Annotated in this window: 48 protein-coding genes and 4 pseudogenes (1 of these 52 cut by a window edge); 29 read left to right on the top strand and 23 right to left on the bottom strand. The window is 71.9% G+C overall.

Annotated elements, in window-relative coordinates:
• Nucleotides 1–256 carry the 3' portion of a hypothetical protein gene (locus tag ICW24_RS16910; protein WP_226346901.1) on the top strand. 125 nt of this gene lie to the left of the window's left edge, so only the last 256 of its 381 coding nucleotides appear in the window; its start codon lies off the left edge, out of view; the stop codon is at nucleotides 254–256.
• A gap of 34 nt (nucleotides 257–290) precedes the next feature.
• Here the strand turns inward: ICW24_RS16910 and ICW24_RS16905 are convergent, their stop codons facing one another.
• From ICW24_RS16905 to ICW24_RS16895, 3 genes are all read right to left on the bottom strand, one after another.
• Complete coding sequence (locus tag ICW24_RS16905; RefSeq protein ID WP_226346900.1) at nucleotides 291–1,118, bottom strand: hypothetical protein; 828 nt, start codon at nucleotides 1,116–1,118, stop codon at nucleotides 291–293.
• Between the two features lie 68 nt (nucleotides 1,119–1,186).
• Nucleotides 1,187–2,011, bottom strand: a complete 825-nt coding sequence (locus ICW24_RS16900; protein WP_226346899.1) for a GNAT family N-acetyltransferase — start codon at nucleotides 2,009–2,011, stop codon at nucleotides 1,187–1,189.
• Between the two features lie 109 nt (nucleotides 2,012–2,120).
• Complete coding sequence (locus ICW24_RS16895; protein WP_226346898.1) at nucleotides 2,121–3,239, bottom strand: YkvI family membrane protein; 1,119 nt, start codon at nucleotides 3,237–3,239, stop codon at nucleotides 2,121–2,123.
• Nucleotides 3,240–3,469: 230 nt separating this feature from the next.
• On the opposite strand from ICW24_RS16895, the gene ICW24_RS16890 reads away from it, so the two are divergent.
• Nucleotides 3,470–3,880, top strand: a complete 411-nt coding sequence (locus ICW24_RS16890) for a VOC family protein (RefSeq protein WP_226346897.1) — start codon at nucleotides 3,470–3,472, stop codon at nucleotides 3,878–3,880.
• A gap of 4 nt (nucleotides 3,881–3,884) precedes the next feature.
• Entirely contained in the window at nucleotides 3,885–4,400 is a 516-nt protein-coding gene (locus ICW24_RS16885; RefSeq protein WP_226346896.1) for a DUF3253 domain-containing protein, read from the top strand.
• A 36-nt stretch (nucleotides 4,401–4,436) separates the two neighbouring features.
• Here ICW24_RS16885 and ICW24_RS16880 read toward each other — a convergent pair whose 3' ends face one another.
• Nucleotides 4,437–4,904 (bottom strand): hypothetical protein, encoded by a 468-nt coding sequence (locus ICW24_RS16880; protein ID WP_226346895.1) that lies wholly within the window; start codon nucleotides 4,902–4,904, stop codon nucleotides 4,437–4,439.
• 181 nt (nucleotides 4,905–5,085) lie between these two features.
• On the opposite strand from ICW24_RS16880, the gene nadE reads away from it, so the two are divergent.
• On the top strand, nucleotides 5,086–5,922 hold the full coding sequence (nadE, locus tag ICW24_RS16875) for an NAD(+) synthase (protein WP_226346894.1): 837 nt from the start codon (nucleotides 5,086–5,088) through the stop codon (nucleotides 5,920–5,922).
• A gap of 12 nt (nucleotides 5,923–5,934) precedes the next feature.
• Here nadE and ICW24_RS16870 read toward each other — a convergent pair whose 3' ends face one another.
• Nucleotides 5,935–7,014 carry a thermonuclease family protein gene (locus tag ICW24_RS16870; RefSeq protein WP_226346893.1) on the bottom strand — a complete coding sequence of 360 codons (1,080 nt, stop codon included), beginning with the start codon at nucleotides 7,012–7,014 and terminating at the stop codon, nucleotides 5,935–5,937.
• Between the two features lie 174 nt (nucleotides 7,015–7,188).
• On the opposite strand from ICW24_RS16870, the gene ICW24_RS16865 reads away from it, so the two are divergent.
• The 4 genes and pseudogenes from ICW24_RS16865 to ICW24_RS19970 all read left to right on the top strand — a co-directional run.
• The gene (locus tag ICW24_RS16865) at nucleotides 7,189–8,100 is read left to right on the top strand and encodes a M15 family metallopeptidase (protein WP_226346892.1); all 912 of its coding nucleotides are present in this window, start codon (nucleotides 7,189–7,191) and stop codon (nucleotides 8,098–8,100) included.
• Between the two features lie 251 nt (nucleotides 8,101–8,351).
• Complete coding sequence (locus tag ICW24_RS16860; RefSeq protein WP_226346891.1) at nucleotides 8,352–9,680, top strand: YncE family protein; 1,329 nt, start codon at nucleotides 8,352–8,354, stop codon at nucleotides 9,678–9,680.
• A gap of 191 nt (nucleotides 9,681–9,871) precedes the next feature.
• A complete protein-coding gene (locus ICW24_RS16855; RefSeq protein WP_226346890.1) occupies nucleotides 9,872–10,630 on the top strand; it encodes a TSUP family transporter in 759 nt (252 codons plus the stop codon).
• Between the two features lie 585 nt (nucleotides 10,631–11,215).
• Nucleotides 11,216–11,623: pseudogene (locus ICW24_RS19970) on the top strand (Fic family protein); the annotation flags it as partial.
• Nucleotides 11,624–11,700: 77 nt separating this feature from the next.
• On the opposite strand, the gene ICW24_RS16845 reads toward ICW24_RS19970, so the two are convergent.
• Entirely contained in the window at nucleotides 11,701–12,516 is an 816-nt protein-coding gene (locus ICW24_RS16845; protein ID WP_226346889.1) for a transposase family protein, read from the bottom strand.
• 300 nt (nucleotides 12,517–12,816) lie between these two features.
• On the opposite strand from ICW24_RS16845, the gene ICW24_RS16840 reads away from it, so the two are divergent.
• The 7 genes and pseudogenes from ICW24_RS16840 to ICW24_RS16815 all read left to right on the top strand — a co-directional run bounded on the left by ICW24_RS16840 (nucleotide 12,817) and on the right by ICW24_RS16815 (nucleotide 21,898).
• Entirely contained in the window at nucleotides 12,817–13,068 is a 252-nt protein-coding gene (locus ICW24_RS16840; protein ID WP_226346888.1) for a Fic family protein, read from the top strand.
• Between the two features lie 102 nt (nucleotides 13,069–13,170).
• Nucleotides 13,171–13,302, top strand: coding sequence for a hypothetical protein (locus tag ICW24_RS19430; RefSeq protein WP_264176735.1), 132 nt, complete (start codon nucleotides 13,171–13,173; stop codon nucleotides 13,300–13,302).
• Between the two features lie 191 nt (nucleotides 13,303–13,493).
• Nucleotides 13,494–14,527: pseudogene (locus ICW24_RS16835) on the top strand (transposase).
• A gap of 663 nt (nucleotides 14,528–15,190) precedes the next feature.
• Nucleotides 15,191–16,648 (top strand): DUF3375 domain-containing protein, encoded by a 1,458-nt coding sequence (locus ICW24_RS16830; RefSeq protein ID WP_226346887.1) that lies wholly within the window; start codon nucleotides 15,191–15,193, stop codon nucleotides 16,646–16,648.
• Nucleotides 16,645–17,328 carry a DUF4194 domain-containing protein gene (locus tag ICW24_RS16825; protein ID WP_226346886.1) on the top strand — a complete coding sequence of 228 codons (684 nt, stop codon included), beginning with the start codon at nucleotides 16,645–16,647 and terminating at the stop codon, nucleotides 17,326–17,328. The genes ICW24_RS16830 and ICW24_RS16825 overlap by 4 nt, the downstream gene beginning before the upstream one ends.
• Nucleotides 17,325–20,672 (top strand): ATP-binding protein, encoded by a 3,348-nt coding sequence (locus ICW24_RS16820; protein ID WP_226346885.1) that lies wholly within the window; start codon nucleotides 17,325–17,327, stop codon nucleotides 20,670–20,672. The genes ICW24_RS16825 and ICW24_RS16820 overlap by 4 nt, the downstream gene beginning before the upstream one ends.
• On the top strand, nucleotides 20,669–21,898 hold the full coding sequence (locus ICW24_RS16815; protein WP_226346884.1) for a Wadjet anti-phage system protein JetD domain-containing protein: 1,230 nt from the start codon (nucleotides 20,669–20,671) through the stop codon (nucleotides 21,896–21,898). Before ICW24_RS16820 ends, ICW24_RS16815 begins: the two co-directional genes overlap by 4 nt.
• A 265-nt stretch (nucleotides 21,899–22,163) precedes the next feature.
• Here the strand turns inward: ICW24_RS16815 and ICW24_RS16810 are convergent, their stop codons facing one another.
• Nucleotides 22,164–22,598, bottom strand: a complete 435-nt coding sequence (locus tag ICW24_RS16810) for a hypothetical protein (protein WP_226346919.1) — start codon at nucleotides 22,596–22,598, stop codon at nucleotides 22,164–22,166.
• Here ICW24_RS16810 and ICW24_RS19965 point away from each other — a divergent pair.
• From ICW24_RS19965 to egtB, 3 genes and pseudogenes are all read left to right on the top strand, one after another.
• A pseudogene (locus ICW24_RS19965) lies at nucleotides 22,539–22,817 on the top strand (Fic family protein); the annotation flags it as partial. The gene ICW24_RS16810 and the pseudogene ICW24_RS19965 sit on opposite strands and share 60 nt — an antisense overlap.
• A gap of 230 nt (nucleotides 22,818–23,047) precedes the next feature.
• Entirely contained in the window at nucleotides 23,048–23,275 is a 228-nt protein-coding gene (locus tag ICW24_RS16800) for a hypothetical protein (protein ID WP_226346918.1), read from the top strand.
• 271 nt (nucleotides 23,276–23,546) lie between these two features.
• Complete coding sequence (gene egtB / locus ICW24_RS16795) at nucleotides 23,547–24,788, top strand: ergothioneine biosynthesis protein EgtB (protein WP_226346883.1); 1,242 nt, start codon at nucleotides 23,547–23,549, stop codon at nucleotides 24,786–24,788.
• A 270-nt stretch (nucleotides 24,789–25,058) separates the two neighbouring features.
• Here egtB and ICW24_RS16790 read toward each other — a convergent pair whose 3' ends face one another.
• On the bottom strand, nucleotides 25,059–27,377 hold the full coding sequence (locus ICW24_RS16790) for a M28 family peptidase (RefSeq protein WP_226346882.1): 2,319 nt from the start codon (nucleotides 27,375–27,377) through the stop codon (nucleotides 25,059–25,061).
• 896 nt (nucleotides 27,378–28,273) lie between these two features.
• Between ICW24_RS16790 and ICW24_RS16785 the strand changes: the two genes are divergently transcribed.
• Both ICW24_RS16785 and ICW24_RS16780 read left to right on the top strand, forming a co-directional pair.
• Nucleotides 28,274–28,678, top strand: coding sequence for a VOC family protein (locus ICW24_RS16785; RefSeq protein ID WP_226346881.1), 405 nt, complete (start codon nucleotides 28,274–28,276; stop codon nucleotides 28,676–28,678).
• Nucleotides 28,675–28,974, top strand: a complete 300-nt coding sequence (locus tag ICW24_RS16780) for a winged helix-turn-helix transcriptional regulator (RefSeq protein ID WP_226346880.1) — start codon at nucleotides 28,675–28,677, stop codon at nucleotides 28,972–28,974. Before ICW24_RS16785 ends, ICW24_RS16780 begins: the two co-directional genes overlap by 4 nt.
• A gap of 5 nt (nucleotides 28,975–28,979) precedes the next feature.
• On the opposite strand, the gene ICW24_RS16775 is transcribed toward ICW24_RS16780, so the two are convergent.
• Nucleotides 28,980–29,657 (bottom strand): response regulator, encoded by a 678-nt coding sequence (locus ICW24_RS16775; protein ID WP_226346879.1) that lies wholly within the window; start codon nucleotides 29,655–29,657, stop codon nucleotides 28,980–28,982.
• The gene (locus tag ICW24_RS16770) at nucleotides 29,654–31,072 is read right to left on the bottom strand and encodes a sensor histidine kinase (protein ID WP_226346878.1); all 1,419 of its coding nucleotides are present in this window, start codon (nucleotides 31,070–31,072) and stop codon (nucleotides 29,654–29,656) included. The genes ICW24_RS16775 and ICW24_RS16770 overlap by 4 nt, the downstream gene beginning before the upstream one ends.
• 151 nt (nucleotides 31,073–31,223) lie before the next feature.
• Here ICW24_RS16770 and ICW24_RS16765 point away from each other — a divergent pair, with 151 nt between their 5' ends.
• The 3 genes from ICW24_RS16765 to ICW24_RS16755 all read left to right on the top strand — a co-directional run bounded on the left by ICW24_RS16765 (nucleotide 31,224) and on the right by ICW24_RS16755 (nucleotide 33,892).
• Entirely contained in the window at nucleotides 31,224–32,069 is an 846-nt protein-coding gene (locus ICW24_RS16765; RefSeq protein WP_226346877.1) for a CPBP family intramembrane glutamic endopeptidase, read from the top strand.
• A gap of 252 nt (nucleotides 32,070–32,321) precedes the next feature.
• Entirely contained in the window at nucleotides 32,322–32,699 is a 378-nt protein-coding gene (locus tag ICW24_RS16760; protein ID WP_226346876.1) for a VOC family protein, read from the top strand.
• Nucleotides 32,700–32,926: 227 nt separating this feature from the next.
• Entirely contained in the window at nucleotides 32,927–33,892 is a 966-nt protein-coding gene (locus tag ICW24_RS16755; protein ID WP_226346875.1) for a hypothetical protein, read from the top strand.
• Nucleotides 33,893–34,015: 123 nt separating this feature from the next.
• Here ICW24_RS16755 and ICW24_RS16750 read toward each other — a convergent pair whose 3' ends face one another.
• The 5 genes from ICW24_RS16750 to ICW24_RS16730 all read right to left on the bottom strand — a co-directional run bounded on the left by ICW24_RS16750 (nucleotide 34,016) and on the right by ICW24_RS16730 (nucleotide 37,190).
• Nucleotides 34,016–34,414, bottom strand: coding sequence for a PIN domain-containing protein (locus ICW24_RS16750; protein ID WP_226346874.1), 399 nt, complete (start codon nucleotides 34,412–34,414; stop codon nucleotides 34,016–34,018).
• Nucleotides 34,399–34,656: a type II toxin-antitoxin system Phd/YefM family antitoxin gene (locus ICW24_RS16745; protein ID WP_226346873.1), complete on the bottom strand. Its 258-nt coding sequence runs from the start codon at nucleotides 34,654–34,656 to the stop codon at nucleotides 34,399–34,401. Before ICW24_RS16745 ends, ICW24_RS16750 begins: the two co-directional genes overlap by 16 nt.
• 83 nt (nucleotides 34,657–34,739) lie before the next feature.
• A complete protein-coding gene (locus tag ICW24_RS16740; RefSeq protein ID WP_226346872.1) occupies nucleotides 34,740–35,783 on the bottom strand; it encodes an alpha/beta fold hydrolase in 1,044 nt (347 codons plus the stop codon).
• A gap of 205 nt (nucleotides 35,784–35,988) precedes the next feature.
• Nucleotides 35,989–36,498 (bottom strand): SRPBCC family protein, encoded by a 510-nt coding sequence (locus ICW24_RS16735; RefSeq protein ID WP_226346871.1) that lies wholly within the window; start codon nucleotides 36,496–36,498, stop codon nucleotides 35,989–35,991.
• A complete protein-coding gene (locus tag ICW24_RS16730; protein WP_226346870.1) occupies nucleotides 36,495–37,190 on the bottom strand; it encodes a DUF899 domain-containing protein in 696 nt (231 codons plus the stop codon). Before ICW24_RS16730 ends, ICW24_RS16735 begins: the two co-directional genes overlap by 4 nt.
• An 89-nt stretch (nucleotides 37,191–37,279) precedes the next feature.
• Between ICW24_RS16730 and ICW24_RS16725 the strand changes: the two genes are divergently transcribed.
• A complete protein-coding gene (locus tag ICW24_RS16725; protein WP_226346869.1) occupies nucleotides 37,280–37,990 on the top strand; it encodes a TetR/AcrR family transcriptional regulator in 711 nt (236 codons plus the stop codon).
• A 413-nt stretch (nucleotides 37,991–38,403) separates the two neighbouring features.
• Nucleotides 38,404–38,715, top strand: coding sequence for a hypothetical protein (locus ICW24_RS16720; RefSeq protein ID WP_226346868.1), 312 nt, complete (start codon nucleotides 38,404–38,406; stop codon nucleotides 38,713–38,715).
• Here the strand turns inward: ICW24_RS16720 and ICW24_RS16715 are convergent.
• Nucleotides 38,670–39,014, bottom strand: a pseudogene (locus ICW24_RS16715) (HigA family addiction module antitoxin); the annotation flags it as partial. The gene ICW24_RS16720 and the pseudogene ICW24_RS16715 overlap by 46 nt on opposite strands.
• A 360-nt stretch (nucleotides 39,015–39,374) precedes the next feature.
• Between ICW24_RS16715 and ICW24_RS16710 the strand changes: the two are divergent.
• Nucleotides 39,375–40,535, top strand: a complete 1,161-nt coding sequence (locus ICW24_RS16710) for an ADP-ribosylglycohydrolase family protein (protein ID WP_226346867.1) — start codon at nucleotides 39,375–39,377, stop codon at nucleotides 40,533–40,535.
• 134 nt (nucleotides 40,536–40,669) lie between these two features.
• On the opposite strand, the gene ICW24_RS16705 is transcribed toward ICW24_RS16710, so the two are convergent.
• Nucleotides 40,670–43,588, bottom strand: a complete 2,919-nt coding sequence (locus ICW24_RS16705; protein ID WP_226346866.1) for an AAA domain-containing protein — start codon at nucleotides 43,586–43,588, stop codon at nucleotides 40,670–40,672.
• Here ICW24_RS16705 and ICW24_RS16700 point away from each other — a divergent pair.
• A complete protein-coding gene (locus ICW24_RS16700) occupies nucleotides 43,571–45,040 on the top strand; it encodes a tellurite resistance TerB family protein (RefSeq protein ID WP_226346865.1) in 1,470 nt (489 codons plus the stop codon). The two genes, ICW24_RS16705 and ICW24_RS16700, sit on opposite strands and share 18 nt — an antisense overlap.
• 325 nt (nucleotides 45,041–45,365) lie before the next feature.
• On the opposite strand, the gene ICW24_RS16695 is transcribed toward ICW24_RS16700, so the two are convergent.
• Entirely contained in the window at nucleotides 45,366–45,809 is a 444-nt protein-coding gene (locus ICW24_RS16695; protein WP_226346864.1) for a hypothetical protein, read from the bottom strand.
• 133 nt (nucleotides 45,810–45,942) lie between these two features.
• A complete protein-coding gene (locus ICW24_RS16690; protein ID WP_226346863.1) occupies nucleotides 45,943–47,529 on the bottom strand; it encodes a DEAD/DEAH box helicase in 1,587 nt (528 codons plus the stop codon).
• A 164-nt stretch (nucleotides 47,530–47,693) separates the two neighbouring features.
• On the opposite strand from ICW24_RS16690, the gene ICW24_RS16685 reads away from it, so the two are divergent.
• Complete coding sequence (locus tag ICW24_RS16685; protein WP_226346862.1) at nucleotides 47,694–51,569, top strand: AAA domain-containing protein; 3,876 nt, start codon at nucleotides 47,694–47,696, stop codon at nucleotides 51,567–51,569.
• 49 nt (nucleotides 51,570–51,618) lie between these two features.
• Nucleotides 51,619–52,701, top strand: a complete 1,083-nt coding sequence (locus tag ICW24_RS16680) for an endonuclease NucS domain-containing protein (RefSeq protein WP_226346861.1) — start codon at nucleotides 51,619–51,621, stop codon at nucleotides 52,699–52,701.
• Nucleotides 52,702–52,913: 212 nt separating this feature from the next.
• Here the strand turns inward: ICW24_RS16680 and ICW24_RS16675 are convergent, their stop codons facing one another.
• The 4 genes from ICW24_RS16675 to ICW24_RS16660 form a co-directional block, all read right to left on the bottom strand.
• Complete coding sequence (locus tag ICW24_RS16675; RefSeq protein ID WP_226346860.1) at nucleotides 52,914–53,816, bottom strand: HNH endonuclease; 903 nt, start codon at nucleotides 53,814–53,816, stop codon at nucleotides 52,914–52,916.
• A 95-nt stretch (nucleotides 53,817–53,911) separates the two neighbouring features.
• Nucleotides 53,912–55,780 (bottom strand): DUF2075 domain-containing protein, encoded by a 1,869-nt coding sequence (locus tag ICW24_RS16670; protein ID WP_226346859.1) that lies wholly within the window; start codon nucleotides 55,778–55,780, stop codon nucleotides 53,912–53,914.
• Between the two features lie 404 nt (nucleotides 55,781–56,184).
• Entirely contained in the window at nucleotides 56,185–56,424 is a 240-nt protein-coding gene (locus tag ICW24_RS16665) for a TM2 domain-containing protein (RefSeq protein WP_226346858.1), read from the bottom strand.
• A gap of 272 nt (nucleotides 56,425–56,696) precedes the next feature.
• The coding region (locus ICW24_RS16660; protein ID WP_226346857.1) for an HNH endonuclease family protein at nucleotides 56,697–57,400 on the bottom strand (704 nt) is incomplete at its 5' end.

Genomic DNA, 57,400 nt, shown 5'->3' with positions numbered 1-57,400 from the left:
TCTGCCCTTCGACGAGGTCGTGGTCGTCGTCGAGGGGCGGGCCCGGCCGGGGGTGCCGTCGGGCCGGGTCGGGTCCCTCGAGAGCGTCCACGCGCCCGCGTCGGGGGACGACGAGATCGTCGTCCGCTGCCGTGCGCACGCCGCCACCGGCGCCGCCGTGACTCTGGCCTCGGCGGACCGGGGTTTGCTGGCCCGCGTCGCCCCGCTGGGGGTCGAGACCCTCGGCCCCCGGACCCTGCGGGACCGGCTCGACTGATCAGCCCCGGGTGCCTCTCGGAGCGGGGGCGGGATCAGCCTTGGAAGGCGGCGCGGGCCTCGTCGGCGGCGCGCGAGATCCCCTTGCGTTCGGACAGGAACGAGCCGAGTGCGCCCACCGCCGGCAGGTTGCCGATCGCGCGGACGAGAAGGCCGCCCTTGCGGCGCCGGTCGAGGTCGGAGTGCAGGCGGCGGATGCGGTCGGCGACCCGCCACACGAGCGCCGCGCTGCGGCCGACGCGAGCGAGCGGACCCCGCTTGTCCTCGTCGGCGTCGCCGGGCACGGTGTCCTCGGGCTGCGCCTCGGGGTCGCCGAGGGCGCGGGTGACCGCCTCCGGGTCGAGGTCGCGGCCGAGGACGATCTTGCCCGCGACGGCGACGCGGCGGCCGAGGTCGGAGACCCCCATCTCGCGGGCGACGGCGTGCACGATGAGCACCTGCGCCGCCGAGGCGACGACGTCGTCGAGCGAGCTGAGCTTGCCGATCCGCCCGCCCAGACCCGGCACCGCGGCGAGGGCGGCGGCGGCCGTGCCGAAACGCCCGACCCACCAGTCGATCCGCTCGTCGGCCGGCGCCTGCGACCAGTTCGCGTGCGCCGGGTGGATCCGGCCGGCGACGACCCGACCGGCCCCGCGGGCGACCGTGCGCAGGCCACCGAGGACGAGGCCGAGCGGGCCGCGCCGTGTGCGCTCGGCCGCGTTCCGGGCCTCGTCGTCGGAGCGGGCCGCCGCGCCGGCGACCTGCTGTGCCCCCGGCTCGTCGTCGTCTACGAGGAGGTCACGCACGCGGTCGAACTCGCGGCCCGCGAACGCGAGGATGCGAACGGCGTCGCGGTCCTTCTCGCGGATGGTCGCGTCGGTCATGGGGTCCTCCTGGGTCGGGTCGATGCTGGACCATCCTGCCAAGCCGAGGGTCCGGCGGCACCCTCGCCCTACCCCCGCCTCCAGAGGTACGGCGTGGTCGTCGTCACGGGGACGAGGCCGGCCCGCGCGAGGATGGGGCGGGAGTACTCGGTGCAGTCGGACTGGATGTAGCGCCGGCCCCGCGTGAGCGCCGCCCGGGCCCGGGCGGCCGTGACGGCGCGGTAGAGGCCGCGCCCGCGGTGCTCCGGCAGGCAGCCGCCGCCCCAGATGCCGGCGAAGTCGCTGTCGGCGACGGGGTCGAGGCGCCCGCAACACACGATCCGCCACCCGTCCGCGCCCGCGTCCTCGTGCTCGGCGACCCACATCTCGAAGTCGTCCGGGTCGGCGAGCATCCGGGCCAGCAGCTCGGCGACGTAGGCGGCGGTGTCCTCCGGGTTGTCGCCGAAGACGAGCCGGTCGGTCTCGCACGCGGCGAGCAGGTCCGCCTCCGTCGTGATGCGGCGCACGCGGTACCCGGGCGGCAGGGGCACGTCGACCGCCAGGGCGCTCGCCTCGCCGACCATGACCGTCTCGACCGGGTCGGGGACGAAGCCGTGGGCCACGAGGCGGGCGGGCAGGTCGGTGGGCCGGTCGTGGCCGCGGGTCTTCCATTCCAGCTTCGTCAGCCCGGGCAGGCCGCGGGCGTGGGCGAGAACGTCCTCGATGAGGCCGTCGACGCGGGCGCCGTCGCCGTCGTATCCGCGCAGGTCACGGTAGGTGACGAAGCCCCGGCCGGTGCCGTAGGTCGCGAAGACGACCGGCCCGAACCGGGTGACCGAATCGGCGTTGGGCACCTCGGCGAGGTCGCGGAGCTGGTCGTCGTAGGCGCGCAGCAGCGCGGCGGAGTCGGTCACGATCGCCCAGTGTGGGCGCGCCCGCCGTGGGCGGTCCACCGCATTTCGTGCGGGTCGGCGGCGACCCGGCCGTCGGCGATCGCGTGGCCCGGTGGACGTGCCTCACCGGCTACCGGGAACGATCGGCCTCCCCGGGCTCCCGCTCGTCGCTCTCGGCGTCCTCGCCCTTCTCCCGGGCGACGTCCCGGCGGAGGGCCTCGACGATCTCCTCGTCCTCGATGTTCGACTCCTGCGCGACCTCGCCCACCTCGGCCTCGCCCGTGTCGCGGCCCCGTCGTGCGAGGAGGTCACGGAGCTGCAGGCGGCGGCCGGCCTCGCGGGCGATCGTCGCGCGCCGCCGCACCCACGCGACGACGAGGGCCACGGCCATGAACATGCCGATGTAGCCGATGGCGGGATAGACGGAGTTCATCAGCGCGTCGAACCCGACGAAACTCACGCCGTACCCCGCGAGACACGCAATCAGGAAGACGCGGCGGTAGCCGCCCGGGCGGTTTGCGGTGAGCCGTCGTCCGAGGGCGTAGAACATGCCGATGGCCGTGTTGTAGATCATCGCGAAGATGATGACGACCATGGCGTGCCCGAGCACGGGATGGATGCTCGCCATGAGCGCGAGCATGGGGATGTCGGCGCCGCCGACCTGCTCGACGTTGAGGTAGAGCGCGAGGGCCGACAGGAGCAGCAGCACGGTGTATAGCACGCCACCGGCGATGCCGCCGCGCCCGGCCTGGCGCAGGTTCGGGTAGTTGCCGCCGATGACCAGGCACATCGACACGCCGAGCAGCAGCGAGAGGCCCGCGTAGTTGAGGGCGGACAGCCACCACGGGCTCACCGGGGGGACCGTCTGCACCGCGGCCGCGTCCAGCGCCGACAGGTCGGGCGGGAGATGGAACATCGTGTAGGCGAAGGCGCCGACCACGGCGACGATCGCCAGCGGCGTCACCCCGGAGATGACGGCGGAGACCTTGTCGACGTCGAGCAGCCCCGTGGCCATGACGATGAGCGTCATGAGGCCGGCGCCCGCCCAGGCGGGAAACCCGTACTGCTGTTCCAACGTGGAGCCGGCGCCGGCGAACATGACGAACCCGATCGCGAACAGGGTGAGCGTCACCGACACGTCGAGGAAGCGTGAGACGACGGGGTGGGCCACGTGGCGGAACACCGTGAAGTGTTCCTGGGCCAGGAAGTAGCTGCCGAGCTGGATGATGACGGCGCCCGTGATCGCCATGAGCACGCCGGCGAGGACGACGCGCCGGCGGGGCGAGGAGGACCTTCCGACGTGCCCCGTTCGCGGAGCCGGTGTCCTCGACCTGCGTCGACCATAGACCCGGACCGATCGCCGGGCCGATCTCCCGCTCGAAGCCCGGCTCGATCCCCGCGCCGATCCCCGCCTCGCGGGGTACGGTCGGCGCGCGGCGGGTCCGAGCCCGCGATCCTCATTCCCGACAGGAGCTCGTCATGGCGCGTGCGGTCCCGTTCCTCACCTTCCAGACCCCGCGGGGGCAGAGCGCGGCGGAGGCGATGGCGTTCTACGTCGGCCTGTTCCCGGGCGGCGAGGTCGTCAGCGAGCGCCGCCGGCCGGAGGGTGGCCCCGGCGCCGGCAGCGTGGAGGTCGCCGAGTTCGTCCTCGCCGGACAGACGTTCCGGTGCAGCGACAGCTTCGTGGAGCACGAGTGGGACTTCACGCCCGCGATGTCCGTGTGGTTCGACTGCGACTCGACCGAGGACCTGCAGCGCCTCGTCACCGCGCTCGAGGAGGGCGGACGCGTGTTCATGCCCCTCGACGACTACGGCTTCGGGCCGTTCGGGTGGGTGCAGGACCGCTTCGGGGTCTCGTGGCAGCTCGCGGGACCGGCCGGACCGGCCTGAGCCGGTGACGCCCGGGCGCGACGACGGTGCCGGTGACGAGGGGCCGGAGCGGACCCCGGACGGCCGGTACATCGTCGTCGACGGGCGCCGCTGGCGCGCCTCCGATCCGGCGATCCCCGACGCCCTCCGGGCCGAACTCGTCGCCGAGCTCATGCGCGCCCGACGCTTCGTGCGCACCCGAGGTGATGAGGTGCGCCCGTTCGTCCACGACGCGAAGGTGGCCCTCGGGGAGCGCGGGCCGGAGTGGTGGGAGCCCACCGAGGCGGGCTGCCGCGACCGCCTGGCGGCGGCGATCCGGACCCTGCTGCGCCACCGCGAGTCGTCGACGATCTGCCCGAGCGACGCGGCCAGGATCGTCGGCGGCGAGGAGTGGCGCGACCTCATGCCGATCGCCCGCGAGGTCGCGGCGGACCTCGCGGGCGACGGCGTCGTTCGCGTCCTGAGCAAGGGCGAGGAGGTGGACCCCGCCGCGGCGCGCGGGCCGATCCGCCTGGCCGGGGGGCCGGCCCTCGAACGGTGAGGCGCTGCTCGGGGCCGGACCTGCTCGTGGTCGGGCTCAGGTGAGCGGGTTGACCTGGTCGATCCGCTTGCCGACGGCCTTGATCCCGGACGTGGCCCCGGAGACGAGCCCCTGGGTGAGGAGCGTCAGCCCGGCGCCGACGAGCCAGACGTCCTTGGCGACGCCGATGCCCTCGGGGCTGGGGCGGATGCCGTCGTCGAGCGTCATCGACGGGGTCTTGAGGTACATCCCGACCAGGCTCGCGCCGAAGCCGGTGAGCGCCGCTCCGGCGACGGTCGCGGGCACCATGGGCGCGAGCAGCGCGGTGCCCACGGCGATCTCGCTGTAGGCGAGCAGCTTCGCGAAGGACCGCGGCTGCATCTGCTCGAAGAGCGCGGGGTACGTCGACGCGGCGGCGCCGTGCAGGTACTGGGCCGTGCCCTCGTCGGCGCCGAGCTTGCCGATGCCAGAGTTGAGGATGTAAGCGCCGGTGGCGACGCGCAGGGGGGCGTGGGTCGGGTGCATGAGGTGTCCTCCGATGCCGGATGCGCTGGTAGTGGTTCCACGCTACCCAGGTCCGCCGCCGCATCGTCCATCGCCCGGCGGCCGGAGGCGACCGCGCCGGCCCGTCCCGGTCGCCCGGGGAACCGCGACACGGGTGAGCCCTGGGCCCGGACGTCGGCGGGCCCTGGACCAAAATGGGTCCATGCGACCAGCACAGCAGGCCATCGTCACCGAGTTCGGGGTGCGCCCCACGATCGACCCGGCGGAGGAGGTCGAACGCCGGGTGCAGTTCCTCGTCGACTACCTCGGGGCCACGGGGGCGGCCGGGTTCGTCCTCGGGCTCTCGGGCGGCCTCGACTCCACGCTGGCGGGGCGCCTCGCCCAGCTCGCCGTCGAGCGCATCCGCGACCAGGGCGGCTCGGCCGTCTTCGTCGCGGCCCGCCTCCCGTACAAGGTGCAGCACGACGAGGAGGACGCCGCGGCCGCGGTGGAGTTCGTCGCCGCGGACGAGAACATCACGTACAACGTCGCCCCCGGGGTCGACGGGTTCGAGACCGAGTACCGCAACGCCGTCGGCGGCGAGCTGACCGACTTCGCCAAGGGCAACACGAAGGCCCGCCTGCGGATGGTCGCGCAGTACGCCGTCGCGGGCGACCGCCGGCTGCTCGTCATCGGCACCGACCACGCCGCCGAGAGCGTCACCGGCTTCTTCACGAAGTTCGGCGACGGCGCCGCCGACGTCCTGCCCCTGTTCACCCTCGACAAGCGCCAGAACCGGCAGATCCTCGCGCACCTCGGTGCGCCCGAGCGGCTGTGGGCCAAGGTGCCGACCGCGGACCTGCTCGACGCGAACGCCGGCCGCGCCGACGAGGACGAGCTCGGCCTCACCTACGACCACATCGACGACTACCTCGAGGGGCGCGAGGTGCCCGACGACGTGGCCGAGAAGATCGAGACGGTGTGGTGGCGGACCCGGCACAAGCGCACGACGCCGGTGACCGTCGCCGACACGTGGTGGCGCGAGCAGCCCCCGGCGTAGCCGCGGCCCGCGTCAGTCGCGGGCGGCGCGCCAGCCGGCGGCCAGCGCCTGATCCTCGCTGCAGAACATCCGCTCGCCCTTGCCCTCGTCGATGCGGGTCTTGGCGTAGGACCGCCCGCCGGGCACGTGATAGATCTTCTCGCCGTCGCCGCTGATGTTGCCCTTGATGTCGCACCGCCCCGCGCTCGGCGACGGTGCGGTGGCCGAGGCCTGCTGGTCGGCGGATGCTTCGGTGGGCGCCGTGGCGCAGCCGCTGCTCCACACCCCGCGCCCGGCGGCGCGGGCCGACTCCTGCGCCCGGCGGTGCTCCGCCTGGCCGCGGTAGGCCGCGTCGTAGGTGTACTCCCGGCCGAACCCCTCGCCGATGAGCACCCGTGCGGCCGACCGGCCGTCGGCGAGGATCACGTGGCGCAGCAGGCGGCCGTACCGGTCCCGGTCGTCCTGGGTGGGGTCGGCGCTCAGGCGCACCGACCGGCTCTGCGCGAGCGACTGCATCCGGCTCGCGGCCTCTTGGGCGAAACACTCGTCGCCCGCGAGCTCGGGGGTGTCGATGCCGATGACGCGCACGCGCTCGGTGCGTCCGTCGACCCGCACCTTGATCGTGTCGCCGTCGACGACCCCGACCACCGGTACGAGGCCGCCCTCCGGCGCCTCCTCGGGGGTGTGGTCGGCCGTCGACGCCGCCGGGTCGGAGGCGCTGTCCGAGTCCTGCGCCGCCGCGCCCGTCACCACCACGTCGTCGGTGTCGACCGGATCCGGAACGGTGGTCGCGACGGGCGCCGCGGGGGTGACGCTCGGGGTCGGCGGGGCCTCCGGCTCGGCCGTGGGTGCCGACGCGGGTGTCGTCGGGGCGGTGTCGGCGGTGGGCGGGGGCGACCCCGAGCGTGCGGTCGCGAGCGCGGGCCACGCCCCGCCGGCGAACACGAGGCCGGCGGCGATGGCCGCGACCGCCCGGCCGCGGCGCGGGCGCCCCGTCGGGCCCGGCGTGCGCAGGCGCCGTACCCCCCAGCCGACGGCGACGATCGGCAACCACAGCGGCAGCAGGACGAGCGCGATCACCACCCCGATCGCGCCGCCGACGAGCTTTCCCACCGTTCCGCCTCCCTCGAACCTCCGGTGAGCACCCATCGGCAGCGCGACGCGCGGGCGGAGGCGAACGGCGCGAACAGGCCGCCGGAGGAGCGCGATTCCCGCCCCGGGCGACCGCCCGCGTGGCTAGGGTGCTCGGATCCGGCCGCGGCTCCGTCGGCCGACAAGGACGACGTCTTGGAGAGGTCCGATATGCGCACGGCACTGTTCGCGAGCACGTCCGTGGTCGCGCTCACCCTCGGGGTGCTGCCCGGCTCCCTTCCCGCGGCCGCCGAACGGGCGCCGGCCGCGACCCCCGCCTCGAGCTCGACGACGAACCCCACCCCGACCACCCCCGATGCCGCGGCGCCCGCGGCCCCTGGATCGGCCGAGTCGCCCTCGCACCGCCGCGCGCCGCGCGACATCGTCGACCTCTCGGCCGTCGCGCCGACGATTCTGCACGACATCCGCTACCGCACGTCGCACAACTTCGTCGGACGGCCCATCGACGGGTACGCGGAGCCGCGCTGCCTGCTGACCCGCGCGGCCGCGACGCGCCTCGCGCAGGTCCAACGCGACGTGCGGCGCCAGGGCTACACCCTCAAGGTCTACGACTGCTATCGCCCGCAGCGGGCGGTCGACCACTTCGTCCGCTGGGCGAAGCGACCGGGCGACGTGCGGATGAAGCGCGAGTTCTACCCCCGCGTCGACAAGAGCCGCCTGTTCGCCGACGGCTACATCGCCGAGAAGTCCGGGCACAGCCGCGCGAGCACGGTCGACCTCACCCTCGTCAAGCTCCCCGGCCACCGACAGCCGCGCTGGACGCCGCGCGCCGGGCTGCAGCCGTGCTACTGGCCGGCGCGGGCCCGGTTCCGGGACAACTCGATCGACATGGGCACCGGCTACGACTGCTTCGACACCCGCTCGCACACGGCCGACCCGCGCAGCACCCGCGCGCAGCGCGCGAACCGGGCCCTCCTCGTCGCGGCGATGCAGGGCCGCGGGTTCACCAACCTCGCCGAGGAGTGGTGGCACTACACCCTCGCGGCCGAACCCTACCCGAACACGTACTTCGACTTCCCCGTCGCGCGGAGGTCGCTGGGGCGGTGAAGCGTTCCGGTGAGCCGAGGTGGGGCGAGGCTGCGCGTCCCGGCGTTCCGCGAGCGCGATTACGTAATCTTCGCTCGTCTCGCGTCTGAGCTAGAGAAAGTGCGACACGGGTCGAGAGGGTGCGCGATCGCCCTCTCTGCCGTCCTATCGGACTCGGCCTAGAGAAAGGCAGACAGTCATCGACGGGTGACGGGGCTCATGCGGCGAGGCGCGTATCGAGAACGAGACTCATAAGCATGTGGAGTCACCGCATGACCCCTCGACTGCCGTCCCTCCGCTCGTCCGTGCCCGTCCTCGCCGGCGTCGGCGTCCTCCTCGCGGGGTGCGGTGCCCCGACCGCCCCCGGCTCCTCACCCACGGGCGCCTCGGCGCCGAGCTCGTCCGCCGCGCCGCGGGCCGGGAGCAACGTGCGGGAGGTCGCGTCCGTGTCACCCCGACTCGTCGTCTCCCACGACGGGGGACTCACCGCGCTCGACGCCGCCACCGGCAAAGTCGTTGCCGAGACGGCCCACCCGGGCTTCCTACGCCTGTCGAACGCCGGCGACGGGCGACACGTCATGGTGGCCGACGCCGGCGTCTTCCGGGTCTACGACGCCGGGATCCAGGCCGAGAAGCACGGCGACCACCACCACTACCGGGAGGCGACCCCCGGCCTCACCGACGTCACGTACGAGGCGCCGCACGCCGGCCACGTCGTCCCGCACGCCGGGCGGACCACGCTGTTCGCCGACGGGTCCGGGGACATCCAGGTCGTCGACTCCGACGAGATCGCGAGCCCCAGCGCCGCCGTGCGCCGGAGCAGGACCGACGCGCCGCACCACGGAGTGGCGTTCGAGCTGTCCGACGGCTCCATGGCCACGACGCAGGGCACGAAGGAGGGCAGCCGCACCGTCCAGGTGCGGAAGGGATCGAAGGTCGTCGCGCAGACGACCGACTGCATCGGCGTGCACGGCGAGGCCGCCGCCCGGCCGACCTCGACCGGTGACGTCGCCGTGTTCGGCTGCGAGGACGGCCCGGTCGTCTACCGCGACGGGGCGTTCCACAAGGTGCCGGTCGCCGACGCGTACGCGCGGACGGGCAACCTCGCCGGCTCCGAGCACTCGCCCGTCGTCCTCGGCGACTACAAGGTCGACGGGGCCGCCGCGAAGGCCGACCGGATCGAGCGGCCGACGCGGGTGTCGCTCATCGACACGCTCACGGGCCGGCTGGATCTCCTCGAGCTGGGGTCGTCCTACTGGTTCCGTTCTCTCGCGCGGGGGCCCCGCGGCGAGGCGCTCGTGCTCACCTACGACGGCAAGGTCAACGTCGTCGACCCCGCGTCGAGGAAGGTCACGGCACGCATCCCCGCCATCTCGGCCTGGCAGGAGAAGACGGACTGGCAGCAGCCCGGACCCGCGATCGAGGTGGCCGGCGGCTCGGCCTACGTGACCGACGCCGAGCAGAAGAAGGTCGCGGTCGTCGACCTCGCGACCAGGAAGGTCACGAAGACCTACGACCTGCCGCACACCCCGGTCGAGATCGCCGTCGTCACGGGTTCCCCCGAGTCCGTCGCCGAGGAGCACGCCGGGCACGGGCGCTGACGGGGGCGAGCAGGTCGGGGACGAGCGGAACGTCCTCGCCGGGCGAGGGGTCGTCGACCGGGCGCTGCCGCGCCCCTCGCCCGGATCGGCACCCCGATCGCGAACGGCCGAGGCCGAGGGGGCGCGGTCGGGTTCGCGGCGACGGGCTGCCCGGACCGTCGACCGCCCGGCGCCCCGGCGAGGATGGGCGAATGCCCCCGGACCTGCTCGGCCTCGCCGTCACGTGCGGCGCGCTCGTCGCCGCGACGATCGCGCAGCGGGTGGTCGGCATGGGGTTCGGGATCATCATGGCGCCGGTCGTCGCGATCGTGGCCGGGCCCCTCGCGGCGGTGCTCGTCGTCAACCTGTACGTCGTCGTCGCCTGCGGGCTCATGCTGCCGCGCGTGTGGCCGGACGTCGACTGGCGCCGGCTGCGGTGGCTCATCGGGCCGGCGGCCGCGGCGAGCGTGGCCGGCCTGTGGATCGCCCGCTCCGCCGACGTCGACGTGCTCCGGGTGGCGGTGGGCGTCGCGGCCCTGCTCGGCGTGGGGGTCTCGGTCGCGTTCGCCGGAGGAGAGCGCGTCATCGACGGCCCGGTGAGCCGGGTGGTCGCGGGGGCGACGATCGGGCTGATGAACGCGTCGGTGGCGCTCGGCGCGCCCCCGGTCGCCGTGTACAGCATCGTCAGCCGGTGGGAGCGCCGGTCGTTCGCCGCGACCATGCAGCCGTTCTGGGTCGCCCTCAGCCTCGTCACCCTGCTCGAGCGCCAGGTCCTCGCCCCCGGCGGGGCGCCGGACTGGCCGTGGTGGGGCTGGGGCGCGGCGGGCCTCGCCACCGTGGCGGGAGTCCTCGCCGCCGAACCCGTCGCCCGCCGCGTCAGCGCCCGCGCCGCCCGCCTCGGTGTCATCGGGCTGTCCCTCGCGAGCGGCCTCGCCGTGACCGCCGTGGGGGTGGCGGGGTTGACGGGGTGAGGGTATCGGCGACGGCGAACGTCGGCTTCTCGCGGGCCGGAGGCTTTCGGTCCCAACTTCCAATCTGGAAGCTACTGGAAGTTCGCTGGTACCAGCCAACTGCCAGATGATGCCAAGTGAGAAGTTGGTCCTCGTGACATGCGTGGTCCGATGCCCCCTCCCGGTCTCGACCACCTGGAGAACACGATCCCGGCCGCGCGCCGCGACGCGGCGCGGCACGCCGTCGGGGCGGGGGGCGCCACCCGTGCTTAGCTCCCGTGGGACACGTTCCGGTTCAAGACTCCTCCGGCGGGGATCAGCCACGACGAGTGGTGGTGGGTGGTCCGTTCCGCCCGTCGTGCGGCTGCACGGGAGACTCCTGGTCTGCTCGATCTGAGCGGGCGGCCGCTGAGCTTCAACCTGCCCGACCCCCTCCTGCGCGACCTCGAGCGGATCACCGCCGAGGCGAGCGGGAGCATCTCGATCAGCGAACAGGTCACGAACCCGGGCACCCGGGATCGCTACGTGGTCAGTTCGCTGATCGAGGAGTCGATTCGTTCGTCTCAACTCGAAGGCGCCGTGACGACGCGCCAGGTGGCCAAGGACATGATTCGGTCGGGGCGCCCCCCTCGAGACCGTAGCGAGCGCATGATTCTCAACAACTACCGCGCCATGACGCACATCGCGGACCTGCGCGAGGAGCGGCTCACCCCCGAGCTGGTGGCCGAACTTCATCGCATCGTCACCCAGGGCACCCTCGATCGGCCCGAGTCGGCCGGCCGCCTGCAGGCCGTCGACGCCGACCGCGTTCAGGTCTGGGCGGACTCCGGGGATCTCCTTCATCGGCCACCCCCGGTGGCCGAGCTCCCCGAGCGTCTCGAACGGCTGTGCGCCTTCGCCAACGCGGACGACGCTACGGGCTATGTGCCACCGGTGCTACGCGCCGTCGCGGTGCACTTCATGCTCGGCCACGACCACTACTTCGAGGACGGCAACGGCCGCACGGCGCGCGCGGCCTTCTACTGGTCGATGCTCAATCAGGGCTTCTGGCTGACGGAGTTCCTCTCCATCTCGGCCGTACTGAGGTTTTCTCACCAGCGGCCTCGAGTCATGGTGGCAATGACGAGGGCGGCGGCGACGATCGCGCCGATGCGGGCTGGGTCGAGGGTGATGTGGCGTAGGGCCCGGTACTTCTTCAGGATGGCGTTGGCGCGTTCGGCGGGGACGCGTAGCGCGCGTTGCAGCCGGTTGGTGGTGCGGTTACCGCGGTCGAGGTTGTGGCCCTTGATGGGGGTGTGGATGCCGATGCCGGCGCCGTGGTAGCCCTTGTCCGCCAGCGTGGGCAGGCCTTTCGCGGCGGCGGGATACAGCAGGGGGAAGGCGTGGGTGCGGGCAGTGGTGATGTCGTGGGTGGACCCTGGCTCGACCGGGCTGGTCCAGATCGGGAATCCGGTGTGGTCGGTGAGGACCTGGACGTTCCCGCCGTGCGCGTGGTGCTTGCCCGAGTACCAGATGTCGTACCCCTTCACAGCGCCGTTCCCGCTGGTCGAGCGGGCAAAGCACCGGTCGGTGCGGATGAGGGTGCCGTCCAGGCAGACGAACGGCGCGGCGGTGTCGAGCTGGTCGGCAAGGACGTCTTCCAAGGTGGGGGCGCGGTCGGCGACGACGTCGATGGCCTCGTGCAGGTACCGGTACGCCGTCGCTTGGGACAGGCCGTGGTCGGCGGCGAGGCGGTGAACAGGGGTGGCGTCGATCTGCCAGCGCAGGAACAACACGGCTTGCGTCCAGCACGTCGCGGCCCGCTGCCAGGGGCGCGCGTCGTGGACCGTGCGGTGATGCTGGAGCCACGCCGACACGCGGCGCACGACGACGAGGGAAACGGGCAGGGTGGCACGATAGGACAGCACGCGGGGCTCGGTTCGGGCGAGGGGACAGAGGTGAAACCGAGCCTGGTCACCGGGCCCCGCCTGCGCCTATCCGACACGCCGTCCCCGCAGGTCACAGCCCTGCCGCACCGTCGAACGCCAAGCCTGGTGAGAAATCCTCACTGAAGGGGGCGCCGGCCCGCTACGCGATGGCCTTCGTCCTCACCGAGCAGGACGAGGGGGATCTCACGCACTTCTTTCCTTCATCAGAGCGGGGTCATCCTTCGGGCCGTCGACCAACTGCGCAGCTACCTCGCGAACAAGGCGTCCGAGCTCCGTTCCGTGCGGGAGACCGCACGGAGAGCCGGAAACTTCAATCACCGGCAGCTCGACCTCATCGAACATGCGGTCAGAACTCCGGCCGCGCAATACACGGTCGAGTCCCACCGTCGCAGCCACGGCGTCGTCGTCGAGACCGCGCGGCAGGACCTCATCGGATTGGAGCAGTCCGGTCTCCTGTTGCGCAGCAGAGTCGCCCGCCGATTCGTCTGGTCGCCCGCGACGGACCTGGCCGATCGGCTCGGACGAGGGTGACGCGCGGCTCGTCCACGCACGCCGCACACCGGCGCCGACAACGTCGTCAACGGCTCGACCTTCGCCCACGCCCGTCTGCGCGCCGGCACGACGTACCGCCTCGTGCTGCACAACGACCCGGCGGCGATCAACATGACGTATTTCGCCGCGAACGCCCTGCACAAGGACGCCCGGTCGGGGCCGGTCAACGACGCCGACGTCGTGGCACTCAAGGCGCTCTACAAGCGGCCCTGACGACCGCTCCGGGGCAGCACCCGCCACGGTCACGCGCGGGCGTCGAGGGGTGGGTATCGGGCTCTTCCCAGTTGAGGGTGTAGTCGGCGGGGCGGTGGGCGAGGGAGCGGTCGGCGCGTCGGTGCCGGGATAGAGGTCGAGGCCTCCCGAGGATGGAAGTTCTCACGCTCACCATCCAGAAAGACCTCGACGTGCTTGACGCTACCTTTGCGGCCCCTGACCTGACGACGTTCTGCCGCCTCGACGAGCTCGGCCTTGTCGTCCTCGGCCAGCACCTTCAGCCGGACCGGGCGGTGCTCGCCTGCCGGGTTGTCGAGCCCGACAGGTGGTGCCGGGAGTGCGGTTGCGAGGGCCGGGCGCGGGACACCGTGTCCCGCCGGCTTGCGCACGAGCCGCTGGGCTGGCGCCCGACGACGCTGCTCATCACGATTCGCCGCTACAAGTGCACCGGCTGCGGACGCGTCTGGCGGCAGGACACCAGCCGCGCCGCCGAGCCGCGCGCGAAGCTGTCCCGGACCGCGCTGCGATGGGCACTGGTCGGGCTCGTCTGCCAGCACCTCACCGTCGCCCGCCTCGCCGAGGCCTTGGCGGTGTCCTGGACCACTGCCAACGACGCCGTCCTCGCCGAAGGCCAGCGCGTCCTGATCAAGGACCCCGACCGCTTCGACGGCGTCAAGGTCATCGGCGTCGCCTCGCCGGCGACGCCTTGGACCGCTGCCGGCGCCGCGTCCAGCAGGACCTGCACGGGCACCGCGGCCGCAAGGACGACCCTCTTTACCGCGCCCGCCGGACCCTGCACACCGGCCACGACCTCCTCACCGAGCGCCAACACCAGCGCCTGACGGCGCTGTTCGGAGTCGAGGACCACGCCCAGGTCGAGGCCACCTGGGGCATCTACCAACGCATGATCGGCGCCTACCGAGAGCCCGACCGCGCCAAGGGCCGGCAGCTCATGACGGCGCTGATCCAGTCGGTCAGCGACGGCGTCCCGGCCGCTCTCACCGAGCTCCGCACGCTGGGCCGGACCCTGAAGAAGCGGGCCGACGACGTGCTCGCCTACTTCGACCGACCCGGCACCAGCAACGGTCCGACGGAAGCAATGAACGGCCGCCTCGAGCACCTCCGCGGCTCCGCCCTCGGGTTCCGCAACCTCACCAACTACATCGCCCGATCACTCCTCGAAACCGGAGGCTTCAGACCCCAACTACACCCTCGTTTGCGATGAGCCAGATTCGGATAGTTGCCATCGAGTACGAGGCACATCGACACGCCCAGCATGAGAGACAGGTCGGCGTAGTTGAGCGCCGACAGCCACCACGGGCTGACCGGTGAACTCATCTGCGCCGCCGCCGCATCCACACCGACAGGTCGCCGCAGGCGGGCGGATCCTCGGTGTCCACCGTGTCATGGAGCCGGCGGCCAGGGTGGTCCCCACGAAGGCGCGACGTCGTCGGCGGGCGAGCGGGGAAACGACGCCCGGGCGAGACCTTCCCGATCGGGCAAGCGGCGTGCGCGAGGGGGTATGCCTGGGCTCGAGGTGGAGGCGAGGGGGCGGCGGGGGTTGGTCGGCGGGCGGGACCTTCATGCCGCTGCGGTGACGGCCGATCGCGCGGCTGCCCGGGCGATCCCGGATCCGACAAGAGTCGAGAGAGTTTTCGGCGATAGCCGTCTCGGCGCGACGTCAGCACGGGTCGCGGTGTCCGCGACCCTATGCCCCAGCAATGCCAGAGGGCCGACGGCGATGCCATCGGGTCGCCGGTACGCGCGGGGCCCGGAGTTGACGATGACAAGGTCGGCGATGTCGTCGCCGTCCTCGGTCACGACGGGCGTGAGGCCGCGTCCGGCACCAGGATCTGCGGTGGCGCGACCGTCCGGCACCATGGGAGGCATGTCCGCCCTCGCTCTCGCGCTCACCTACCGTCGCCTCGTGCGCGACAGCGGGACGCTGCGGCTGCTGCGGGCCGATCACGTCGCCGCGGCGGCAGCGCTGCTCTCGACCCACCTCGGGTCGCCGGGCGCCCGGCTGCCCGCCGACGACCTGCACGAGCTCGTCGACGCCGACCTCGAGGAGCTGCGCGACCACTTCGAGCTGGGCTCCAAGTCGGCGAAGGCGTACTGCGACGACTGGCGCTCGGCCGGGTTGCTCGTCCGGCGGCCGGCGCCGGAGTCGCGCGGGGAGACGTACGAGCTCTCGCCGGAGGCGATCGACGGCCTGCGGATCCTGCACGAGCTCGACGAACCCCGCTCGACGGTGACGGAGTCGCGGCTCGTCGGGCTCATGGCGGCGGTCCACCAGCTCGCCATCGACACCGACACCGACGTCACCCGCCGCGTCGAGGCCCTGCGCGCGGAGCGGGATCGGATCGACGCCGAGATCGCCCGCCTGAGCGGGGGCGACGTCGACGTGCTCGACGGGCGCCGCGCCCTCGAGCGGGTCACCGACGTGCTCCTCCAGGCCCGCGACCTGCCCGCCGACTTCGCCCGGGTCCGCGCCCGCTTCGAGGAGCTCAACCACGACCTGCGCGCGAGCATCGTCAACGCCGACGCCGCCCAGAGCGCCGTCCTCGACGACGTCTTCCGCGGCGTCGACCTCATCGAGTCCTCCGACGAGGGACGGACGTTCTCGGCGTTCTCGGCGCTCATCCGCGACCCGGAGCGCTCGGCGACGTTCGACGTCGACGTCACCGACATCCTCGACCGGGAGTTCGCCCGAGCCCTGCCGCCGGAGGCGCGCCGCACGCTGCGCACGCTCGTCCGCGAGCTGAAGAACGGCAGCCGCGAGGTGCACGGCGTGCTCACCGAGTTCGCCCGCGGGCTGCGCCGCTACGTGCACTCCCAGGAGTTCCAGCGCGACCGCGCGATGCGCCGGGCCCTCCAGGAGGCGCTCGCCGCCGCGATCCCCGCGAGCCGGCAGACCCGCCCCTACCGCGAGGTCGGCCTCGACCTCGAGCTGTCGGCGATGCGGCTGACGAGCGTCGGCGAGACGACCCCGCACGACCCGACCGAGTTCGACACCGGCTCCGCGCTGCTCGACGAGCCGCCCGGCACCGTCGACCTCGCCGCCCTGGCCGCCCTCGCCCGCGAGACCGAGATCGACTACCCCGAGCTCGTCCGCAACGTCAACGCGGTGATGGCGAGCACCCCCGCCGCGACCGTCGGCGACGTGCTCGGCACCCACCCGGCGACGCAGGGCGTCGCGAGCGTCGTCGGGCTGTTGTCGCTCGCGACCCGCCACGGCCAGGTGCGCGGCGAGGAGAGCGAGGAGCTGGGCTGGCAGGGTGTCGACGGCGGCGAGCGCCGGGCCCGGGTCGCGACCCACGTGTTCACCCAGGAGGTCGACGCGTGAACGACCCCGACGACCGGGAGACGACCGACGAGCAGGAGGGGGCGGCCGGGGCGGCTCTCTGGCCCGGCGACACCGGCACCCTGCACGACGTGTCCCGCCGGGCGCTGCTGCGCCTGCTCCAGGGTCCGTACGTCTCCGGTCGGGCGAATCCGCAGTTGTGGGCCGCGCTCGTCGCCGACGAGCAGGCGATCCGGTCGCGGCTGCACGACCTCTTCCTCGACCTCGTCGTCGACCGGGTCGACGAGTTCGCCTTCACCCGCAAGGTCCGCACGGCCGAGCTCGACGTCCCCCAGGCCCTGCGCAGTGAGCGGCTCACCTTCGTCGACACGGCGATGCTCCTCGTGCTGCGCCAGCTCCTGCTCTCGGCCGCCGGGGAGCCGCGGGTCATCGTCGGGCAGGAGGAAGTCTACGAGCGGCTCTCGGTCTACCGCGACGGCGACGAGAGCACCTACCTGCGCAATCTCAACGGCGCGTGGACCCGGATGAAGAACCGCTTCCGGGTCCTGCACGACGTCGGCGACGACCGCGTCGAGATCTCTCCGGTCGTCAAGTTCCTCGTCGACGAGGAGCAGGTCGGGGCGTTGACGAGGGTGTACACGGGTCTTGTCGGTGGTACGAGCGAGGATGGCGACGAGCAGCCCGGCAGCGACGAACCGGCCGACGATGGGGAGGTGCGGTGACCGACACCCTGTTCGACCTCGCAGGCGCGCCGGGCCCGACCGAGGATTCCGTCGAGACACCCACACGCGACGGTCAGTGGCGCCTCGCGGAGATTCAGGTCGCCAACTGGGGCACGTTCGACGGCGCGATCTACCGGATGCCGGTCGCGCGGGCCGGGCATCTCGTCACCGGCCCGTCGGGGTCGGGCAAGTCGTCGCTGCTCGACGCGATCGCCGCGGTGCTCACCCCCGACCGGTGGCTGCGCTTCAACGAGGCCGCCCAGGGCGCCGGGGCCCGGGTCGACCAGCGCAGCGTTGTCAGCTACGTGCGCGGCGCCTGGTCGCGGACCACCGACGAGCTCGAGGACCGGGTCGTCTCGGCCTATCTGCGCACCGGCGCGACGTGGAGCGGGATCGTGCTGCGCTACGAGAACGGCGTCGACCGGCCCGTGTCGCTGTGCCGGCTCTTCTTCGTCAAGGGCACGGGCACGACATCGGCCGACGTCAGCGACCTCTACCTCCTCGACCGGAGCGCGATCGACCTGCGCGACCTCGAGCCGTACGCCCGCACCGGGCTCGAGACCCGCAAGGTCAAGGCCGCCTGGCCCGACGCCGTCGTCACCTCCGGCGGCGCGCACGCCCGCTTCTACGCGCGGCTGCGCTCGCTCTTCGGCATCCCGCACGAGGGCGCGCTGCAGCTGCTGCACAAGACGCAGTCGGCGAAGAGCCTCGACAGCCTCGACCAGCTGTTCCGCGATTACATGCTCGAGCGCCCCAGCACGTTCGCGCTCGCGGAGTCGGCGGTCACCCAGTTCGGTGAGCTGCGCGACGCCCACGACCACGTCGTCCAACTGCGCAAGCAACGCGACCTGTTGCTCGAACTGCGGGCGGCCGCCGACGTGTTCGACCGCGCCACCGGGGTCGCCGCGGCGGCCGGCGCGCTGGCCGATGCCCTCGGCCCGTACCGCACGCGGCGCGGCCTCGAGCTCACCCGGGCCGAGATCCGCGGGGTCGTCGAGGACATCGCCGGCCGCGGCCTCGACGCCGAGCGGGCCGAGCAGACCGCGGCGCGCGCGGAGGAGGACCTCGACCGGGCGCAGCGGCGGGCCCGCGACCTCGGCGGAGCGGAGGCCGAACACCTGCAGCACCGGATCCGGTCGGCCCGCGACGCCCACGAGGCGGCGGGTCGACGGTGGGAGGAGCTGCGCCGCAACCTCACCCGTGCCGGGATCGCGCACGCGCCGACGACGTCGGCCCAGTTCGCCGAGCTCCTCGCGCAGATCGACGCCTCTCCGGAGGCCGGGGCGGCCGGACCGACCCACGAGCAGCTCGATCGGCAGGCCCAGGCTCGCCGCGAGGCGGAGCGGATCGAGGGCGAGATCACCTCGTTGCGCCGGAGCGGGTCGACGGTGCCCGACCGGCTCGTCTCGCTGCGCGCCGCGATCGCCGAGGCGACCAGGCTGCCCGCCACCGGGTTGCCGTTCGCGGCCGAGCTCATCGACGTGCGGCCGGAGTTCGCCGACTGGGCGGGCGCGATCGAGCGGGTGCTGCGGCCGTTCGCCCTCACCCTGCTCGTGCGCAGCGAGCACCTGCCTGCGGTGCGGCGCTGGGTCGACGCACACCGCATCCCGGTGCGGCTCGTCTACGAAGAGGTGCGGGCCGATGCGCCCGCGCCGCGCCCGGCCGGAAGTGAGATCTCGCTCGTCCACCGCGTGCGGGTCGCCGACGGGCCGTTCGCCTCCTGGGTGTCGGGGCAGCTCTCGGAGCGCTTCGACGTGGCGTGCGTCGAGCACCCCGACGACCTCGACGCACACGCGCGGGCCGTGACGATCCAGGGCCAGATCAAGGCGCGGCTGCGCTACGAGAAGGACGACCGGCAGCGCATCGACGACCGCGCCCACTGGGTGCTCGGCGACCGGGAGGGCAAGCTCGAGGCGCTCATCGCGCAGCTGCGGGACGCCACCGGAGAACTCGAGGCCGCCGGCCAGGTCGTCGAGCGTGCCACGCGGCTGCGCAGCGAGGCCGACTACCGGCGCGCCACGCTCGAGTCGATCCGCGGGCAGTCGTGGACCGACCTCGACCGCGACGCCGCGCAGGCCGAGGTCGAGCGCTTGGCGCACACGCTCGCGCAGCTCGCCGCCCACGACGGCGACCTCGGCACCGCGGTGCGCGAGGCCGAACAGGCCCGAGGTGCGCGCGACGCGGCGGCCCGGCTGCGCGAGGACGCCCGTCTCGCCCTGCGCCAGGCGCAGTCGCGGTGCGACGAGCTCACCGCCGAGGCGGAGTCGCTCGACGCCGAGATCGCGTCGGGGGCGGTGCCGGAGCTCGACGACGCCACGCGAACCAGCCTCGATCAGCGGTTCCGGGCCGTCCAGCGCCGCATCACCCGGACGAGCATCGCCGACGTCGCCCACGACGTCATGCGCCGCCTGCAGCGCGAGCGCGACACCGCTCTCGAGACGGCCCGCGAGTCCTCCGGTGCGGTGTCGACGCTGGCCACGCGGTTCAAGGAGCGCTGGCCGGCCTCGTCGGCCGACCTCGTGCCCGGCGTCGACGACCGGCACGCCTACCTCGAGATCCTCGACGGGATCGTCGCGCACGGGCTGCCCGAGCACGAGGCGACGTTCCTGCGGCTGCTGCGCGAGCGCTCGCGCGACATGATCGGCGAACTCGTCAGCGACATCCTCGCCGCACCGCGCGAGATCGAGGACCGCGTCGGGCCGGTCAACGCCTCCCTGCGGAGATCGCCGTTCGACGACGAGCGGTGGCTGCGGCTGCGGGTCAAGACGCGACGCAGCGAGACGGTCACGCGGTTCATCGGTGATCTGCGCTCGATCGCCGAGGGCGGCTGGGGCGAGGACGACCTCGACGCGGCGGAGCGCCGGTTCGTGACGTTGGCCGAGCTCATGCGCCGGTTCGCCTCGAGCGAGCACGTCGACCGGGTCTGGCGCACCCAGTGCCTCGACACCCGCCTGCACGTGACTTTCCTCGCCGAGGAGATCGACGAGCACGGCCGCGCCCACGCCACCTACGACTCAGGCGCCGCGATGTCGGGCGGTCAGCAGCAGAAGCTCGTCGTCTTCTGCCTGGCCGCGGCGCTGCGCTACCAGCTCGCCGACCCCGACGAGCCGCAGCCGCGCTACGGGACGATCGTGCTCGACGAGGCCTTCGACAAGGCGGACACCCGCTACACCCGCATGGCGCTCGACGTGTTCCGCGAGTTCGGCTTCCACCTCGTGCTCGCCACGCCGCAGAAGCTGCTGCAGACCATCGAGCCGTACGTGGGGGCCGCGACGTCGATCGAGAACCCGACCCGGCGGCGCTCGCAGATCGCGAACATCGCGTGGGAGGAGGCGGGGACGTGATCGACGTCGCGGCGGCTCGCGCCCTCGCGCGCCGGCGCCTGGAGGCCAGGTCGGCGGCGTGGGCGGCCGAAGTGCTGACCGGGGCGGCGGTCGGGCCCGCCGACGACGCGGGTGGATCGGCGGGGGCGGCGATGTCGATCTCCCTCAAGCCTCCGACGGAACGGCAGATGCTCGCCGACGAGGGCGTCGCGGAGGCGTGGGCGCGCGACTGGGCGGCGCTCGGCTCAACGTCACCCGACGACGGCATCGAGGTCGATTGGCAGACACGATCGTGGCGCAGCATCGGGCGTCAGCGGGTGCCGGTCCGACTCCGACTGCGCGACGCCGACGCGGTCGCACGATTCGCCGGCGGGACGAGCGCCGCGCAGTGGAGCCGACTGCGCGACCGGGCCTTGCGGCTGGCTGACCGGCTTGGCTCGCCCGACGCGCTGAGTGCGGTGGTTCGCCGTCACGCGCGCGACCTCACGGCCTACGAGGAGGAGCGGTTCGCACAGGTCACCGACGTGACGGCGTGGATCGTCGCGAACCCGGTGGCCGGGTTGCGGCCGCGCCAGGTGCCGGTCCGAGGGGTCGACTCGAAGTGGCTCGGCGCCCACCGCCGGCTCGTCACCGACCTCGTCGCGGCCGCCACCGGCTCGCCCGACCTCGGCCTGGTCGACGCAGATCGGCTCATCCGCCTGCGCGTCCTCGACGACGCCCTCGCCGTCGGTGGCCTGCGCGACCTCGCCTCGACCACGGCGCAGTTCGCGGGGCTGCCGATCGCGCCCGAGGTCGTCATCGTGCTGGAGAACCTCGAGTCCCTGCTCGCCCTGCCGCCGTGGCCGGGTGTGGTGGCGATCCACGGGTCGGGGTATGCCGTCGCGACCGTCGGTGCTCTGCCGTGGGTTCACGCCGCGCCCGTCCTCTACTGGGGTGACCTCGATTCCAACGGCTTCGCGATCCTGCGCCACCTGCGGCGCAGCCACCCCGACGTCACCTCGGTGCTCATGGATGAGCCGACCCTGCTGGCCCACCGCGACCTCTGGGTGCCCGAGCCGACCCCCGTGCGCGGCGACATCGACACGCTGACCGAGCCGGAGATCCGGGCCCTGCACGCCCTGCGCCGCGAGGGCGACGTGCGGCTCGAGCAGGAACGCATCCCGTGGGACCTGGCGCTGACGGCGTTGACCGATGCGGCGTGTGCTCACGGAACCTGTTGCTTGCCCCGGGCCCCGATGCTGACGTGACCTCTTGTACGTGTGGAGCTGGGACTCGAGCCTGGCGTACACGCCGGCCCGGCTCGGGCGACCTCGCGGTACATGCACCTCCAACTTGATGAGTCGTGACGTCACCCAAATGATCTCATCACGTTGACGCGAGGTACCGAACGTGATGAGGCGATCCCTCGGCCAAACGTTCTCATCAAGTTGCACGGCACGCGCCGGACGGGCTTGTCCGAAATCGGCGTCCCACTTTCATGTCTAAGTGAGCATTAGATTGGTGGGTATGGACTCACTTTCGAGCCCGTTCGCGGTCTCTCACGAGGACCGGGACTGGGACGAGGATCCCGTCCCCGGGATGACGCGCGCGGAGCGGAGCTTCCTCGGCCGCCCCTGCCGAGCGACCGTCCCCGCGCGGATCGCAAGCGTCACCATCGACCTCGGCTCGCGTCTGGCCGCGGATGCGGACGAGGCGACCATCGCCCTCGCGCGTTTCGATGCCGGGATGGGTGGCGAGCTCGCACCGTTCTCGTCCGTGTTGCTGCGCAGTGAGGCCGCGTCGTCGTCGCAGATCGAGAACCTCAGCGCATCCGCGCGCGCCATTACGGAAGCCGAGGTCGTCGCGGGGCGAGGGAACGCGGCGGTGATCGTGGGGAACACGACCGCAATGCGCGCCGCGATCGCGTTGTCCGATCGGATCGACGCCGCGGCGATCCTGCAGATGCACGACGCCCTGCTCCGTGGGAGCTCACCCCGGATCGCCGGTCGATGGCGCAGCGAGGCGGTGTGGATCGGCGGCCGCGGGTCGACGCCGCATTCGGCCGATTTCGTCGCGCCGCACCACACCCGCGTTCCGGCAGCGATCGACGATCTGTGCGACTTCCTGACGCGCGACGACCTACCCGTCCTCGTGCAGGCGGCGATCGGCCACGCGCAGTTCGAGACGATCCATCCCTTCCCCGACGGCAACGGCCGCACGGGTCGGGCGCTCGTGCAGGCGCTCCTGAGGAACAAGGGGCTGACCAGGCTGGTGACCGTCCCGGTCTCCAGCGGACTCCTCGCCGCGCAGGGTGAGTACTACGCGGCGCTGGACGCCTATCGCGACGGGACATCGAGCCGATCGTCGAGTCGTTCGCGTCGGCGTCCCGCGTCGCCGTCGACCTCGGGCAGCTCCTCGTGGCGGACCTGCGCGAGATCCGGGAGGAGTTCACGCAGCGGCTGGCCGGCCTGCGCTCCGACTCCGCGGCTCGCCGCCTGGCCGACGGCCTGTTCGCCCACCCCGTCGTCGACGCACGTCTCGCGGAGGACGTCACCGCGAGCACCAACGTGCATCGGCATATCGACGTCCTCGTCAAGGCGGGCATTATTTCGTCGGGCGACAAGACTTCAAGAGCCGCGGCATGATCTGGCGCTCCCCCGACATCTTGCGAGCCCTGGACGATCACGCCGCCCGCGTCCCCCGGCGAGGACGGTGACGCGCGTCGGGTCGACCGTCGGCCCGGTCGCGAGCGCCCCTGCGACAACCGCAGGGTCCCCACCGGCGCCGGGCCGGCGTCCCACGTCGGTCCGCCTCGCCGCCGGCCCGACGGATGGGTAGCGTGGCCCCGTCCAAAGCTCGAACGATCGCAGCCGGTCGGGACACTCACTCGGTCATCCCGACGCATGGAGGACGACCATGACCAGCGCCCCACTCCGCACCCGCACGGACCTCCTCGAGACGTTCCGCACGGTGCGCAGCCTCACTGATCGCCTCACCCGCGACCTGTCCCCCGAGGACCAGACCCCCCAGTCGATGACGGAGGCGAGCCCGGTCAAGTGGCATCGCGCCCACACGACGTGGTTCTTCGAGGAGTTCGTGCTCGGTGCCGATCCCGCCTACCGGCCCCGTCATCCGGCGTTCCGGTTCCTCTTCAACAGCTACTACGAGGCCGTCGGGGCCCGGCACCCGCGCCCGGACCGTGGCCTCGTCACCCGTCCGGGAGTCGCCGAGGTCGCCGCCTACCGCCACGACGTCGAGGAGCAGGTCGACGCCGCCCTCGAGGCGGGCCGCCTCGACGACGACCGGCTCGCGCTCGTCGAGCTCGGCTGCCACCACGAGCAGCAGCACCAGGAGTTGCTGCTCATGGACCTCAAGCACCTCCTGTCGCGCAACATCGTGCAGCCCGTGTACGTCGAGCGGGCCCCCGAGCAGCACCCGGACCCGAAGCCCGTCACGTGGACCCACGTGCCCGGCGGCGTCACCGAGATCGGGCACGACGGAACCGGCTTCGCCTACGACAACGAGGGCCCGCGGCACCGCGTGTGGCTCGAGGACGTCGAGGTGGCCTCGCGGCAGGTGACCAACGGCGAGTGGATGGAGTTCATCGCCGACGGCGGTTACACCCGTCCCGAGCTGTGGCTCTCCGACGGCTGGGGAGCCCTGCAGGGCAGCGACCGGCGGGCGCCCGGCTACTGGCAGCAGGAGGACGACGGCGCGTGGACGACGTTCACCCTGTCCGGTCGCCGCCCGGTCGTCGCCGCCGAACCCGTCTGTCACGTCTCGTTCTTCGAGGCCGACGCGTTCGCCCGCTGGGCCGGCTGCCGGCTCCCCACCGAGCAGGAGTGGGAGGCGTGGGCGACGAGCCGGCCGCACGTCGACGGGCCGCTGCTCGACCCCGACCGCTGCCACCCGGTGCCGGCGTCCGACGTCACGCTCGGCGGCGTCTGGGAGTGGACCTCCAGCGCCTACCTGCCCTACCCCGGGTTCGCGCCCGTCGAGGGCGCCGTCGGCGAGTACAACGGCAAGTTCATGAACGACCAGCACGTCCTGCGGGGCGCGAGCGCGATCACCCCGCCGGGGCACCAGCGCACGACGTACCGCAACTTCTACCCGGCGTCGGCGACGTGGCCGTTCGCGGGACTGCGCCTCGCCCGGTGACCTCCGGCGCGTCCGCCGCGGAACACCGGCGCCCCCGCGCGCTTCCGTAGAACCATTCGGGCCGGGTCGACCGCCCCAAGGCGGAGCCCATCACGGCAAATGCGCTGGTCGGCGGGTTACTGTCAGCAGACCGGCGCGATCGACCCGGCCCAAATGGTTTCCTTTGCCCGCGCCAACCGGCCGACGGACGCGCGGGCTCTCGCCCGTCGGCAACGCCCGTTGGGCCTACACCTGGGAGAACTGAGGCGGGCCACGCGGCGCACCCGTCGATCAGGGCAGCGGGTCAGGAGCCTGGGGTCGGGCCGTCGGGCCGTCGGGGCTCGCGGGCAGCGTGCGGCGGACCGGCACCGTGACCGCCGGGCCGACGAGCAGCACGTCGGGCGGAGGGCCGGCGTAGCCGGGGACCGCGGTGAGCTCGAAGCTCTCGTCGGCGACGTCGAGGACGAGGTCGCCGTTCACGCCGGCGACCGTCAGGCCGACGGCGACCGGCTCACCCCGGAGTCCGCTGAGGAGGAGGGCCCCGCCGGCGGGGGCGGGCGCGGGGATGCCGTCGACGGTGACGGCCGTGAGCCGTCCACTCGGCAGGGCGAGTCGCATGCCGGGCGCCGCGCGCGACGATGCGACCCGCAGGGAGAGGTGTCGCCCCGCGGCGTCCGTCCGGTCGGCGATGACGTTCACCGTCGGCGCCGGGAAGGCGGCGGGGTCGACGCGGGCGGTGCGGTCGTGCGTGCTGCGCCCCCACGGGGTGCGCCCGGAGGTGTCCCACCTCGCGGTCGCGGTCGCCGGGTCGATGGTCACCGTCGCGCGCTCCTGTCGCGGGGCGCCGGATGAGGTGTCGAGGGCCATCGCCGCCCAGGTCGCGCCGGCGGGGACGGCGATCGCGATCGCGAGAACCCCCGCGCCCGCGCCGATCGCGCGCAGACGACGGCGGCGCGGGTCGCAGGCGCCCTCGACCTCGTCCGTCTCGTGCGCGCCGCGCGTCGTCCGTCGTGAGCCGAACGCCAGGATCGGAGCGACGACGAGCAGGAGCAGGAATCCGGCGGTCGCGCCGATGAGGGGCGCCACCGTGCCGACGCCGGTGTCGGACAGTCCCGAGAGTTGCCCCCCGGCCATCCAGGCGGCGGGGACCAGCGCGACGGTGATCACCGGGAGCCCGGCACCGCGGCGGAGGACGGCGGCCGCGACGAGCCCGAGCGACGCCGCGAGCACGGGCACGACCACCCACGTGACCACGGCCGGCAGCAGGAGCGCGCCCGTCAGGGTCAGCCCGGTGACGAGCAGCAGGCCCCCGTGCGCCAGGGCCGGCAGGCCCGGTCGGCGCCGCGACGCGAGCACGACGACGACGAAGACCGCGAGGGCCGCGAGCAGTTCGGCGACGAGGAACGGCCGGGGGCGGGCGGGTTCCCCGATGAGCACCGAGGCGAGGCCGGGCTCGACGAGTCGAGCGATCTCCCAGCACGCGGTGGCCGCGAGGCCCGCCCCCGCGACGACGAGCGCGGCCAGGAGCAGCCCGGCGAGGGTGCCTCGGATCGTGAGCCGCCCGCGGACGCGCTGCGACCACGTCGCCACGAGGGTGAGGACGAGGGCGAGGCCGGCGAGCGGCGCGACCGACCACGAGGGGAAGGCGACCACCCCCCACGGGAGGGTCGTCGCCAGGCCGTCACGCTTCCGGTCGAGGCCGGCGAGGTCCGTGTGCAGGAGGTCGGGGGTCAGGGCGAGGGTCGAGTCACCCATCTGCTGCAGCGAGCCCGGATCGAGGTGGGCGAGGTCGTCCGCGGGCGTGTGATAGCTCCAGCCGTCGCCGACGGTCGCCGTGTCGAGACCCGACCAGCCCGCCTCCCGGAAGATGGAGAAGTCCGTGTTGTTGGGGGCGAACCCGAACATCACCTCGGTCGCCGACTCCACCTCGGGCCGCGGCGTCCGCCGAAGCAGGGCCGTCAGGTCGCCGGACGTGCGGACCGTCACCGGTCGGCCCGCGGCGCCGCGGGCCTCGTGATTGACGACGACGACGGGGGCGCGCAGCGGCCCGCCGTGGTCGCGGACGAACGCCTGGGCCCCGGTCAGACCCGCCTCCTCGCCGTCGGTGAACAGGACGGCGACGTCGTTGCCCCCGGGCGGCTCGGCCGCGACGATCCGCGCGACCTCCAGGGCGGTCGCGATGCCGATCCCGTCGTCGCCGGCCCCCGGCGAGCCGGGGACCGTGTCGTAGTGCGCCGCCAGGACCACCGTGCCCGCCCGGCCGGTCCCGCGGCGGGTCGCGAGGATCGAGTCGACGCGGGCCGCGGCCGTGACCGGCAGCGTCTTCCCGGGCAGGTGCGCGTATCCGATCCCGGGGACGACCCGCGTTTCCAGGCCCAACCCGCGCAGCTGTGCGACGAGGTGATCGCGGGCTCTGGCGTGGGCCGGTGTGCCGGGGACCCGGGGGCTGCCGGCGATCGGTTCAAGCGCGGCTCGGGCGCGCGCCGAGCTGAACCGGTCGGCCGGTGCGTCGAGCGCGGCGGGCTCGGGCGTGAGTCGCGACGCGACACCGATCACCGCCGCCAGGGCGAGGATCATCAGGGCGAGGAGCGTGGCGGCCCAAGCTCTCATGCCGCCAGTGTCCCGCGCCCGAAGGGCGACGTCTCGTGAGTTCCAGGATCGGGCCGTTACCGGCCCACGCGGTCGCAGCCGGTGGCGGACAGGCCCGGGGTCGATCGGCCACGTCGAGTTCACCGTTCAGCGCGTCTTCGAACGCGTGCGGCGCGGGGGTCATGCGGTTCCGGAGCAGAAGATCCGCGAGCGCTACGGCCGGTTGTGGGGACACATCGGTGCGGCGATCCGGGTGGCGGACACGGTCGACGTGCTCGACAACAGCAGCGCGCGCACCCCGTTCCGGCCGTGCGCCACCTACGTTCACGGCGCGATCGTCGGTCCGACGGCCTGGCCGCGGTGGGCCCCCGACGCCCTCCGAGACGCGTAGATCGGGGCGCCGAGCGTGGTCTTCCGGTGGTCTCGCGGGTGCACCACTCACCGCGTGGCACCACCCGCTCGTCGGGAACAGTGGCGTCGACCGTCGCGGTCACCATTCGCACGGCCTCGGTGACCGCCTCCGCAGGCGCAGGGTGGAGCCGTCCCGGCGCCTCGCCGGTCCATGTCGCCGCCCGACGCGCCGTGGCCCGGCCACGGTCTAAGGCGCCACGGGGCCCGTCTGAGGGTCGCGACGGATGCGCCTGTGCCGGACCCGTTCGTACCGTCGAGACGTGGGAGATCCTCCCGACGTGACGCTCTCGAAGGACGCACCATGCGCACCGAACCATCGCCTCGTCCGTGGGCCGAATGCCGCATCGGCGGCGCGGCTGCCCGGCCGGTCGCGGAGACCAGTCGCGAGATAGCCGATGCCCGGGTGCCGGCCCGGCCGCCGAGCGCCATGACGACGCGGAAGCGTTGTCCCAGCCCGGAACGGCCGAGGGGGTGACAATACACTTGTTTTTTGCAAGTATGGACGCATGAGCCTCTTCATCACCTGCCCGGTCGAGAGCGTCGAGCGCGCGACCACCTTCTACACCGCCCTCGGCTGGACCCTCAACGCCGAGATGTCCGACCACAATGTGGCCTGCTTCGCGATCGCACCCGAGCAGTACGTCATGCTCGGCAGCCGCGAGATGTACGCGAGCGTCGGCGGCGTCGACGAGGTGGTCGGCGGACCCGACACGCCCTCCAAGGTCACCGTCTCGTTCGATGTCGGCAGCCGGGAGGCGGTCGACGGCCTCGTCGAGCGCGCCGGTACCGCCGGCGGGCGGATCGGTGACACCGACGACTACCCCTTCATGTACCAGCGCCAGTTCGACGACCCCGACGGCTATCACTACTCGCCGTTCTGGATGAAGCCGGACGTCGAACCGACCGCGTGAGCGACCTCACCGCCGCCCTCGAGGTCGTCGGAGCACGGTGGGCCCTGCTCATCGTGGAGCAGCTCCTCGAGGGGCCGCAGCGCTACGGCGACCTGCAGCGCGCCCTCGGAACACCGACGAACATGCTCGCGACCCGCCTGCGCGAACTCGAGGCCGCCGGCGTCCTCGTCCGGCTGCCCCTGCGGCACAACACCCGGGCCTACGCGCTCACCGATCGCGGGCTCGCCCTGCGCGAGGCGATCGACGCGCTCGGGCGCTGGGGTGCCGAGCAGCGAGAGGGCGATTCTGGCCGGTGAGGCGCCTACATTCGCGCCGCGTGCAGGGCGAGGGCCAGGGCGGTGCGGTCGCGGGCGCCCAGCTTGCGCAGGAGCGCGGACACGTGGTTCTTCACCGTCCCCTCCGCGAGGACGAGCTCCGCGGCGATCTCCGCGTTCGTCGCGCCGCGGGCCACGTGAGCGGCGACGAGGCGTTCCGCGGGGGTGAGCCCGGCCAGGGGATCGGGCTCCCGGTCGGGCTCCCGGACGGGCTCGGAGGTGGGCCCGGCGCTCGCGGAGGAGCCGGCGGGGGCGCCGGCCGCCATCGCGATCCGGGCGACCCGCGGGTCCACGACGAGCCCGCCGGCCGCGGCGGCCCGGATCGCCTCGCCCAGCGCCTCGGGGGAGGAGTCCTTGAGCAGGAACCCCGCCGCCCCGGCGGTCAGGGCGGCGCGCACGAGCGCCTCGTCGTCGAACGTCGTGAGGACGACGACGGGCACCTCGGGGTGGTCCCGGCGGCACGCGCCGACGAACTCGACGCCGTCCATCACCGGCATCCGCGCATCGCACAGCACGACGTCGGGCGAGGCGTGCGCGACGACGGCGAGCCCCTCGCGTCCGTCGGCCGCCTCGCCCACGACGGTCACGTCGGGCACCGTCTCGAGCACGAGGCGCAGTCCGCGCCGCAACAGCTGCTGGTCGTCGACGACCACGACGGAGGTCATGCCCTGACCCCACGCGCGGACGCGACGCCCTCCGGCCGGGCGACGTCGGGCGCCGGCGCGCCCGCGTCGCCGTGGTGGACCGGGGCAGCCGCAGAGGCCGTCGCGCCGGTCTCGGCCGGCGTCGCGCCCGCGTCGCGGTGGTGGACCGGGGCGGCCGCAGAGGCCGTCGCGCCGGTCTCGGCCGGCGTCGCGCCGGCGTCGCCGTGATGGACCGGGGCAGCCGTCGCGCTGGCCTCTGCCGGCGGCAGCGGCACCCGGATCGACAGCGCGGTGCCGCGCCCCTCGGCCGTCTCGACCGACGCCCCGCCGTCGAGCGCCTCGGCCCGCTCCCGCAGCGAACGCAGGCCGAACCCCTCGGCGAGCCCCCCGGCCGGGCCGCCGATGCCGTTGTCGGACAACGTGAGTCGCAGCTCGTCGGGCGCGAGGTCCACGGCGATGACGACCCTCGACGCCGCCGCGTGCCGCAGCGCGTTCGTCAGACCCTCCTGCACCGCACGGTGGCACAGCAGCGACACCGGGGCGGGCAACTCGCGGGGCGCACCGCTCACCTCGACCCGCACGTCGAGACCGGTCCCGCGGAAGGACTCCGCGATGGCGTCGAAGGCGGCGACGTCGGTGAGGTCGCCGACGTCGACCGGGTGCAGCGCCCGCACCCACAGGCGCATCTCGCGCATCGCCTCGGCCGTCGTCTCGCGGGCGGCGCGCACCTCGGCCCAGGCCCGGCCGGGATCGCGCTCGCGCATCCGCTCGGCGAAGTCGAGCGACATCGTCACCACCGTCAGCCGGTGCCCCAGCCCGTCGTGCAGCTCCCGCGCCGACCGGGCGCGCTCCTGGGCGAGGACGAGGTCGCGCTCGGTGGCCGCGGCGGCCCGCAGCCGGTCGTTCGCGGCGTGCAGCCGGGCGTTGGTCTCGTCGAGCCGCGCCGTCGCCGCCTCGTGCGCCGCTCGTGCCACCTCGACCTCGCGCACCAGGCTCGCGTAGGCGATCCCGAAGCCGAACATGAGGACCAGCCCCAGGCACTGGGCCACGATCGAGATCGCGGGCACGTCGTGGGCGAGGAGCATGACGGCCGCGAGGCCGAGGATCGTGACGGTGATGAAGGCGGCCCCGGCGAGCAGGCCGAGGTCGAGGACGGCGACGAGGATCGCGACGAGGACGAGGGGCAACAGCAGCGGGCCGTCGCTGAGCAGGATGCCGAGCAGCACCGCGCCGAGCAGGAGGAGCACGGGCGCCCGCCCCTGGGCCCGGCGCCGCCACACCCAGGCGCCGATCGCGACGGCGAGGGCCACGAAGATGAGCCACCCCCGCAGCGGCGCCCCGAAACCCGTCGCCATCCACTGCGCGTCGTACAGCCCGATGACGCACGAGAGACCGAAGAGCGTGTCGAGGACGCGGGCCACGCGCGGGCTGCTCATCCGCCCACTCTAGGAACGGGGCGACCGCCGCGACCCATGACCACGGTCATGGCCTCGCCCCGACCCGTGACTCTCGTCAGGCCCGACGGTGCGTGCGCTCGTGACGTCCGGTCGATGCGCCGGGCGCGGCAGCGCTCCTAGCGTCGTCGCCATGCCGACGACCCACCCCGCCGCGCCCGATCAGAGCGTCGCGAGTCCCCGCCTGCCCGAACCGATCCGCATCCTCCTCGCGCCCGTCATCCTGCTCGCCGCGATCTTCGCCCCGTACGTGCTCACGTTGACCCCGCCGGTCCAGCAGGCGGTGGCCGGGATGCCGGAGGTGGGGCAGCTGGCCATCGCCCTCGTGCTCTTCGCTGGGACGACGCTCGTAGCGGTCGGCCTGCTCGCCCTCGTCGCCCGATACGTCGATCGGGTGCGGCTGCGTGACTACGGCTGGCGCTGGGACGCGCGCAGCCTGCCGGCCCTGCTGCTCGGCATCGGCGTGAGCCTCGCGTGCGTGGTCCCGGCCCTCGCGGTCCTCGCGGCGATGGGCCTGCTCGGGGCGCCGGAGGACCGCGGGGACGCCGCGCTGTGGATCGTCGTGACGATGGCGCTGGGCCAGGCCTTCCTCCTGCAGGGCATCCCCGAGGAGCTCATCTTCCGCGGCTACCTGCTCACCACGCTGCGCGACCGCGGACCCGTCGCCGCCGTGTGGATCTCGGCGGTCCTCTTCGGCGCCCTGCACCTCGTCTCCCAGGGCGGCCAGCAGGGCGTGCTCGGGCACCTCGCCTACCTCGCGTGGCCGTTCGGCTTCGGCCTCGCCGCCGGCGCGTTGTGCCTGGCCACCCGGTCGGTGTGGGCGGCCGTCGGCATCCACGGCGGCTCGCACGTCGCGACGCTCATCACCGACCTGCTCGGGTGGGGCAGCGGGCCGGTCGCCTGGGTGACGATCGGGGTGATCTACACGCTCGTCGGCGTCCTCGTGCTGCGGCGCTACCAGGCGCGCCGTCCCGCTTGATCGGGCGCGGACGCGGTGGGCCGGACGCGGTGGGGTCGGACACGGTGGGTCGGACACGGTGGGTCGGTGGAGGGGCCGACCCAGCGCCCCGGCGAAAACCCGCTCAGCTATACCGTTCCGGCTCGCCTGTGCCGCCACAACGGCATAGGCGAGCGGGGTCGGCATAGGCCACGATGCGGCGGGCTCGAGGGTGTCGCGCCCCGCCCGCGTCGTTGCCCCCGCGATGCCGTGTGAGGCGGCACGATCGTGACCATGGCGTCGACACCACGCACGATCACGTTCGACTGCGCGGAGCCGGCGAGGCTCGCCGCGTTCTGGAGCGAGGTCGTCGGACGCGAGGTCGACGTGCGGCCGGACGTACCGAGCGCGCCGGACGTCGCCTCCATCGGACTGTGGCAGGAGGAGTCGACGGGGCAGCTCGGCCTGCTCTTCCTCCGGGTGCCCGAGGGCAAGACCACAAAGAACCGGATGCACCTCGACCTCGGGTGCGAGGACCGGGCCGCCGAGGTGGCGCGCCTCGTCGCGCTCGGGGCGACGCACGTCGCGGACCATGCGGACTTCGGCATCGGGTGGAGCGTCCTGACCGATCCCGAGGGCAACGAGTTCTGCCTCGCCGACCCCCACCCCTGATCCGCCCCCGGCACGACCGCCCCTACTCGTGGAAACAGGGGCCCGGCGCGAGGAGCCTGTCGGCTTCGCTGGTGCCGACGACGACGAGACCGAGGAGGCCGCGACGCTCGTGCGACGCAACGCTCGTGCGACGCAACGGCGTCGCCTGGCCCGGCGCGCCCTCGGCGTGTGATGTGGGTCGCTCGTGTCCTCGACACTGGTCCCACCCCTGAGTTGAGGAGACGGACATGGACTCACTGACCTGGATCATCCTCGCGGTGGTCGTCGTGCTCGTGCTGGTCGGGCTGCTCGTGTCCCGGTCACGCTCGAAGCGGGAGGCCACGCATCGAGCCGACGCGGAGAAGCTGCGGAACGAGGCCGCCGAGCACGACCGCGAGCTGCGCGAACGCGAGGCCGACGCCGCGGAGGCCGACGCGCAGGCGCGCCGCGCCCGGGCCGAGGCGGACGAGCGGTCCGCGAAGGCCGAGCGCCTCGAGGTCGAGGCCGAGCGGCGCGGCGAGCGCCGCAGCGAGGTGCAGGCGGTCCGGGACGAGCAGTTGCGTCGCGCCGACGCCCTCGATCCCGACGTGCGCACCGACGAGGAGGGCTACCGCCTCGACGCGAACGGCGCCCGCATCCGGGACGACGGTGCGCTCACCGACCCCTATCGGGGCCGCGGGGAGACGCGCTACACCAGCGACGGCGACGCCCTGCCCGACGACGACTCGGTGGGCGACGACCGCCGCCGCGACGACGTCCGCCGCCGCGATGAGGACTCCCTGCGCGAGGACCTGCGCGACGACCACGATCACCGCACGGACGGCCTGGGGCACGGGGACCGCCGCGACGACCGGTTCGACGACCAGGGGCTTCGCCACGACGAGCGTCGACTCGATGAGGACGACCTTCGGGGCGATCGCCGCGACGGCCGGTTCGACGACGAGGGGCTCCGCGACGAGCGCCGGCGCGACGAGGACGACCTCCGGGACGGTCGCCGTGACGACCGTTTCGACGACGAGGAGTTCCGGGGGGAGCGCCGACACGACGAGGGCCGCTTCGACGAGGGCGACCTGCGCGGCGATCGACGCGACCACGACGGACTCGAGCGCGAGGAGCGCCTCCGCCCGGAGGACCACCGCGTCGACCCGACGACGGCCGACGAACGCGGTCACCGCCGCCGGGACCCGCTCGACCCCGACAACGAGCAGCGCTGACCGCCCCGACGCCCGTGCCGCCCGGCGCGGGCGTCGCGCGCGTCACGAGATGTGCTCCACCAGCGCGGCGCGGAAGCCGTCGGCTGCCGCAGCCGGATGGGCCTCGGCGGTGAACCTCAGAACTCACCGCTCCTCGGCGATCACCCCCGGTAGGTCGCCGAATCGGGCAGCGGTGTCACCGCTGAGCAGCACCCGGGTGGTCTCGGCGGCATGGGCCGCGATGATCAGGTCGTGGGCGCCGCGGGGCCGGCCTGTTCGACGGGTGTGGGCGATGAGGCGCGCGTGGTGCGCCGCCGTCCCCTGGGTGTAGTCGAGAACCTCCACGTTCTCCTCGATGGCGGCCAACGCCCGGGCGCGTTCGGCCGCGCGATCGACGGTGTCGGCGAGCTCGATCCCCGTCCGGTACGCGGCCACGGTGAGCGATGCGATGGCCAGGTCGTCATCGTCGAGGGACGCCTGATCGACAAGGCCCCTCTCGTAGGCGATGAGCATGGCGGTATCGAGGATCAGGCGTCGCGCCACGGGTCAGGCACCTCCTGTGACACGGCAGCGACCGCGCTCTCGACGTCGGCGGCGAACTGCTCGTCAGGAGCAGCGATGCCGGCCAGGGCGACCCGGAGGTCACGGCCCGCGCGTCTGCGCGCCGGCCGGATCTCGGCGATCGGCCGCTTGCCTCGGGTCACGACGACGGACTCGCCCGCCTCGATCGCGTCGAGCAGGTCGGAGAACTGCCGGGACGCTTCGGTTGCGCTGATCGTTCTCATGGTCACAGCTTATCTGAAAATCAGATTGTTGCAGACTCTGGTCGATACGCGCGCTGTGGTCGCGCGTCGACGCGTCTCGCGCGTCAGGAGATGTGCTCCACCAGTGCGGCGCGGAAGGCGTCGGGCTGCTCTACATGAGGGGAGTGGCCGACGCCGGTGAGGACGACCTCGCGGTAGGCCCCGCCGGCCGCGGCGTACCGGTCGAGGACCTCGCGGGTCTGCGTCACCATCGGCTGGGGCGGCGCCACGGCCTCGCCGGGCCAGCCGGGGATGACGCCGAGCTGGCCGAGGCGGTTGAGGTCGAGGCTCGAGGCGTCGGAGATGATCGCGTCGAGGTCGCCGCGGATCCACAGGATCGGCGGCTTGTCCGCCGCCCCGACGATGCCGGTGAGGTCGCAGTGCACCGGAGCCATCGTGTTGAGCACGCCGCGGCCACCGGCGGCGAAGCCCGGCCAGCTCTCGGAGCCGACGGCATCGCCCGGGTAGTTGTCGGGCCCGACGACGGTCGAGACCATCGAGGCCACCCAGAGGTCCTCGTGCTCGTCGGCGAACCCCGGCGCGACGTAGACGCCCCGGAAGACGTTGCGCGGGCTGCTGCCCGCCTCCTCCGAGGTGTCGCCCTCGCCGAGGCGCCGCACGAAATCGGGGTTCGCGCCGCCACCGCCGGTGCCCGCCCCGTCGTCGGTCAGCCGGCGCCCGCCCGCGCCCGTGCCGCCGAAGCCGTACGGCGAGACCGGGGCGACGAGGGTGAGGGAGGCGACGAGGTCGGGCCGGTCGAGGAGCACCTGCTCGACGACGCCGCCGCCCATGCTCCACCCCACGAGGTGTGCCCGGGGCACCTCGAGCGCGTCGAGCGTGGCGGCGACGTCGTCGGCGAAGTCGCGCAGCCCCCGCGTCGCGTCGACCGGCGCGGTGTCGGACCCGCCGAAGCCTCGCAGGTCGATCGCGTAGGAGCGCACCGACAGGGCGAGCATCGTCGGCTGCCAGAAGAGGCTCGACGAGCAGTTGCCGTGGACGAACACGACGGGCGTCCCGCCGCCCGCGTCGGCTCGTTCCAGCACGTTGACCGACAACCGTCCCGTCGGCACGGTGCGCTGCGTGATCCCCGTCATCAGGTCGTGTCCCATCGCTGCCCTCTCCTCGGTTCGTGACCCGAGTAGACCACCGACCACCGACAGCCAGGAGGTGGGCGCGGCGGCGGGGCGTGGCCCGGGCACGGATGGGCGGCCTGCGAGCGGTTCCCCGGCGATCGCGGAGCCCGCCGAGCGCCTCCGTCTCGCAACCGAACCCGGGGCGAGCGCTCCGGCACGCCGGGTTCCACGGGCGATGCGCTCAGCCCCGGCCGGACTCCACCGCGCGGGCCAGGGAGGCGAGGGAGCGATCGAGGTGCGCCGTGTCGACGGCGGGCATGCCGCCGATCGCCGCGGCAATCTCGGGCGGGGTCGCGGCCCAGTCGTGAGTGAGGCGCACTCGGGTCCCCCCGTCCACCGGTTCCAGGTCGTACCGCCAGAACCAGCCCCCACTCTGCAGGACACCCTCGGGCGAGTACTGCGACGGCTCCCAGGCGATGGCCCGACCCGGGTCCAGCACCGTGACGCGGTTCTGCATCTCGTAGCGGCCGCCGGCGTTGACGTGGAACATCTCGATGCCGAAGACCTGGTCCACCTCGGTGATCGGCGACGGCGACTCCTCCAGGCTGCCCCGCACCCAGTCGGTCGGTTCGGTGAGGTGGTGCCGGGAGGGGTCCGTGAGCAGGGCGAAGATCACCGCGGGTGGCGCGGCCATGGTCCGCTCGGCGACGAGCTGCGTGGCGCTCGCGGGTGCGTTCTCGGTGGTCGTCACGAGGGGTTCCTTCCGTACAGTGCGGCGACGTCGGGGGAATCGAGCCATTTCTCGTAGGTCTCGGATTGCGGCCATCCGGCCGGCACGTCCTGCCACCGCTCCTGGCGGCCATAGGGCAGCAGGTCGATGAGGGGGAAGGTGTGGGAGAGCTGTTCGGTGCCCCGTCCCGAGGTGTGCCAGGTGCGATACACGGCGTCACCGTCACGCAGGAACACGTTGACGGCGAAGCCACCGTTCGGCGGCGCGTCCATGTCGGCGCCGAAGGAACTGTTCGCGGTGGAATACCACTCCATCTGGTTCCCCACCTTCTCGCGGTAGGCCAGGGCCTGCGCGATCGGGCCCTGGGTGACGACGACGAACCGGGCGTCATAGCCGCGCAGGAAGTCCAGGCGGGTGAACTGGCTGGTGAAGCCGGTGCAGCCGCCGCACTGCCACTCGGAGTCCGGGAACCACATGTGGTGGTAGGTGATCAACTGCGACCGGCCGTCGAACAGATCGACCAGGCGGACGGGGCCGTCCTTCGAGTCCAAGGTGTAGTCGTTCAGGGCCACCATCGGCAGGCGGCGGCGCTGGGCCGCGATCGCGTCGAGCTCTCGGGTGGCGGCCTTCTCGCGGACCCGGAGCTGGTCGAGCTCGCGCCTCCAGGTCTCGGCATCGACGACGGGTGGGAGGACGGTCTGCTGCACGGTCATGATGCTCCCAGGGGATGGGATAGGGTGAATGTGAACATAAATAACATCCGTGTGAATACTGTGAACTTGGCTGAGGGGCGGTGTCAAGGGTGGCGGGGAAATCGGGGCCGTACCATCACGGCGACCTGCGCGCGGCACTCGTGGCGCAGGGTCTGGAGATCGCCCGCAGCGAGGGGCCGTCCGCCCTGTCCCTGCGGGAGGTGACGCGTCGGGCCGGGGTGTCTCCGGCGGCCGCCTACCGCCACTTCCGCGACCGTGCCGCGCTCATGAGTGCGCTCGGCCGCGAGATCCAGGAACTCATGGCGAAGAGGATGCGCGCGCGGAGCGATGCGCCGACGGGCGGCGCTGTCGCCTCGGCCGACGGCACGCAGCATGGCCCGGTCGAGGCCGCGGAGCGGGCCCAGGCGGCGCTGCGGCGGCTGCGCGGGGTGGGCCTGGGGTACATCGAGTTCGCCGTCGACGAGCCGGGCTGGTTCGAGCTCGCCTTCTTCGGCGAGTCGGCCCGCCCCGACGAGGCCTCGCCCGCCGACAGGCCCGTCGCGACCGCCGGGCCGGCGGGTCAGGCGCGGCTCGAGGAGGTCCCGCCGTTCGCGGAGCTCCTGGCGGCGCTCGAGGACTGCGTCACCTCCGGCGCCCTCTCCGCCCGGCGCCGAGCCGGTGCCGAGTTCTCCTGCTGGTCGGCCGTGCACGGATGCGCGGAGCTCATGGTGCACGGCCCACTGCGCGGCGCCGATCCCCGGGTGGTGCGCGCGGTGGCCGAGCGCGTCGTCGACGACATCATCTCGGGGATCCGCGGCTGACGAGCTCTGCGCGGCGTCGGGAGGCAGGCCCGGGTTCCGTCGCGCCCCCGATTCGTCCAGTCCCGTGATCCTCCACGTCCACTTTTAACCATGGTTATGGTTCCGGTCGTCCGATGGTGGGCGTCAACCAAAGTGGTTGGTAGCGCGACGTGGGCGGCAGATCGCCGGGAGGTGGATTCGGGAGCAAGGCCGCGAGACGGACTGGTTGTCTCTCGCGCGTCGCCCGGCTCCTCGACAGTGTCGGCGTCGAGCAGACCAGGCGGACCGCGTCGCCGCCCATACCCCACCCCGACGACACAAGTTCCCCTGGCCGTTCACCATCCTGCGTCTGATCCGATCCCCTTCCCCCCAGGAGCGTCGAGGAGGATGATCGAGGGGGAACCCAGCAGGATGAGCGGGCGAAGGAGCCGGCCATGAGCGCAGTCGTCGAGATCACGACCGAGGGCATCCCGCCCGAGGACCTCAGTGGGGCGCGGATCATGCTCGGGGACACCGAGCTCGGGCGCTTCGACGGGCAGCCGACGGTCCGCTTCGAGGTCTCGCCCGGGCGGCACGTGCTCATCATCAGGGACGGCTTCGGGCTGACGGCCGCGATGCGATTCCGCGTGGTGCGCGGTCAGCTCGTGCGCCTCTGCCTCGCCCTGCACGAGCCGGAGAACTGGGGGCTCGTCTTCGGCGGCTACCACGTGCTCCAGCGGGCGGGTACCGAGCGGATCTCGTCGTAGGTCACGGCCGGCGCGGGGTAGGGGCAGGTCGGATCTCGGCGAGAGTCACTCCGAGTCGAGCCGCCTGACCCTTGGGCGTCCCGCCGCGATTCCTGCGCGAGGTCATGGGCCGTCTGCATGGCCGTCCAGGCGCGGGCGGTGCCGGCACCGGCCTCCTCCAGTCGGATGGCGAGGTTGGGGCTGATCCGAGCGTGGCCGCGCAGGACGCGGCTGAGCGTCACCCGCGAAACGCCGAGACGGGCAGCGGCCTCGGCCACGCCCGGGTCGTTCACGATGTCCTCCCGGAGCAGTTCACCGGGATGGACCGGGGGTGTTCATCACCTCGGCGCTTCTCCCTTCAGTGGTAGTCCGGGTCGTCGACACGTATCGCCTGCCGATACGCCAGGCCAGGCGTCGGCTCCGCATCTGCCGACGGTCGTCGGCCTCAGGAGGGGATCACCATCTCGGCGCGTCAGGAACGCGAGCCCACGAACGCGTGGACGAGCTGGGATGTCGAAGCGGTGCCAGACCACCCCTTGAAGACCCACCCTCACCTCCTCGCTCGCGCCGGCAGGTGATGTCCTTACCCGGACCCGGTTTCCGACGATGGGTAGGCACCCCGGTTCCAGGGCGACGGTGGACCGGTCCGGTAGGTCGGAAGACAACAGAGGGGACGCGCCATGGGGCACCACGATGAGTTCTCGGACCTGGCGGCCAGGACGGAGCGGGCCGCAACGGGTCTTTCCGGGGCGCTGGCGAACGAGTCGGAACTAGGGGAAGAGCACGGGACGGCCCGCGACCGGATCCGGGGCTGCCTGCTCGCGGGGGCGGTGGGCGACGCTCTCGGCGGCGGCATCGAGTTCGACTCCTGGTCCCGCATCCGCGCGACGTTCGGCGAGGCGGGGCTGCAGTCGTACACGCCGGCGTACGGCCGCGTCGGCGCCATCACCGACGACACGCAGATGACGCTGTTCACCGCCGAGGGCCTCATCCGGGCGCGCAACCGGATGGAGGCCGAGGGGACCTGCAGCCCGCGCCACGAGGTGCACCAGGCCTACCTGCGGTGGCTCGCCACGCAGAACGGCCACAGAGATCCGGCGCACGACGGCTGGCTCATCGCGGTTCCCGAGCTGTGGAACACGCGCGCCCCGGGCAACACCTGCCTGTCGGCGCTTCAGTCCGGACAGGTCGGGAGCATGGACGAGCCGATCAACGACTCGAAGGGGTGCGGCGGCGTGATGCGAGCCGCGCCGGCGGGCTTCCTCGCCGAGGCAGCCGATCGGTTCCGGCTCGGGTGCGACGTCGCCGCCATCACGCACGGTCACGCCGACGGCTACCTGCCGGCGGGGGCTCTGGCGGTCGTGGTCGGGGCTCTCGTCGACGGCGCCGAGCTGTCGACGGCCCTCGACGATGCCGAGGAATGCCTGCGGCAGGCCCGATCCCACGACGCCACCCTCGCCGCGCTCCGCGCCGGTAGGACCCTGGGCGCGGCGGGTCTCCCCGCGCCGGAACAGCTGGAGGGCCTCGGTGGGGGATGGGTCGGCGAGGAAGCCCTCGCCATCGCCGTCGCCTGCGCCGTCGGAGGCATCGACCGGCCGGCGGAGGCGATGCTCGCCGCCGTCAATCACTCCGGCGACAGCGACTCGACCGGGTCCATCGCCGGGAACATCCTCGGTGCGACCCACGGGGTGGAGTGGCTGCCGACGCCGTGGCTCGACGAGCTCGAACTGCGCGACGTCATCGACGCCGTGGCGGTGGATTGTCATCGGTCGTTCCACGGTGTCGGTAACCCGGACGCGCGAGACCTCTCGGACTGGTGGGAGCGCTACCCGGGCCGGTAGTTCTCGAGGTCTCCGGCGTCATGTGCCACCGGAGGGGCCTCATGTCTCTCCGGGCTGTCGCCGACTCGGGTGCAGGGGTCGCAGGTGACCAGCTCCTCGCTCGTCTCGGCGCCACGTCAGCCGTGCGGATCGCATTACACGGAGCCCGCCCGTGCAGCCCGGCGCCCGGGGCGCCGGTCCGACCGCGACGAGCCAGTTCGGGCGTCCGAGAGGACGAGCGACTCCGGCGTTGCGTGTTCCAGCGCAGCATCCAGGGCGGTACGGATGCGGGCTCCCTCCTCGCTGCCGGTGGTCGACAGGCGGAGGGGCAGGGGGAGGCCGGCGGTGTGAAAGATGCTGTCCTTGACGCGGTCTCGTTCCAGCTGCTCGGGCTTGTTCTCATGGAAGGCCCACCCGTCGACCTCGATGGCCAGGACCGGTCTCAGACTCACCGATCGGTACACGAGGAAGTCGACCGACGAGGTGGTGCGGAGGAAACGCTGCTGCTCGGTGGTGAACGCGGCTGTCTCGGTAAACAGGTGCGCGAGTCGGTATTGCGGGGCCACGGCCAGGCCGCGATACCGATCGTGCTCGTCGGTCGTGTGCAGAACATCCTCGATCAGCGTCCGCGCGAGGTCCTCAGAAGGATACCGCGACTCGCGTCGGACGCGCGCTGCGAAAGGGGCCAGTCGCTGCGAATAGTCGCGGTACAGGAGGTCGAAGATCGAGACGACGTCGCTCTCTCGCACGGCGTCGGGGTCGTGGTAGGTGATGTAGTCGATGAGGTCCGCGAGATTGCGACTCTTCGGGTGGCGCCGATGATGCGCGACGAGCACGAATGTGGAGATGGCACGTGAGACGGCCACGTTGATGAGGCGGGCGTCGTCGGCGTATCTCAAAGCATGTCGACCCCTCCAGGAGTCGTCCACCACGCTGGACATGACGACGACGTCGCACTCGCGCCCCTGAAATTTGTGCACGGTGTCAGACTGCGCTCGTGGAGCGGGAGTGGAGGGGCGGACGGAGACGTCGAGCAAGCCGTTCTTGATGTCATCCTCGACCCCGAGTTCGCCGATTTCTTGAACGGTGCCCGCCAGTTTGTCGGCTTGCAGACGATAGGGGGTGATGTATCCCACCTGTCGGCCGACGAGCCCCATGTCGGGGATGACATCCTTGCGGATGACGTCGATCTCGCGTTCGTTCGAGATTCCTCGCCCACCGCTGAGGGCACGCATGTGGTTGCCGTCCGGGGTGGTCCAGACGCGCATCGACGTCGTGCCCGGCTGCGCATGGGTGAAGCTGATGAGTTCGCCTCCGTAGAAGGAACGGTTGCAGTAACCGATGATCTCGGGGGCGCAGCGGTAGTGCTCGATCAACATCGTGCTGGGCAAGGCCTCGCCGTAGAGGGCGTGAAGTGAGGAGAGGAGACTCTGCCGGCCGTGGTCGTAGGCCGGGTGCGGCGGTTCGACGCCGTGGGGAATGCGGCCGGGGATGTGGGGAAGCTGTCGGGTGTCGCCGACGACGACGACCCGCTTGGCGCAGGCCATGGCGACGGCGGCGATCAAGAGACTGACTTGCGAGGCCTCGTCGATGATGAGGAGGTCCACGAGGTGCCCGGTCGGCAGATTCCGCGCCAGCGAGTGGCACGTACTGAGGATCACCGGGTAGTCGGTGAGGAAGTCACGCTCTGATTGCCAGGCCATGTCGGCGTAGACCTTGCGAGTGCCCTGGTTGTAGCGGTCGCGGAGCGCCCGATCCAACCGCGTCATAGACGCCTCGGTGTGATCGACGACGAGCTGCTCGAGGTCGGCGAGCTCCAAAAGGGCGTGAAGTGCCGCCAGTTCATCCTCCAGCTCGTGGATGCGGCGACGGTAATACGTCTCCTGAAGTCGGAGGACCACATCGATGTCGCCGGGGTCGATTGCACCTGTCCTGCCGTAAGTGAAATATCGGCGCACACGCGTCAGCAGTCCTGGTGTCGAGGTGTCGAGGCTTGTCTCGGCCAAATAGCCGAGGATCTTCCCGGACGCCTTGTTGAGCAGCGGCAGGGCGTCGAGCGGTGGGATCTCGCGATCCTCGACGTGCCTGACGAAGTGGCGGTGCTCCACCCGGTAGGCGGCCAGCTCGGATTCGAGCCGGGCCCGGTCCCGGTCGGCCTGCTGTGCCCGCCTCAGACGCTCGGTGACACGCGCCACCGCCTCAGCGGGCGCGGGGTCACCCGGCGGCGGTCGTCTCATCGCGGCCTCCACTGCGGCGATGCGGTCGACCTGACCCGCGAGGAAGGCGGTTCGGTTGTCTCGGTTGCCGAGAGCTGCCGCGATGTACCCGATGCCCACCTTGTCCAGCTTCTCGCGGACGTTGTCGACGGCGGCATTCGTCGAGGAGACGACCGCGACGTTCAGCTCACCGGCTGCCACGGCGCTGGCGACGATGTTGAGGATCGTCTGCGTCTTGCCGGTCCCGGGAGGCCCCTCGATCACCGAGATCTGGTGGGAGAGCGCCATCTCGGTGGCGTCCCGCTGACTGATGTTGGAGCTGAAGGGGTGGAGGGCGGGGGTGGGTTCTGCGAGTCGGTCGAGAGAGATGCCGTGGAGGTAGGCGGCTAGAGCGCTCTCTGGGTGGACGAAGGAGAGAGCACTGACCTCACCTCGAGTGGGGTCGCCGGGGGGCAGCGAACGGGCGAGGGCGCGCCAGTAGTCGAGGATCGCCGAGGCGTCCCCGGGAGCAGCCGCTGTCTGCAGGAACTGCACTTCGTGGGAGGGGAGCAGGTCGTGCTCGATGACACCACGATCGTTGCGCCTCGTCACACGGGTGTGGTCTCCGAACCGCGTCATCGAAATGGCGCCGGGACAGATCTGACCTCGGACAGCGAGGCGCTCTCCGGCGGACACAGCCTCTGGTTCACCGGTTCGCACATCGACGTTGGCCCCGTTGTACGTGTAGGTCTTGCCGCCGCCGAAGGTCACCCGCAATCTGCCGTCCACCCACTCGCACTCCCGGACCTCGGTGGTCTTGTCCCTGAACCGAGTGGTCTTCGCATCCCGCAGAAGGATGAGGTGTTGCTGCGCGTCCACGCTGAACCCCTTGATGCTGAGCGGTTCTCGACGAACGTCATCGTGCCGGACGAGACGGCAGGAGAGGACTCGGAGCGGCAGGCGACCTGGAGCGACATCGGCGGACCGCAGCCCGCACCAGCTCGCGGGCGCCGGCAACGCGATCGTTACCCCGACGGGCCGGCGTATCGCCGAGACGCGGGCATCGAGCGCGGCGAGGTGCGTTGCTGCTCGGTGGTAACGCCGATCCCCGTACCTCGATCTCACCGGCGGGGAACTACTGATGAACGGGGAGAGCCGATGCCTGAGTGCAGCGCTCACGAAGCACCTGAGAACGGCGCGGCAACGCCGGACGACGAGAGTGTCGTGCGTCGCGAAGTACACCGGATTCGCGGGTTCGTTCAGGGCTTGGCGATGGAGGACCTACGCCAAGGTACGTGGTTCGTGAAGGTCCTGGCCTTTGCCCTCGACGACTACGTGACGCAGGTGGACGCCTCCTACTTCAGGGGAAAGTATCCGGACCTTCCGCCGGATGCCATCGTGCAGGCCCGAATTCGCATGGCGGCGAACTACGCCGCGATCGAAGGGGGCATGAGCGCGCTCGCCTACAACGGTGCCTTCGCAGCAACCCTGGGTAGCGGTGGCGGAGCTTCGCCCCTCACCCTCCCCGTCGGCGGGGCGGCGTTCGTCGTGGACACCTCGTATACGTCGTACCTACAGCTGCGGATGGCCTACGACATCTCGGTCCTCTATGGAATCCCGCTCGACCATCGAGACCCCGAGGACCTGTGGAGGCTTGTCAGGATCGCCGTGGGGATCAAGGTCGGCGAGGTCGGCACCGGCGCGGCTCTCAAGGGGGTGCCGGTGGTCGTCCGGCCTGCCCTCAGGAGGATCTTCAGCGGTTCGACACTGGCTGCCGCCAAGGGCCTCCCTGTCGTCGGCAAGCACCTGCTGCAACGCAACATCGTCAAGATCGGCCTGCCCGTTGTCGGTGTCCCCCTCACCGTGGCGGTGAACCGCTGGACGACCTCGGTGATCGGCCATCAGGCGGCGAGGGCGTTCCGGACCGAGGCGCGGATCTTGGAGGCCGCCTCGCGTCTCGTGGCGAGCACCCCGCATCACGAGGAGCTCGCGTGGACCATGTGGCTGGTGATGCACGCCGACGCCGACGTGACCGAGAACCAACGCCTGCTCCTTCACCACCTCACGCGCCAGGCAGCGGCAGCCGGAGGGACCGCCGCGATCTTCGACGAATTGCGGGTGGTCATCGAGGTCGACGAAGCGACTGTGCTTGCGAGGCTCGACGCCATCGAGGGGGATCGCTCGGCCATCTACACCGCAGCCGTACTCGCTGCGGCCGTCGACGGCAAGACCCATGTGCCGGAGCTACAGCGTCTCGAACGCATTGCAGGCCACTGCGGTAGTGACTTCGATGGCAACGTGGTGAAGGCGAAAGCTCGCGAATGGCGCTGAGGCGCCCAGCGTCTGAGAGCTGTTCTCGTCGTTCGTGTCGACCGCCTGGTCGTAGCCCGGCTTGCCATTGACGGTGCCCGCGTCCACCCACGGGTCTCGAACCCGCCGTGAAGCCGGCGGACCAGCGGACCGACGACGTTCGCGTGGTCGACCTCACGACGGTCACGGCCGGGCTCACCCGCGACGGCAGCACGACGGCCCGACGTTCGCCGGAAAGGCTGTTCGGGACGGTGTCGGTCGACAACCACACACGTCGGACCGTTGTGGAGAGTTTCATCGGTGTGATTGATCCACACGGAGCGTTTCGAGAGCCGCCCGGGCCGCGTCAGTGCCGCAGGTTCGCGAACGGCAGCAGCCCGTACCGCTGCACGAACGCGTGGAGCAGGGCGGACTCCTCCGCCGCAGCGTCCACGCCGGCCACGGAAGGTCTCCACGCGACGAGTAGCTCGGCGGAGTCCGCGAGTTGCCAGACGAACCGCCCGCCCCAGTGTCCGGCCTTCTTGCCGGTGCCGTGGCGGCGGTACTCCTCCAGCCGGCGGCGCAGGCCCCGCTTGGGGGTGGCGGCGCTCGCCTTCCCGATGTAGACGACTCGGGCCGAGTCGACCCAGTTGCCGCGGAGGCGCTCGACGGCGACGCTCGGGTCCTTTCCCTTGAACCGCCCGGCCGGGCTCGACGGGAGGAATTCCGGCGCGCCGCCCGTCTCCCGGAGGACGACGTAGACGCCGGCTTCGTCGTGGACGTCGGCTTTCGGCAGGCGGGCGAAGGGCACGAACCCGGTGAACCCCACCTGTTCCAGACCGCGCCGGGTCCAGTTCTCGGGGCAGCCGCCGGTCAGGCGGGGCTCGTGTCCGCCTTGACGCGTTCGCGCGGGCGCTCCGTCCGGGGCAGTTCTCCTCATTGGTTCACCCCGCACGGCGAGACCCACCGGACGTCGCCGGGACGAGGAACCCCATCAGTCGATCCTCGTCGCCCGGCAGCGCGAACCGTTCCGCGGCCGCCGCGTGCTCGACGATGTCGGCAAGATAGTCCGGCACCTCCTCCACGCCCGGGTCCTCGACGGTGTCGACGGCGTGGAGGACGACGAAGCGCGCCGGCGTGCCGTCGTCCTTGAGCCGGAGGACGCGCCCGAGTCGCTGGATCATCTGGCGACGGCTCCGGCTCGCGGCGACGACGATGCCGAGGTCGCAGTCGGGCACGTCGACGCCCTCGTCGAGCAGCCGCGGCGCCGACACGCTCGTGACGAGGCCGTCGCGCAGCAGCTCGAGGCGTTCCTCGCGCTCGGACTCGTCGAGCCGGCCGTGCACCGCGACGCTCAAGCACCCCTCCTCCTGGAGCGCGGCGGCGGCGCCGCGGGCCGAGGCCGTCGTCTGCGTGAACACGATCGTCCCGCGGGAGGCGGCCACGGCCGGCGCGAGCCGGCGCAGCGCGTCCACCTTGCCGGCCGCGCCCGCGAGGACCTCGCGTCGCCGCGTCAGCCCGGTGAGGAAGACGCCGGCGGAGGTGCGCGCGGCGTGCCCGGGTCGGCCGAGGACGCTCTGGGCGTACCGCATGATGTCGACGAAGTCGGCCCCGGCCGGTGCGTCATCCGCGGCCCGCAGCCTCCAGAGCGCCCGGGTCAGGGCGTGGGTCGCGGCGTCGTACTCGGTCCGCTCCTCGGTGGTGAGGTCGATGCCCACGTGAGCGACCCGGAACGGGGCGATGATGCCGTCGGCGAGCGCGCGGCCGTAGCCGAGCGTGAAGCGCACCTCGCGGAAGTACCCGCGCAGGACGTCGTCCCCGTCGTCGCCCCGCTCGTACGTCGCCGTCAACCCGAGTCGCGCGGCGAAGCCCGGCCGCAGCGCCCGGGAGAACGTGGGGGCGCCGTAGCGGTGCACCTCGTCGGCCACGAGCAGCGCGGGTTCGGAGCGCCAGAGCGGGTCGGTGGCCGCGAGCGTGTGAACCGTGTCGATGAGGACGTGCCAGCCGGGCCGGCGGGCGGCGTCCGTCGAGACGATCACCCCGGGGAACATGTCGCGCACCTGACGTTCCCACTGCCGGACCAGCGCGAGCGTGGGCGTCATGATGACGACGCGCTGACCCCGTTGCAGCGCGTCGACCATCGCCCCCAGCCCCAGGCGCGTCTTGCCCGCGCCGGTCACGGCCTCCACGACCCCGACGCGGCCGGCGGCGTACCAGGCCTCGAGCGCGTCGGACTGCCAGGCGTACAGCGACGGGAAGTCGAGGGAGGGCACGTCGCTCAGGGGCGGTGGGTCCAGCCGCCAGGTGACGTCAGCCGGGGGCGTGATGCGCCACCCACCCGGCTCGTCGACCACGGTGGGAGCGCCCTCGACCGACGCGTCGGGCTCGCTCGCCTCGTCCGCGAGCAGCGCCTCCAGAGCGACAAGTCGGGACCTGACGTCAGCGAGTGACTCGGCCAGCCCGTCGGCCGCGTCTACGAGGGCGCGCAGCTCGACGACCGCGAGCGCGCGGGCGCGAGGGTCCAGCGACATCGGCATGCCCTCCTCGCGTCGGCTCGACCGGGCCCTCCGGCGTCGGGCCCTCCGTCCCAGTCGGCCGTTTCACCTCAGGGCGAAGGTGACGGAGCCGTCTTTCGCTCGGGTCCGGTGTCGTTCTGCCGACGAGACATCCAGGACCTGGGAGGGAGTGAGCCGTCGTGGCCACGGAGGGACGCAGGACGTGGGCCGACACGGCGCTCGCGGAGCTGATGCGGGAGCTGACGCCGCTCGTGGCACAGACGGCACCCGGCCCAGAGGGCTGGCCGCAGGAGTACCGGCGACGTGATGGCGCCACCGACGTCGGGTCCTACCGACTCGACGATCCCGCCTTTGCGCTGCGCGTCGTCATCGAGAACCCGAGCCGCTTCGGCAGCCCCAATCCGCAGGCGCTCTCGAACGCGGCGCGGCACACCCTCCACCACGCCCGCATGCTCCCGGTCGGCGACGCGGCGACGACCCGCGAGTTCCTGGGCCGCGCCGGCGACCTCCTCGACCTGCTCGGGAGGCCGGAGGCGGTGGAGCGCTGCGCGCGCCTGGCCGAGCAGCAGCCCGAGGCGGCCCCCGAGGGCGACGGGCCCGCCGACGCGGCGATGCCGGCGGTGATGCGGCGCTGGAAGGGCCGGCTGCTGGACCTCTCGCGGGCCAATCCGCTGCTCGCGGTCTCCCGGCACGGCGTGCCCCTGCTCGTCGACGAGTCGACGCTGCCCGACATCGAGGACGTCGTCGCCGACGGCGTGCCCATCGTCGTCCGTGGCTCGGAGGACCTCGACGAGCTCGAGCTGCCCGAGTGGGCGCGCCACGCCACCGACCTCGACAGCGCGACCGTCCTGCGGCTGCTCTCCGACGAGGGGATCGTCTTCGCCCGCGAGGAGACCCGCGCGTTGAGCACCGATCTGCCGAAGCTGCGCCGGCGCGCGCACGTGGCCCGGGAGGAGTCGGGCGCCAGCCCGCTCTACCTGACCCTCGGCGGCCTGCAGATCATGGACGACATCGCGCCCCTGTTCCTCCTGCCGGTGACCCTGTCGGGCGGCCGGCGCGGACCGTGGTCGGTGCAGCTCGAACCGCAGGCGGACCTGCGGTTCAACGAGTGCCTCGTCGAGTGGCTGCGGCGCACGTGCGACTTCGAGCCCGAGGTGCTGCGCCGCCCGCCGACGGACCACTCGGGCATCGACATGCCACGCGTGTTCGTCGGGCTGCGGGCCGCGATGGCGGCGCGTCGGCTGCCCTTCGAGGTGGTCGTCGACGCGCGGCTGGCGCTGCTGGAGTTCTCGACGATGGAGATGTGGCGCGACCTCGACGACCACTGGGAGGCGTTGAGCGAGAACAGCGTCGTCGCCCACCTGGTCGCCGCCACCGACGCCCCCTACCGCGATGCCGTGCCCGAGCCGGTCTCTTCCGACGCCGACGAGTGCGCGCTCACCCTGCCGCTACCGGCGGACGGTTCGCAGATGAAGGCGGTGCGCTGGGCGGGGGCCGGTCGCAGTTTTGTGCTGCAGGGCCCGCCCGGGACCGGCAAGTCTCAGACGATCGCCAACATCGTCGCCGACGCCGTCGCGAACGGTCGGCGCGTCCTGTTCGTCGCGGAGAAGGAGGCCGCGGTCGACGTCGTCGCACGGCGCCTGCGCGCGGTGGGTCTGGCGCAGCGGTGCCTCGACCTGCGCAGTAAGGACCAGACGACGCGCGGGGTGCGCACGCACCTGACGAAGGCGCTGGCTCGCACGGGCGCCCCGAGCGCACAGATGCAGGAGCGCCGGGCGCGGCATCGCGAGCTCGTCGGTCTGCTCTCGGGGCATCCGAGGGCGCTGCGCGAGCACCCCGACGTCGTCGCCTCCCTCGACGGGGACCTGCGGCGTCGGCAGGTCGAGGCGTACCGGAACGTCACCCGGGAGCTGCGCCAGGACGTGCGCGCGGCGGCGCCTCACGGGCCGGACGTGTCGACCCGCGGGCACGAGTGGCGCGCCGAGGACGAGATGTCGGCGTTGCGCCGCGAACTGCGCATCGCCCGGGTCGAAGGCATCCGCGACCTCGTCGAGGCGCACACCGACGCGATCCTCGCCCTCACCCCCTGCCTGCTCATGAGCCCGGCGACGGTCGCCCGATACCTGCCGGCGCGGCCGGGGCTGTTCGACCTCGTCGTCTTCGACGAGGCGTCGCAGATCAAGGTGCCGGACGCGATCGGCGCGATGGGTCGCGCGCGGGGCGTCGTCATCGTCGGCGACCCGCAGCAGATGCCGCCGTCGGACCTCTTCGCCGCGGAGGTCGGCCACGATGCCGAGGACGACGCCGAGCAGGAGTCGATCCTCCGGGAGGCCGTGCGCATCGGTTTGCCGATCCTGCCGCTGACCTGGCACTATCGCAGCCGCTCCGAGGGGCTCGTCGCCTTCTCCAACGGCCGCTACTACGAGGGCGCGCTCGCCAGCTTCCCGACGCCGCCCGGCTCGCGGCGCGACTCCGGCGTGGAGTTCCGCCGGGTCAACGGCCGCTACGAGGCGGGCCGGAGCAAGCGGCGCCGCAACCTCATCGAGGCCAACGCGGTCGTCGACGAGGTGCACCGCCTGGTCGCCGAGAACCCCGACATGTCGCTCGGGGTGGTGACGTTCAACGACGCCCAGCGGGACGACATCCTCGACAAGCTCGAGGCCGACACGGCCCCGGCGCCGGTCCGAGCCGCGCTCCGCCGCGACGTCGAGCCGCTGTTCGTCAAGAACCTCGAGCACGTCCAGGGTGACGAGCGCGACCACATCCTCTTCTCGCTCACGTACGCGTGTGGGGAGGACGGTCGGCTGCCGATGAACTTCGGCCGCCTCACGCGGGCCGGCGGGGAGCGACGCCTCAACGTCGCAATCACGCGGGCGCGGGTGCGCAACACCCTGTTCTGCTCGTTCGACCCGAGCGACATCGACCGGTCGAGCCGAGTCTCCCTCGGCCCGTCCCACCTGCGCGACTACCTGCTGGCCGCGCAGCAGGCGAGCGCCCTCCCGGGCCCGAACTCGAGACCCGAGAGCGAGGACCTGTGCGTCGGCCTCGTCGATCAGCTCCGCGACGCGGGTCTCGAGGTGGTCGCGGACGTGGGCCTGTCGAACTTCCGGGTCGACCACGCCGTGCGCGCACCCGGTCGGCCGTGGATCGCGGTCCAGCTCGACCACCGGGAGTGGGCGCAGCGGGCCGCCGTCGCCGACCGCGACGACATCCCCTACTCGGTCCTCCAGGAACACATGGGGTGGGCGGACGTGCACCAGCTCTACCGGTGCGAGTGGGAGCGGGATCCGCTCGGCGTCGTCGGGCGGATCCGGGTACTCGCCGAGATGGCGGGTGAGCCGTTCTCGGCCGTGGGGACCACGGCGTCGTCGGGCGGCGCGGCGGTCCCGCAGGCGCCGATCGCCGCGGTGGCGGACGCGCAAGCGGCCGTTGTCCGACCCCTGGCCGGACTCGGGACCTACGGGGTCAGCCCGTTCATCCCCGCGGGGGACGACGTGCGCCGAGACCGCGCCGTGCTCGGCCGCCTGCCCGAACCGGAAGCGGTCGCCGAGGTGGGCGAGGAGTGGCGGGACGTCGTCGCGGCCGAGGGGCCGATCCTGCTGGACCGCGCCGCGTACGTCGTCGCCCACCGGTTCGGATGGCGACGCCTCCACGAGGGACGGCGTGAGGCGCTCTACGACAGCATCCCCGCCGACGTGCGCCGGACGACCGTCGACGGATTCACCTATCTCTGGCCGGCGCACCTGGACCCGGCGGCCTACCGCGGGATCCGCGGCGGCCCCCGCGCCGACCGGAAGATCCACGAGATCGCCCCGGAGGAGCGGGCGAACGCCATCCGGCTCGTGCTGGCCGAGAGCGGCGGCCGATGCGACGCGGACGACCTCGTGCGCGGCGTCAAGGAGGTGTTCGGGTTCGGGAAGCTCGGGCCTGTCCTACGGGCCGGGATCGAGGCTGTGCTCGACGGGATGGTGGACCGCGGCACGTTCCAGCGTGCGCGCAACGAGGTCACCTCGCCGGCGCCTCCGGCGGACCCCAGGGCTGTTGCTGTTCACTGAGGGATGACAACGCCGGTCAGCGGGGCCGGCCGAGGAGAGTGAGATTCGTATGCCGGTCGAGATGGGACTGTGGCGAATCGACGGGGGCACCCCGCGGCGGCTGGCGGCGCGTGTCCTGCCGTCGGAGGCAGACCTGGAGAATTTTCTTGCCCAGGACCCGTCGTTGCTGGGTGAGCGGCTGCTGGTCATCGGACAGCAGGTCCGTACCCCGCACGGAAAGTACATCGACCTGCTGGCCATCGACTCAGAGGGGAGGCTGCACGTCCTCGAGCTCAAGCGCGACAAGACTCCCCGAGAAGTTGTGGCACAGATCCTAGATTACGGCTCCTGGGTCACGGACCTGGATCGCGATTCGATCCTGGCTATCGCCAACGAGCATCTGACTCTGCCCTTCGAGACTGCGTTCGAGGAAGTTTTCGAGTCGTCGCCTCCCGATGAACTCAACGTGGAGCTCAGATTGACGGTGGTTGCCACAGATCTCGATGGGAGTTCCGAGCGTATCGTTGCATATCTGCGCAACTTCGGTGTCCCGATTAATGCGGTCTTCTTCTCCTTCTTGGAAGACAACGAGCGGCGGTACCTGGCCCGGTCCTGGCTCGTAACGGCCGAGGAGGGGTCGACGGGGTCGTCATCGCAGTCTCGCAAGAAGGGCAAGCGCGCCGAATGGAATGGGAAGGACTGGTACGTTTCTTTCGGCGATCACGAGGGAGGACGCGCGTGGGTAGACGGCCGGCGTTTTGGTTTCGTGTCGGCCGGCGGTGGTCGCTGGTACTCACGCACGCTACGTGAACTGCCGGTCGGTGCGCGTGTGTGGGTGTGCATTCCTGGCAGCGGCTATGTGGCAGTCGGTGAAACTCTGGAGCGGGCCCGGCCCTTTCGGGAGGCAAGGGTCCGTATCGACGGAGCCTGGGCGCCTCTTGCGGAGCAAGAACTCCGCGGCAACTACCGGAAGAATGACGACGGCGACGACACCATTGAGTACGCGGTGCCGGTGCGTTGGCACGAAGCCGTACCTGTTGGCCAGGCATACTGGGAGAAGGGCTTCTTCGCCAACCAGAACAGTGCCTGCAAACTGCGGCAGGAGTTCACTCTCGATAGATTGTCGCAGCATTTTCGCGTGAATGAGGATTGAGCTGCTGACGGTCGTAGAAATCCGAGAGGCGCCATCGGCTAGCCCTTCGCATGCCTGGGAAGCTGCTAATCCCAGCAAGCGTGACCCTTGCCCATTAACGTCACCGCCTGATCTTCCTCAACGTGCACGCACGTGGCGTACAGTAGACCGCGCTGGCGCGCTCCGAGTGTAGTCGCCCATCGGTGACTGTTGTCTCGGCCAGCCTTTGACAGCTAAAGCCAGCCCTCACATCTGGAATTGTGGTCAATGAGATGCTCGGCATGTGGGCGATCCGCTGGCTCCCGGGGAATCATGGCGAGTTCCCGGCCGTCGAGACCTGCGTACTCCGTTGAGGCGAGGTCAGGTGAGCACCGCACTCGGTAGCCGTTATTTAGGACGACCGTCAACAGTCTGAGGTCGAAAAGCGTGTGGATGTCAGCGCGAAGGAGTAGCCCATTGTCGGAACGGTTAGTGTGCACGCCGGAGTGCGGCACGATGTGGGCGGCTTCCAGCAACGACGGCAGGGCGAAGCCTGTGACGGCACAACGCTCGTCGTAGGCTCTAAGGAGACTCCGTCGGAAAGCGGGTTGGCCTTGCCGCAGGCGGATGGCGACCATCACCCGTTCGCGGCTGTCCTTGCTGGCGTCGACAGCGGCCGCGACCTCTTGCTCTACTGACGCCGCGAGGTTCTCGACGTCCTCCGTGAAGAGCACGTCGTGCCCTTCGACGCGTAGGCGCAGCCAGCGTGCCCCGTCCTCGTTCGTGATGCGACGGACGGCCTCCTGATTCCCCGCATCGAGAGCCAAGCGGGGGAGTGACTCGGCGCGGGTCGTGGGAACCACCACCTCGTTCGACAGGAGCTCAAAGGAGAATCGCCACCGATAGTCACGAGGGTCGGCAGGACTCCAGGGACGTTGGCCATCGGTGATGGGCTCCTGACCGCTCGTCGCGCGCACCATGCCGAGCGCCTGGCCGCGTGGGCCGCTGCCGATGAAGAAGACGAGATCACCGGCCCGGAGAGCAGGACGTCCTGGTTCCTCGTGTCGACGGTTCTGGGTATCCCAGAAGCCGACTCGCTGCGCCACGCCCCAATGCTCTGGGAGTACGTTCGACACGGTGGCGGCCCAACTGGTCATGACATGCCTGCCCGTTGCTTGTCACGGGGGAGGCGTGTCCGAAGAAGCCTGTCGTTCCGTCGGTGTTCGGTTGAGGGATGCCGGGGGTCCGGCGCCTACGCGCGCATCAGCGAGCGGAGGAAGTCTCTGGTCTGCGGGTCGGTGGAGTAGAGGCGCACGCTGCGCATCCCGCGGGTGAGCAGCACCTTGTAGACGTTGCGGATGAGCCGGTCGACCTGGCGATCGTCGACGGCCGTGCGGCTGCGGAAGTCGGGATCGCGGTTGGCGCTGCGCACCACGACCCAGCGGCCGTCGCGCCACACGAAGTCGGGCCCGATGATGACGCCGGCGTGGTCGTACTCGAAGCCCTGAGCTGTGTAGATGCAGCCGACCTGCCCGAAGCCGGCCGGGTCGGTGGCCCACAGCGCCGAGGGCGGGGCGCCGCCGACGGCGCGGTCACCACGCAGGTTCCACGGCCGCGCCCACCCGTCGATCTCGACGTCCGGGACGAGGGTGCCATCGGGGCGCGGGTCGCTCCACGGCCAGCAGTACCCCGCGGCCATCCGGGCGGTGAACCCGTCGGCGTTGAGGCGGGCGAGTCCGACCTCCAGCTCGCCGGGCGAGTCGACGACGGAGACGTCGAAGCCGCGGTCGCCCTCCCAGGGGACCGGCCCACCCGGGGCGAGCCCAACCAGGCGCAGGACCCAGTCGACGTAGAGCCGGCTCCCGCCGCAGCGGAACTGTTGGTCGAGCCCGATCCGCTCGACTCGCATGCCGGCGGCCTCGGCGTGCGCGGCGACGTCCTCGGCCGTGCCGCGCTCGCCCGGCCGCACCACCTGATGCTCGTCGAGCAGGAAGACCGGCACCCGCGCGGCCGAGAGCAACTCATCGACCTGCGGCCGGCCGGCGGCGCGCAGCTCCTTGCGCGTATACCGGTTGACGGAGGTCTCGCGCAGTCGGTGGGCCTCGTCGAGGATGAGGCAGTCGAGGCCATTCGGTTCGGCGGCCATGAACGAGTTGAAGTAGCCGAACAGCTTCTGCACGCGCGGTGATCGCCTGCCGGCGACCTTACGCAGCGTCTGCGTGAAGGAGCGGGAGCCGGTGGCGTGCATGACCGTCCGCCCCTCGCGGGCGAGCTGCCCCATGAGCGAGAGCGCGATGACGGACTTTCCGCTCCCCGGACCGCCCGTGACGATGACCGCGGTCTTCTGGTTGGCGTGCCGGGCCCGCTCGACGGCATGAAGGACGTGTTCGTACGCGGCCCGCTGCTCGTCGAGGAGCACGAACTGCTCACGCTGCTGCACCTCGTCGGCCGCGACCTCGAGAAGCTTGCGGGAGGGCGCGGTGGCGCTGCGCACCAGGAGGTCGGCCGCGTCCGCGCCGGCGACGTCGGTGGAGAGGTGCTGTCGGAGGTAGTCGACGAAGTCACTGCGCCGCTGCCCGGTGAACACCCGGCCCAGCTCGGTCGGCGGGCGCACGAGAAGGTCCTCGACGCCCAGGTCGGTCGCGTTGTGCAGGTAGGCCGCGCCCACCAGGCTGTGCGGCTCCGCGGCGAGGGCCGACGTGAAGTCGGCCAGGTGCTCGCAGTACCCCTCCACCTGCAGGGCCGGATGCAGTACGCCGCGGTCGCCGTACTGGTCGATCCTGACGAGGGTGTCGCTGTCTTCGAAGCTGCTCGCCTCGCTCCACTGCTTGAGCTCGAGCACGACGTATGACGGCACACCGGTGCGGGGGTGGGTGCCGGCGAGGACGACGTCGGCCCGCTTGCTCGTGAGCGGCAACTGGTACTCGACCAGCAGCTCTACCCCGCCCAGACCGGCACCGATGAGGTCCGCCCGCAGCTGCGGGATGCTGCGCGACCACGATCGCTGCTCACCGGGCGAGGGGCGGGCACCCGTCTGCATCGACATCTGCTCGGCCAACCGCTCGGCAAGGTTGTGCTCCAGGGCGGACAAGCCCTGCGCGGACGAGCGAAGCAGATACACGGACGGAACCCCAGGCAGCACGAAGTAGCTCGTGCGGGTGGGGGCGTGTCCGTAGTGGAAGCCCGTCGGGCCGCAATGACGTTGTCAGAGTAGTCGCGAGGGGTGCCGCAGTTGTCAGCGGGACGTTGGAGTGACGCGCGTGCGGTGCCCCGCTCAGGACAGCCGCTGGCAGGGCAGACGACACGCCGACGTGTCGATGCCGTCGACGCAACTCCCGTATGTGTCGAATTTTGGCCTGTTCTTCGACACATCGCGAGAACGTGACTCCGGCGAGGACATGTGGAGCACCCGGACCACTCGGTATCAAGACCTCGCCGCTCTGCAGCCCTCGGTGGCAGTCGAGACGCCGACCGTCCTGAAGGCAACGGTGGCGGCATCCCGGGGCTCTTATGGTGATCGGCCGATCAGGGGCGAAGCGGGCGCCCCTGGGCGTCGGTGACCTTGCGCAGGACGATGAGGATGAAGTCGACGAGGCCCCAGATGCCCAGTGTGGCCCAGTTCAGGAACAGCTTGGCCACGCCAAGTCCCGTGTGGCCCAGGTAGAAGCGGTCGATGCCGATGCCGCCCAGGAAGAACGAGAGGAGAACGGCCGTCAGGTACGACTTGTCCGAGAAGATGCCGGGGCGCTGGTGGCAGGAACCCACGCCTGGCCGGCGTAGCTCACGGCGTCGGTGGGAGACAGTTCCTGAGTGCGGGCCAGCTCCCTGACGTGCTCGACGGGGTACGGGCCGTGTTCGGCACCCCCGATGTTGACTCGGTACGTGTTCGACGGGGTTGTCGGATACGGCTGGACGTCCTGGATGGGGCTAGTCATGGCAAGCTCTCTTGATCGGGCAGTGCGTTGGGCGGGCACCAGCTCATCGGCAACCGCCGGGCGATCCTGAGCGAACGTTCACATTCCGCTACTCACGGTCGCTCACAAGGGGAACAGCGCCAGCGCTTCCTGCGCCAGGCGCTCCGTCCGTGCTGCGATCTGGGCTCGAGACCAGGTCTCTTGAGTGGCCACGTCGGCGTTGAGCGACAGGCCGTTTCGGAAGCCGATCTGGTGACCTTTGTCGTCGACCCGATCCCGTTTCTGCGCGAACGACTTGGTACCCAAGTGACTGTTGTACCCGCTGATCGTCAGGTTTCCCAGCGCATGCACGAGTTCTTGCTGTAGTTCTCGAGCAGGCTCGGCGCCTCCGAGGTTGTGCGTCCATGCCTCCGGCAAGGGGTCGACCTGCGGAAGGATGTGTTCGATCGTCCACACGTAGTGCTTATTCTCCAGACGCCAGAGGTCGACCCGTGTCTCCTTGGTCATTCCTGCCTCGGCCAGCGAGGCGAGGATGAAGCGGGTCACGTCCGTGTTTTCGAGGTACACGGGGCCACGCAGCCGGGCTGCGAAGTCCGTGTCTGATGAGCTTGCGGCCCGCAAGACCTGACGCACGTACAGCTCTACGTGATCCGCCGGCAACTCGTGTGTCGCACCGGCCAGATCCATGAACAGGCGTGGCAGTCCGTGAGGCTTATTCAAGATGCGGTTGCGTAATTGTATAACGCGATGGTTGCGGTAATTGCGTTGGCGAATGTGGCGTAGGGTCGGCGGTAGTCGGTGTGCACGGCGTTCCAGTTCTTGAAGTG

This window comes from Agilicoccus flavus, assembly GCF_014857905.1.
GTDB classification, from domain to species: Bacteria; Actinomycetota; Actinomycetes; order Actinomycetales; family Dermatophilaceae; genus Agilicoccus; species Agilicoccus flavus.
This window is presented reverse-complemented; position numbering and strand designations above follow the sequence as displayed.

Bases quoted from the DNA above. Each gene is read 5' to 3' on its own strand.
- ICW24_RS16905 (WP_226346900.1), bottom strand. From the start codon at position 1,118: ATGACCGACGCGACCATCCGCGAGAAGGACCGCGACGCCGTTCGCATC.
- ICW24_RS16895 (WP_226346898.1), bottom strand. From the start codon at position 3,239: ATGGCGATCACGGGCGCCGTCATCATCCAGCTCGGCAGCTACTTCCTG.
- ICW24_RS16890 (WP_226346897.1), top strand. From the start codon at position 3,470: ATGGCGCGTGCGGTCCCGTTCCTCACCTTCCAGACCCCGCGGGGGCAG.
- ICW24_RS16880 (WP_226346895.1), bottom strand. From the start codon at position 4,904: ATGCACCCGACCCACGCCCCCCTGCGCGTCGCCACCGGCGCTTACATC.
- nadE (WP_226346894.1), top strand. From the start codon at position 5,086: ATGCGACCAGCACAGCAGGCCATCGTCACCGAGTTCGGGGTGCGCCCC.
- ICW24_RS16860 (WP_226346891.1), top strand. From the start codon at position 8,352: ATGACCCCTCGACTGCCGTCCCTCCGCTCGTCCGTGCCCGTCCTCGCC.
- ICW24_RS16855 (WP_226346890.1), top strand. From the start codon at position 9,872: ATGCCCCCGGACCTGCTCGGCCTCGCCGTCACGTGCGGCGCGCTCGTC.
- ICW24_RS16830 (WP_226346887.1), top strand. From the start codon at position 15,191: ATGTCCGCCCTCGCTCTCGCGCTCACCTACCGTCGCCTCGTGCGCGAC.
- egtB (WP_226346883.1), top strand. From the start codon at position 23,547: ATGACCAGCGCCCCACTCCGCACCCGCACGGACCTCCTCGAGACGTTC.
- ICW24_RS16790 (WP_226346882.1), bottom strand. From the start codon at position 27,377: ATGAGAGCTTGGGCCGCCACGCTCCTCGCCCTGATGATCCTCGCCCTG.
- ICW24_RS16785 (WP_226346881.1), top strand. From the start codon at position 28,274: ATGAGCCTCTTCATCACCTGCCCGGTCGAGAGCGTCGAGCGCGCGACC.
- ICW24_RS16775 (WP_226346879.1), bottom strand. From the start codon at position 29,657: ATGACCTCCGTCGTGGTCGTCGACGACCAGCAGCTGTTGCGGCGCGGA.
- ICW24_RS16770 (WP_226346878.1), bottom strand. From the start codon at position 31,072: ATGAGCAGCCCGCGCGTGGCCCGCGTCCTCGACACGCTCTTCGGTCTC.
- ICW24_RS16765 (WP_226346877.1), top strand. From the start codon at position 31,224: ATGCCGACGACCCACCCCGCCGCGCCCGATCAGAGCGTCGCGAGTCCC.
- ICW24_RS16760 (WP_226346876.1), top strand. From the start codon at position 32,322: ATGGCGTCGACACCACGCACGATCACGTTCGACTGCGCGGAGCCGGCG.
- ICW24_RS16755 (WP_226346875.1), top strand. From the start codon at position 32,927: ATGGACTCACTGACCTGGATCATCCTCGCGGTGGTCGTCGTGCTCGTG.
- ICW24_RS16745 (WP_226346873.1), bottom strand. From the start codon at position 34,656: ATGAGAACGATCAGCGCAACCGAAGCGTCCCGGCAGTTCTCCGACCTG.
- ICW24_RS16740 (WP_226346872.1), bottom strand. From the start codon at position 35,783: ATGGGACACGACCTGATGACGGGGATCACGCAGCGCACCGTGCCGACG.
- ICW24_RS16730 (WP_226346870.1), bottom strand. From the start codon at position 37,190: ATGACCGTGCAGCAGACCGTCCTCCCACCCGTCGTCGATGCCGAGACC.
- ICW24_RS16720 (WP_226346868.1), top strand. From the start codon at position 38,404: ATGAGCGCAGTCGTCGAGATCACGACCGAGGGCATCCCGCCCGAGGAC.
- ICW24_RS16710 (WP_226346867.1), top strand. From the start codon at position 39,375: ATGGGGCACCACGATGAGTTCTCGGACCTGGCGGCCAGGACGGAGCGG.
- ICW24_RS16690 (WP_226346863.1), bottom strand. From the start codon at position 47,529: ATGTCGCTGGACCCTCGCGCCCGCGCGCTCGCGGTCGTCGAGCTGCGC.
- ICW24_RS16680 (WP_226346861.1), top strand. From the start codon at position 51,619: ATGCCGGTCGAGATGGGACTGTGGCGAATCGACGGGGGCACCCCGCGG.
- ICW24_RS16675 (WP_226346860.1), bottom strand. From the start codon at position 53,816: ATGACCAGTTGGGCCGCCACCGTGTCGAACGTACTCCCAGAGCATTGG.